This is a genomic window from uncultured Gulosibacter sp., assembly GCF_963509965.1.
In the GTDB taxonomy this organism is placed as follows: Bacteria; Actinomycetota; Actinomycetes; order Actinomycetales; family Microbacteriaceae; genus Gulosibacter.
Genome location: NZ_CAUPDE010000001.1, coordinates 1 through 57,671 on the forward strand (window position 1 = coordinate 1; position 57,671 = coordinate 57,671).

General features: G+C 61.9%; 57 protein-coding genes (1 of these 57 running past the window's edge). 47 read left to right on the forward strand and 10 right to left on the reverse strand.

The genetic code is table 11. From position 1 onward, the window contains the following. The first annotated feature begins 154 nt into the window (after positions 1 to 154). From RQ865_RS00005 to RQ865_RS00080, 16 genes are all read left to right on the forward strand, one after another. Positions 155 to 562 (forward strand): hypothetical protein, encoded by a 408-nt coding sequence (locus tag RQ865_RS00005; RefSeq protein WP_311476372.1) that lies wholly within the window; start codon positions 155 to 157, stop codon positions 560 to 562. A gap of 239 nt (positions 563 to 801) precedes the next feature. Continuing rightward, the gene (thrS, locus tag RQ865_RS00010; protein WP_311477020.1) at positions 802 to 2,721 is read left to right on the forward strand and encodes a threonine--tRNA ligase; all 1,920 of its coding nucleotides are present in this window, start codon (positions 802 to 804) and stop codon (positions 2,719 to 2,721) included. Positions 2,722 to 2,810: 89 nt separating this feature from the next. Then, on the forward strand, positions 2,811 to 3,305 hold the full coding sequence (locus RQ865_RS00015) for an HIT domain-containing protein (RefSeq protein WP_311477022.1): 495 nt from the start codon (positions 2,811 to 2,813) through the stop codon (positions 3,303 to 3,305). Positions 3,306 to 3,427: 122 nt separating this feature from the next. Next, a complete protein-coding gene (gene pdxS / locus RQ865_RS00020) occupies positions 3,428 to 4,327 on the forward strand; it encodes a pyridoxal 5'-phosphate synthase lyase subunit PdxS (RefSeq protein WP_311476374.1) in 900 nt (299 codons plus the stop codon). A 56-nt stretch (positions 4,328 to 4,383) separates the two neighbouring features. Continuing rightward, on the forward strand, positions 4,384 to 5,016 hold the full coding sequence (gene pdxT, locus RQ865_RS00025; RefSeq protein WP_311476376.1) for a pyridoxal 5'-phosphate synthase glutaminase subunit PdxT: 633 nt from the start codon (positions 4,384 to 4,386) through the stop codon (positions 5,014 to 5,016). Between the two features lie 235 nt (positions 5,017 to 5,251). Beyond that, positions 5,252 to 6,718 (forward strand): M14 family zinc carboxypeptidase, encoded by a 1,467-nt coding sequence (locus tag RQ865_RS00030; protein WP_311476378.1) that lies wholly within the window; start codon positions 5,252 to 5,254, stop codon positions 6,716 to 6,718. Next, positions 6,679 to 8,166 (forward strand): hypothetical protein, encoded by a 1,488-nt coding sequence (locus RQ865_RS00035; protein ID WP_311476380.1) that lies wholly within the window; start codon positions 6,679 to 6,681, stop codon positions 8,164 to 8,166. The genes RQ865_RS00030 and RQ865_RS00035 overlap by 40 nt, the downstream gene beginning before the upstream one ends. Positions 8,167 to 8,615: 449 nt before the next feature. Then, positions 8,616 to 9,887, forward strand: a complete 1,272-nt coding sequence (locus RQ865_RS00040) for a M18 family aminopeptidase (RefSeq protein ID WP_311476382.1) — start codon at positions 8,616 to 8,618, stop codon at positions 9,885 to 9,887. Between the two features lie 44 nt (positions 9,888 to 9,931). Further along, entirely contained in the window at positions 9,932 to 10,699 is a 768-nt protein-coding gene (locus tag RQ865_RS00045; RefSeq protein WP_311476384.1) for a YebC/PmpR family DNA-binding transcriptional regulator, read from the forward strand. 10 nt (positions 10,700 to 10,709) lie between these two features. Beyond that, positions 10,710 to 11,324 carry a crossover junction endodeoxyribonuclease RuvC gene (gene ruvC / locus RQ865_RS00050; RefSeq protein ID WP_311476386.1) on the forward strand — a complete coding sequence of 205 codons (615 nt, stop codon included), beginning with the start codon at positions 10,710 to 10,712 and terminating at the stop codon, positions 11,322 to 11,324. Between the two features lie 4 nt (positions 11,325 to 11,328). Beyond that, positions 11,329 to 11,934 (forward strand): Holliday junction branch migration protein RuvA, encoded by a 606-nt coding sequence (gene ruvA / locus RQ865_RS00055; RefSeq protein WP_311476388.1) that lies wholly within the window; start codon positions 11,329 to 11,331, stop codon positions 11,932 to 11,934. Then, entirely contained in the window at positions 11,931 to 12,950 is a 1,020-nt protein-coding gene (gene ruvB / locus RQ865_RS00060; protein ID WP_311476390.1) for a Holliday junction branch migration DNA helicase RuvB, read from the forward strand. Before ruvA ends, ruvB begins: the two co-directional genes overlap by 4 nt. A gap of 9 nt (positions 12,951 to 12,959) precedes the next feature. Beyond that, entirely contained in the window at positions 12,960 to 13,469 is a 510-nt protein-coding gene (yajC, locus tag RQ865_RS00065; RefSeq protein WP_311476391.1) for a preprotein translocase subunit YajC, read from the forward strand. A gap of 6 nt (positions 13,470 to 13,475) precedes the next feature. Then, entirely contained in the window at positions 13,476 to 15,245 is a 1,770-nt protein-coding gene (gene secD / locus RQ865_RS00070; protein WP_311476394.1) for a protein translocase subunit SecD, read from the forward strand. Continuing rightward, positions 15,242 to 16,219, forward strand: coding sequence for a protein translocase subunit SecF (gene secF, locus RQ865_RS00075; protein WP_311476396.1), 978 nt, complete (start codon positions 15,242 to 15,244; stop codon positions 16,217 to 16,219). Before secD ends, secF begins: the two co-directional genes overlap by 4 nt. A 65-nt stretch (positions 16,220 to 16,284) precedes the next feature. Further along, entirely contained in the window at positions 16,285 to 18,516 is a 2,232-nt protein-coding gene (locus RQ865_RS00080) for a bifunctional (p)ppGpp synthetase/guanosine-3',5'-bis(diphosphate) 3'-pyrophosphohydrolase (protein ID WP_311476397.1), read from the forward strand. Here RQ865_RS00080 and RQ865_RS00085 read toward each other — a convergent pair. From RQ865_RS00085 to RQ865_RS00095, 3 genes are all read right to left on the reverse strand, one after another. Continuing rightward, on the reverse strand, positions 18,513 to 18,920 hold the full coding sequence (locus tag RQ865_RS00085) for a hypothetical protein (RefSeq protein WP_311476399.1): 408 nt from the start codon (positions 18,918 to 18,920) through the stop codon (positions 18,513 to 18,515). The two genes, RQ865_RS00080 and RQ865_RS00085, sit on opposite strands and share 4 nt — an antisense overlap. A 79-nt stretch (positions 18,921 to 18,999) precedes the next feature. Continuing rightward, a complete protein-coding gene (locus RQ865_RS00090; protein WP_311476401.1) occupies positions 19,000 to 20,229 on the reverse strand; it encodes a DUF349 domain-containing protein in 1,230 nt (409 codons plus the stop codon). A gap of 156 nt (positions 20,230 to 20,385) precedes the next feature. Beyond that, the gene (locus RQ865_RS00095) at positions 20,386 to 21,114 is read right to left on the reverse strand and encodes a peptidylprolyl isomerase (protein ID WP_311476403.1); all 729 of its coding nucleotides are present in this window, start codon (positions 21,112 to 21,114) and stop codon (positions 20,386 to 20,388) included. A gap of 121 nt (positions 21,115 to 21,235) precedes the next feature. On the opposite strand from RQ865_RS00095, the gene RQ865_RS00100 reads away from it, so the two are divergent. The 16 genes from RQ865_RS00100 (at position 21,236) to moaA (ending at position 36,109) form a co-directional block, all read left to right on the forward strand. After that, positions 21,236 to 22,576, forward strand: coding sequence for a replication-associated recombination protein A (locus tag RQ865_RS00100; RefSeq protein ID WP_311476405.1), 1,341 nt, complete (start codon positions 21,236 to 21,238; stop codon positions 22,574 to 22,576). A gap of 200 nt (positions 22,577 to 22,776) precedes the next feature. Beyond that, on the forward strand, positions 22,777 to 23,403 hold the full coding sequence (gene rpsD, locus RQ865_RS00105) for a 30S ribosomal protein S4 (protein ID WP_311476407.1): 627 nt from the start codon (positions 22,777 to 22,779) through the stop codon (positions 23,401 to 23,403). Between the two features lie 123 nt (positions 23,404 to 23,526). Beyond that, positions 23,527 to 23,898, forward strand: a complete 372-nt coding sequence (locus tag RQ865_RS00110) for a DUF948 domain-containing protein (protein WP_311476409.1) — start codon at positions 23,527 to 23,529, stop codon at positions 23,896 to 23,898. A gap of 54 nt (positions 23,899 to 23,952) precedes the next feature. Next, the gene (locus RQ865_RS00115) at positions 23,953 to 24,162 is read left to right on the forward strand and encodes a hypothetical protein (protein ID WP_311476411.1); all 210 of its coding nucleotides are present in this window, start codon (positions 23,953 to 23,955) and stop codon (positions 24,160 to 24,162) included. Positions 24,163 to 24,225: 63 nt separating this feature from the next. Further along, positions 24,226 to 26,895: an alanine--tRNA ligase gene (alaS, locus tag RQ865_RS00120; RefSeq protein ID WP_311476414.1), complete on the forward strand. Its 2,670-nt coding sequence runs from the start codon at positions 24,226 to 24,228 to the stop codon at positions 26,893 to 26,895. Beyond that, positions 26,896 to 27,375, forward strand: a complete 480-nt coding sequence (ruvX, locus tag RQ865_RS00125) for a Holliday junction resolvase RuvX (protein ID WP_311476417.1) — start codon at positions 26,896 to 26,898, stop codon at positions 27,373 to 27,375. Then, positions 27,368 to 28,864, forward strand: coding sequence for an endolytic transglycosylase MltG (gene mltG, locus RQ865_RS00130; protein WP_311476418.1), 1,497 nt, complete (start codon positions 27,368 to 27,370; stop codon positions 28,862 to 28,864). The genes ruvX and mltG overlap by 8 nt, the downstream gene beginning before the upstream one ends. 28 nt (positions 28,865 to 28,892) lie before the next feature. Continuing rightward, complete coding sequence (locus tag RQ865_RS00135; protein ID WP_311476421.1) at positions 28,893 to 29,789, forward strand: shikimate dehydrogenase; 897 nt, start codon at positions 28,893 to 28,895, stop codon at positions 29,787 to 29,789. A gap of 23 nt (positions 29,790 to 29,812) precedes the next feature. Next, positions 29,813 to 31,084, forward strand: coding sequence for a chorismate synthase (aroC, locus tag RQ865_RS00140; protein ID WP_311476423.1), 1,272 nt, complete (start codon positions 29,813 to 29,815; stop codon positions 31,082 to 31,084). Continuing rightward, the gene (locus RQ865_RS00145) at positions 31,081 to 31,659 is read left to right on the forward strand and encodes a shikimate kinase (RefSeq protein ID WP_311477024.1); all 579 of its coding nucleotides are present in this window, start codon (positions 31,081 to 31,083) and stop codon (positions 31,657 to 31,659) included. The genes aroC and RQ865_RS00145 overlap by 4 nt, the downstream gene beginning before the upstream one ends. Beyond that, positions 31,656 to 32,741, forward strand: a complete 1,086-nt coding sequence (gene aroB, locus RQ865_RS00150; RefSeq protein ID WP_311476425.1) for a 3-dehydroquinate synthase — start codon at positions 31,656 to 31,658, stop codon at positions 32,739 to 32,741. Before RQ865_RS00145 ends, aroB begins: the two co-directional genes overlap by 4 nt. 83 nt (positions 32,742 to 32,824) lie before the next feature. Further along, positions 32,825 to 33,388 carry an elongation factor P gene (gene efp, locus RQ865_RS00155; RefSeq protein ID WP_311476429.1) on the forward strand — a complete coding sequence of 188 codons (564 nt, stop codon included), beginning with the start codon at positions 32,825 to 32,827 and terminating at the stop codon, positions 33,386 to 33,388. A gap of 3 nt (positions 33,389 to 33,391) precedes the next feature. After that, positions 33,392 to 33,808: a transcription antitermination factor NusB gene (gene nusB, locus RQ865_RS00160; RefSeq protein ID WP_311476431.1), complete on the forward strand. Its 417-nt coding sequence runs from the start codon at positions 33,392 to 33,394 to the stop codon at positions 33,806 to 33,808. A 212-nt stretch (positions 33,809 to 34,020) separates the two neighbouring features. Continuing rightward, positions 34,021 to 34,590: a molybdenum cofactor biosynthesis protein B gene (locus RQ865_RS00165; protein WP_311476433.1), complete on the forward strand. Its 570-nt coding sequence runs from the start codon at positions 34,021 to 34,023 to the stop codon at positions 34,588 to 34,590. After that, a complete protein-coding gene (locus tag RQ865_RS00170; protein WP_311476435.1) occupies positions 34,587 to 35,030 on the forward strand; it encodes a molybdenum cofactor biosynthesis protein MoaE in 444 nt (147 codons plus the stop codon). Before RQ865_RS00165 ends, RQ865_RS00170 begins: the two co-directional genes overlap by 4 nt. Further along, entirely contained in the window at positions 35,027 to 36,109 is a 1,083-nt protein-coding gene (gene moaA / locus RQ865_RS00175; protein WP_311476437.1) for a GTP 3',8-cyclase MoaA, read from the forward strand. The genes RQ865_RS00170 and moaA overlap by 4 nt, the downstream gene beginning before the upstream one ends. An 11-nt stretch (positions 36,110 to 36,120) precedes the next feature. Here moaA and RQ865_RS00180 read toward each other — a convergent pair whose 3' ends face one another. Genes RQ865_RS00180 through RQ865_RS00200 form a run of 5 tightly spaced genes read right to left on the reverse strand, consistent with a single transcriptional unit; the run spans position 36,121 to position 39,731 of the window. Beyond that, positions 36,121 to 36,360, reverse strand: coding sequence for a MoaD/ThiS family protein (locus RQ865_RS00180; protein WP_311476443.1), 240 nt, complete (start codon positions 36,358 to 36,360; stop codon positions 36,121 to 36,123). Continuing rightward, a complete protein-coding gene (locus RQ865_RS00185) occupies positions 36,360 to 37,304 on the reverse strand; it encodes an NTP transferase domain-containing protein (protein WP_311476445.1) in 945 nt (314 codons plus the stop codon). The genes RQ865_RS00180 and RQ865_RS00185 overlap by 1 nt, the downstream gene beginning before the upstream one ends. Continuing rightward, positions 37,289 to 37,759, reverse strand: coding sequence for a cyclic pyranopterin monophosphate synthase MoaC (gene moaC / locus RQ865_RS00190; protein ID WP_311476447.1), 471 nt, complete (start codon positions 37,757 to 37,759; stop codon positions 37,289 to 37,291). Before moaC ends, RQ865_RS00185 begins: the two co-directional genes overlap by 16 nt. Continuing rightward, positions 37,756 to 38,982, reverse strand: coding sequence for a gephyrin-like molybdotransferase Glp (gene glp, locus RQ865_RS00195; RefSeq protein WP_311476448.1), 1,227 nt, complete (start codon positions 38,980 to 38,982; stop codon positions 37,756 to 37,758). Before glp ends, moaC begins: the two co-directional genes overlap by 4 nt. Next, positions 38,979 to 39,731: a HesA/MoeB/ThiF family protein gene (locus RQ865_RS00200; protein WP_311476450.1), complete on the reverse strand. Its 753-nt coding sequence runs from the start codon at positions 39,729 to 39,731 to the stop codon at positions 38,979 to 38,981. Before RQ865_RS00200 ends, glp begins: the two co-directional genes overlap by 4 nt. Positions 39,732 to 39,869: 138 nt before the next feature. Here RQ865_RS00200 and modA point away from each other — a divergent pair, with 138 nt between their 5' ends. From modA to RQ865_RS00215, 3 genes are read left to right on the forward strand one after another with little or no spacing between them, the layout of a single operon-like run. Beyond that, positions 39,870 to 40,622: a molybdate ABC transporter substrate-binding protein gene (gene modA, locus RQ865_RS00205; protein ID WP_311476452.1), complete on the forward strand. Its 753-nt coding sequence runs from the start codon at positions 39,870 to 39,872 to the stop codon at positions 40,620 to 40,622. 11 nt (positions 40,623 to 40,633) lie between these two features. Then, positions 40,634 to 41,518 (forward strand): ABC transporter permease subunit, encoded by an 885-nt coding sequence (locus tag RQ865_RS00210; RefSeq protein WP_311476454.1) that lies wholly within the window; start codon positions 40,634 to 40,636, stop codon positions 41,516 to 41,518. Then, positions 41,515 to 42,552, forward strand: coding sequence for an ATP-binding cassette domain-containing protein (locus RQ865_RS00215; protein ID WP_311476456.1), 1,038 nt, complete (start codon positions 41,515 to 41,517; stop codon positions 42,550 to 42,552). The genes RQ865_RS00210 and RQ865_RS00215 overlap by 4 nt, the downstream gene beginning before the upstream one ends. A gap of 31 nt (positions 42,553 to 42,583) precedes the next feature. Here the strand turns inward: RQ865_RS00215 and fdhD are convergent, their stop codons facing one another. Then, complete coding sequence (fdhD, locus tag RQ865_RS00220; RefSeq protein ID WP_311476457.1) at positions 42,584 to 43,441, reverse strand: formate dehydrogenase accessory sulfurtransferase FdhD; 858 nt, start codon at positions 43,439 to 43,441, stop codon at positions 42,584 to 42,586. Between the two features lie 6 nt (positions 43,442 to 43,447). Continuing rightward, entirely contained in the window at positions 43,448 to 44,458 is a 1,011-nt protein-coding gene (locus RQ865_RS00225) for a DUF808 domain-containing protein (RefSeq protein ID WP_311476459.1), read from the reverse strand. A gap of 102 nt (positions 44,459 to 44,560) precedes the next feature. Here RQ865_RS00225 and pyrR point away from each other — a divergent pair, with 102 nt between their 5' ends. The 12 genes from pyrR to RQ865_RS00285 form a co-directional block, all read left to right on the forward strand. Then, on the forward strand, positions 44,561 to 45,127 hold the full coding sequence (gene pyrR / locus RQ865_RS00230; protein WP_311476461.1) for a bifunctional pyr operon transcriptional regulator/uracil phosphoribosyltransferase PyrR: 567 nt from the start codon (positions 44,561 to 44,563) through the stop codon (positions 45,125 to 45,127). After that, positions 45,127 to 46,080: an aspartate carbamoyltransferase catalytic subunit gene (locus RQ865_RS00235; RefSeq protein WP_311476463.1), complete on the forward strand. Its 954-nt coding sequence runs from the start codon at positions 45,127 to 45,129 to the stop codon at positions 46,078 to 46,080. The genes pyrR and RQ865_RS00235 overlap by 1 nt, the downstream gene beginning before the upstream one ends. 2 nt (positions 46,081 to 46,082) lie before the next feature. Continuing rightward, complete coding sequence (locus RQ865_RS00240; RefSeq protein WP_311476464.1) at positions 46,083 to 47,426, forward strand: dihydroorotase; 1,344 nt, start codon at positions 46,083 to 46,085, stop codon at positions 47,424 to 47,426. Next, complete coding sequence (locus RQ865_RS00245; protein WP_311476465.1) at positions 47,426 to 47,947, forward strand: hypothetical protein; 522 nt, start codon at positions 47,426 to 47,428, stop codon at positions 47,945 to 47,947. Before RQ865_RS00240 ends, RQ865_RS00245 begins: the two co-directional genes overlap by 1 nt. Further along, positions 47,944 to 49,095, forward strand: coding sequence for a glutamine-hydrolyzing carbamoyl-phosphate synthase small subunit (gene carA / locus RQ865_RS00250; RefSeq protein ID WP_311476469.1), 1,152 nt, complete (start codon positions 47,944 to 47,946; stop codon positions 49,093 to 49,095). The genes RQ865_RS00245 and carA overlap by 4 nt, the downstream gene beginning before the upstream one ends. 18 nt (positions 49,096 to 49,113) lie before the next feature. Then, positions 49,114 to 52,419, forward strand: a complete 3,306-nt coding sequence (gene carB, locus RQ865_RS00255) for a carbamoyl-phosphate synthase large subunit (RefSeq protein ID WP_311476470.1) — start codon at positions 49,114 to 49,116, stop codon at positions 52,417 to 52,419. Further along, a complete protein-coding gene (gene pyrF / locus RQ865_RS00260) occupies positions 52,416 to 53,288 on the forward strand; it encodes an orotidine-5'-phosphate decarboxylase (protein ID WP_311476471.1) in 873 nt (290 codons plus the stop codon). The genes carB and pyrF overlap by 4 nt, the downstream gene beginning before the upstream one ends. Next, complete coding sequence (gmk, locus tag RQ865_RS00265) at positions 53,285 to 54,196, forward strand: guanylate kinase (protein WP_311476472.1); 912 nt, start codon at positions 53,285 to 53,287, stop codon at positions 54,194 to 54,196. The genes pyrF and gmk overlap by 4 nt, the downstream gene beginning before the upstream one ends. Next, positions 54,193 to 54,516, forward strand: coding sequence for a DNA-directed RNA polymerase subunit omega (rpoZ, locus tag RQ865_RS00270; RefSeq protein WP_311476473.1), 324 nt, complete (start codon positions 54,193 to 54,195; stop codon positions 54,514 to 54,516). Before gmk ends, rpoZ begins: the two co-directional genes overlap by 4 nt. Before the next feature lie 24 nt (positions 54,517 to 54,540). Beyond that, entirely contained in the window at positions 54,541 to 55,809 is a 1,269-nt protein-coding gene (coaBC, locus tag RQ865_RS00275) for a bifunctional phosphopantothenoylcysteine decarboxylase/phosphopantothenate--cysteine ligase CoaBC (RefSeq protein WP_311476474.1), read from the forward strand. A 65-nt stretch (positions 55,810 to 55,874) separates the two neighbouring features. Continuing rightward, positions 55,875 to 57,062, forward strand: coding sequence for a methionine adenosyltransferase (metK, locus tag RQ865_RS00280; RefSeq protein WP_311476476.1), 1,188 nt, complete (start codon positions 55,875 to 55,877; stop codon positions 57,060 to 57,062). 2 nt (positions 57,063 to 57,064) lie between these two features. Continuing rightward, positions 57,065 to 57,671 carry the 5' portion of a primosomal protein N' gene (locus RQ865_RS00285; protein WP_311476478.1) on the forward strand. The gene runs 1,400 nt beyond the window's last position, so 607 of the gene's 2,007 nt are visible here — the first part of the coding sequence; it begins with the start codon at positions 57,065 to 57,067; its stop codon lies beyond the right edge, outside the window.

Consider the following 57,671-nt stretch of genomic DNA (forward strand, 5'->3'; position numbering starts at 1 on the left):
CGCATCACCTTGCCAAGGTGAGGGTCGCGAGTTCGAGTCTCGTCATCCGCTCCATTCGACCCCGGAGATCTAATCACCGGGGTGTTTTTAGTTGGTTTCGCATCCACAGCAGCTGCGCGAGAGCGGTCGCGCCACCCGACGTAGGATCGACAGCATGAAGTTTTCACTGTGGCGGCTAGCTGCGCCGCTTGCGATTTCGGCTGTGACACTCACCGGATGCTCGCTCATCGACGGTGGTGATGACGAGGCCAAACCCACGATCTTCGGCGAGGCAACCGAGTATCAAACGCTGGATGAACTCAAAGCTGCGTTCGTTACAGCCGGTGGTGAGTGCGACAGCTGGGAACCGGTCGATCCGGGTGACTACGACGCCGAAGCCGGCCGCTGCGGTGATTCGACCGTGCTGGCCGTTTATCACAACCCCGATCAGATTCCCGAGGTGGTGGCTCGCGCACAGCAGCTCGCCACCACAACTCACCTGCTGGTGGGTGAGAACTGGGTGGTCAACACCCCGAACCCCGAGAACTTCGTCGAGCAGCTCGGCGGAACCACCATCTATTGACATCGAGTCGGTGAGTTTCACCGGTTCATGCCGAAGCGCCGCGGCGTACGACGTAGACTGATGGTTTAGTCGCCGTATCGCGGCGTCGTGCTTTGCCCACCGGCCAAATCGTTGAGGAGAACCTCGTGTCAAATGACGCAATTGATCCTGCTGTCGCACCCTTCCGCGTCGAGGTGACCGAGACCACTGACGGATTTGCCCTATTTGCTGACGCACCCAAGCAGCCCCCGGTGGTGGCGATGCGCGTAAACGGTGAGCTGCGCGACCTGTTCCGGGAGGTCGTGCCCGGCGACGAGGTGGAGGCGGTGACGATCGACTCGCCGGACGGGCTGGACATTCTGCGGCACTCGACCGCGCACGTGATCGCGCAGGCGGTGCAGAGGCTCCATCCGGGCGCGAAGCTTGGCATTGGCCCGTTCATCGAGGACGGCTTCTACTACGACTTCGATGTGGCCGAACCTTTCACCCCTGAAGACCTCAAAGCGATCACCAAAGAAGCCCAGCGCATTATCAAGCAGGGCCAGCGCTTCGCGCGTCGCGTGGTGAGTGACGAGCAGGCCAAGCAGGAACTCGCAAACGAGCCCTACAAGCTTGAACTGGTTGGTCTCAAAGGCAACGCCGGTTCGGCCGACAACGAAAACGTAGAGGTGGGGTCGGGCGAACTCACCATCTACGACAATGTCGACCCGAAGACCGGCGAAATCTGCTGGTACGACCTGTGCCGCGGGCCGCATCTGCCCTCGACGCGATACATCGGTAACGGTTTTGCGCTGTTGCGTAACGCGGGCGCCTACTGGCGCGGCAGCGAAAAAAATCCGATGCTGCAGCGCATCTACGGCACCGCTTGGCCATCGAAGGAAGAGCTTCGTGCCTACCAGGCCCGTCTTGAGGATGCCGCCAAACGCGACCATCGACGGGTTGGTAAAGAGCTCGACCTATTCTCGTTCCCTGACGAGATCGGCTCATCGCTCGCGGTATTTCACCCGGCCGGCGGCATCATTCGGCTCGAGATGGAAGATCACTCGCGCCGCCGCCACATTGCCGAGGGCTACTCGTTCGTGAACACCCCGCACATCACCAAGGGGCATCTGTATGAGGTTTCGGGGCACCTCGACTGGTATCGCGACGGTATGTTCCCACCGCTGCAGATCGACGAAGAGCGCGATGGCGAGGGCAATATTGTCAAAAAGGGCCAGGAATACTTCCTGAAGCCGATGAACTGCCCGATGCACAATCTCATCTATTCGGCACGTTCGCGCAGCTACCGTGAACTCCCGCTGCGGCTGTTCGAGTTCGGAACGGTGTACCGCAATGAAAAGTCGGGTGTGCTGCATGGCCTGACCCGCACGCGCGGATTCACGCAGGATGACGCGCACATTTACTGCACCCGTGAACAGATGCGTGATGAGCTCGCGAAGACGCTCAGCTTTGTGCTGTCACTGCTGCAAGACTACGGCCTTGACGACTTCTATCTCGAACTGTCGACGAAGGATCCCGAGAAGTTCGTTGGTGACGACGAAGTCTGGGAGGAAGCAACCCGGACGCTCGCTGAGGTGGCAGCAGAGTCTGGTCTGGAACTCGTGCCAGATGAGGGGGGTGCCGCGTTCTATGGCCCCAAGATTTCGGTGCAGGCTCGTGACGCGATGGGTCGCACCTGGCAGATGTCGACCATCCAGCTCGACTTCAATCTGCCCGAGCGTTTCGATCTCGAGTACGCCGCCGCTGACGGCACCCGCCAGCGCCCGGTGATGATTCACCGAGCCCTGTTTGGCGCGATTGAGCGCTTTTTTGGTGTGCTTGTGGAGCATTACGCCGGCGCGTTCCCGATGTGGCTTGCCCCCGACCAGGTGGTGGGCATCCCGGTGGCTGAGGAATACGCTGACTATCTCAATGAGATTGTCGACCAGCTGCGGGCTGCGGGCGTGCGGGCCTATGTTGACGATTCGGATGACCGGATGCCGAAAAAGATTCGCAACCACACCAAGGCGAAGGTGCCGGTCATGCTGATCGCGGGTGAAGATGACCGATCGGCCGGCGCGGTTTCGTTCCGGTTCCGTGACGGTTCGCAGCGCAACGGTGTGTCGGTTGCTGAGGCGGTTGAACTGATCGGCCGGGCGATTCGCGAGCACCGCAACATCAATACCGAACAGGATTTGTAGTGGCTGGTGGATTCCTGGGCTTTCCCGAGGGTGAACTCGACGGTGTCGAGCTTCGTTCGGCGGGTGAGTTTGCCGGGGTGCCGGATACAATGCAGCGCACCTGGGTGCCGCACCGGATGACTTACGTTACTTCGGGGGATGAGCGGCGTGAACCGGATGCCGAGTGTCCGTTCTGTGCGGTGCCGAAAAAGAGTGACGCGGAGGGGCTCATCGTGGCTCGTGGTGAGTTTGCCTATGTGGTGATGAACCTGTATCCCTATAACTCGGGTCATTTGCTGGTGTGTCCCTACCGTCACATTCCCACCTACGATCTGGCCACCGACAATGAGGTGCTTGAGATTGCGCATCTCACGCAGCGGGCGATGCGGGTGCTTGAGCGAGTGTCAAATACGGCCGGCTGCAATATCGGTATGAATCAGGGCGAGGTCGCGGGTGCCGGGGTGGCGGGGCATCTGCACCAGCACATCGTGCCGCGCTGGTTTGGTGACTCAAATTTTTTGCCAATCATTGGTAAGACGAAGCCGGTACCACAATTGTTGGGGGATCTGCGGCAGCTGCTCGCAGACGCCTGGTTTGCAGACTGAGCGAGGGCACGGTGTACTGAGACTGGGCGCGGACACCAAAGTGATATACGTGCTTCACTCAGCAATCCCAGATAATATGAACGGCATTCTCCATCGCTGTAGACAATCCAAGGAAGGAACTCATGTCTGAATCGACTTCCGCTGCCCGCGGTACCGACCGCGTCAAGCGCGGTCTGGCTGAAATGCTGAAGGGCGGCGTCATCATGGACGTCGTCACCCCCGAACAGGCTCGCATTGCCGAGGACGCCGGTGCCGTTGCGGTTATGGCGCTCGAACGCGTGCCGGCCGACATTCGCGCACAGGGCGGCGTGGCGCGCATGAGCGACCCCGACCTGATCGACTCGATCATCGCTGAGGTTTCGATCCCGGTGATGGCAAAGGCTCGTATCGGCCACTTCGTTGAAGCCCAGGTGCTGCAGCACCTCGGTGTCGACTACATCGACGAGTCGGAGGTGCTCAGCCCCGCCGACTACGTTAACCACATCGACAAGTGGCAGTTCGACGTGCCGTTCGTGTGTGGTGCAACGAACCTCGGTGAGGCACTGCGCCGCATCAACGAGGGTGCCGCGATGATCCGCTCGAAGGGTGAAGCCGGTACCGGTGACGTTTCGGAGGCGATGAAACACATCCGCCAGATCCGTGGTGAAATCCGCGCGCTGCAGGGCAAGAGCGAAGACGAGCTCTACGTTGCCGCTAAGGAACTGCAAGCACCCTACGACCTCGTGCGCGAGGTTGCCGAAACCGGCGAGCTGCCGGTGGTGCTGTTCGTTGCCGGCGGTATCGCCACCCCGGCCGACGCCGCCATGATGATGCAGCTCGGCGCCGATGGTGTGTTCGTTGGCTCGGGTATTTTCAAGTCGGGTAACCCCGAGGCCCGCGCCGCCGCTATCGTACAGGCGACCACCTCGTTCGACGACCCCGGTAAGATCGCCGATGTTTCGCGCGGTCTCGGTGAAGCCATGGTCGGTATTAATGTGGCCGACCTGCCGGCTCCGCACAAGCTCGCTGAGCGCGGCTGGTGAGCCAAGCACCCGTAGGTATTCTCGCGCTCCAGGGGGCTGTGCGCGAGCATCAGCAGATGCTCGAAACGCTCGGTCGCCCGGTGCGGCGAGTCCGCGAGCCCGGCGACCTCGTCGGGCTCGCAGGCCTGGTTTTGCCCGGCGGCGAATCGACCGTGATGGATAAGCTCACCCGCCGCTATGGCGTTCGCGAACCCATCCGCACCGCGATTTCGGGCGGGCTACCGGTGTTCGGCACCTGTGCCGGACTCATTATGTTGGCCGACCGGATCGCAGACGGGATCGAGGGGCAGCTGACCCTCGGCGGTCTGGATGTGCTCGTGCGTCGTAACGCGTTCGGCTCGCAGGTTGATTCGTTCGAGGCCGATTTGCAGGTTCCTGAGCTCGGTGTGGAGCCGTGCCGGGCCGTGTTCATCCGCGCACCCATTGTTGAATCGGTGGGGGACAAGGTGCGCGTGCTCGCGAGCGTTGACGATCGAATCGTGGCCGTCGAACAGGGGAATCTACTGGGGCTGTCGTTCCACCCCGAACTCGCCTATGGCGATGTCCGCGCCGCTGGTGGCCGCCGCCAGGCTGCTGCCGCCGGTGAGCGGCGCTGGCACGAATATTTTCTGCGGCAGGTGGATGCGGCAGGGCTCATCATTACCGACGAAACCGGCCGGGTGACCGCACAGCAGCAGGCCGCAAACTAGCGCAACCTCGCAGCCAGTGACCGGGCATCCAACATCGGCGCAGCCAGTAGCGGGCAGCTGACCTCGCTGCCGCGATTGCCCCGCGAACCGAAAACTTTTGGTTCGCGGGGCAAACTGTTTTCCATCCCGTAACCGTCGGTTAACTCGTCTTGAACCGGTCGGCTACCATGTCGCCAGACCCATCTGGATGCGGCAAAGGGGCCGTATCGCGATCGGTCTGGAAGGAAAAGCAACGATGCAAATTCAAACCCAGCGGGGTTTGTCACGTGGTCGCATCCTTGCCGCAGCAACCGCTTTGGCAATGACGACAACGTTGCTGGCAGGCTATCCGCTGACAACCCAGCACGCCGCCGCGGACGAACTGTCACCCCGCCCAATAACGCATGCACCCGCTGACGACTATGTGGCACCGAGCTCATATCCGCAGCAGCAACCGCTGCCGGTGCCCGAAGCCAGTGACGATGACGCCTCGATTGCCCGAGGCGTTATGCCCTACCACGAGATCGCGCCGGCCATCAACGAAGTGATGGCGGCCAGCGACCGGGTTTCGGCACAGGTCGTGGGGCATAGCGTTGAGGGGCGAGACATCTATCTCGTAACCGTGACCGCCCCCGAGAGCGAAACCGAAACCGCTCGGCAGGCCGAGTTGCGTGACCGCATCCGTGACGATGCGGCATCGGTCACCGACGCCGAACTGGCCGAATACAAGGTGCCGGTGTGGGTTAACGCAAATATCCACGGTAACGAGTGGGAGGGCACCGATATTGCCCTCGATTCGATCCGAAAACTGAGCACCGACACGAGCGAGCAGACCAACGAGCTGCTGGCAAAGCACCGGTTTTATTTCACGGTGTCGATGAACCCAGACGGTCGCCACAATGGCACCCGTCGCAATGCCGAAAACTACGACGCAAACCGCGACATGATCACTTCGGCAACGCCAGAATCGCGAGTGCTGCGCGATCTCGCTCCTGTGATTCAGCCGACTTTCTACATCGACCTGCACGGCTACACCCGAGTGCTACAGGTGGAACCAACCGGCCCACCCCACGGTGAAAACTACGAATACGATCTGTTCCTGCCGCACGCCTACGACATGGCGCTGGCTGCCGAACAGGCCGTTGTCGAAGCTAATATTCCGGGCAACACCTACCTGGGTGAAGACGGCACGCCCACCGAGACAAACACCGGCAAGATCAAGATTCCCTACCGTGATATTCGCCAGGGTTGGGACGACTGGCCACCGATCTTTACGCCGCAATACCTGACCTTCTACGGGGCGATCACCAACACGGTCGAACTGCCGCACGGCCGCACCGACGACACCGAAACGAACCAGCGCAACTCCCGTATCAATATCGAGGTGGGTAATGTCGCCATGGATTCGTTCATCGCCTACATCGGCGAAAAATCGGATGAAGTCCAGGCGAACCAGCTGGAGGTATTCCGTCGCGGTAAGGCCGGTGAAGCCAAAGTAAATATTCCCGCCGATATCGACCCTGCCTCGGTTCCCGAACCGAACCAGTGGGCGGAAATCTGGGACGAAACCGACGTCTACACCACCGAGTTCCCGCGGGCCTATGTGACCCGCTTGGTGACACCCAGCGCTCCGAGACGAATGCCGGGCTGCTGGTCGAACAACTGCTGCACCACAACATCGAGGTGCAGCAGGCTCCCGGCGAGTTCACGCTCGGTGGCGTGACCTATCCTGCCGGAAGCTATGTCGTCGACATGCATCAGCCGCTGCGAGGTCTCGCGAACGCGCTGCTGGCTGATGGCCAGGACATCAGCGAGCGGGTGCCCGAAATGTACGACATCTCGGCGTGGAGTCTACCGCTGCTGTGGGGTGTCACGGTCGACCGTCACGGCACCAGTGGTGAAGCACTCGAGTTGCCGGTTAGCGACACTGTGACAGCTGCTGCTGTGACGAACAGCTCGGTGGCTGAAGCATCCGCGGCTGGCGACTATCTCGAGCTCATTCCCACCGGGCCCATCGAATACCAGGCCGTTAACGCACTGTTGGCTGCGGGCATCCCGGTTTCGGTGCTCGATGACGGACGTTTCATTATCGGCACCGATGCCGCGACCGCCGATACCGTGCAGCAGATTGTCGACCGCTACGGGGTGCGTTTCTCGGGCACCGACGGTCAAGCACTGTGCGAGGCAAACCGGGGCTACGCCCAGCCGCGGATCGGATACGTGGGTGCACCCGAAGAGCGGTTTGCCTTCGAACAGCTCGGATTCACCGATCTCACCGAGGTGTCAGTAGCTGCGCTCGAAGACGGCAGTGTCACCCTCGACAGCATCGATGTGCTCTGGATCGGAGACACCGCCAGGTTCAAGATCGAGGCCGGCAGCAACGCCGAACAGCAGCTGCAGGCCTATTTGGATGCGGGTAAGGGCGTCGCCGGTGAGGGCGAAACGGCTGCCACGATTGCCACACAGTTTGGTGTTGCCGAGATTACCGCGACGTCTGGGCCGGATACCTCTAACGGTATTGTGCGGGTGAGTGACGCGGTGGATGCGCCGCTGTTGGATGATTCACTGCAGACCGCTTTTGTTTATCCGGCCATCTGGTACGAGAACCTTGGTAGCAATGTGCGGGTAGAGCAGCGCTATGCCGACGCGGACACCTTCGTTTCGGGTCACTGGGGTGCGGGTGATGGCGCAACCGTGGAGGATGCGGCCGGTAAACCCTCGGTGGTGACCGTTAACGCCGAATCGGACGGACCTCGCATGGTGCTGATCGGGCACACGGTCAATTTCCGTAACCACCCGATTGGCAGCTACCTGTGGATCGGTCGCACCATCGAGTGGTTGGCGCCGGCGGGTGTTCCCGCGACGGCGCCCGACTGCGGCGAACCGCAGCCGACCGGCACCGCGGGCCCCACCGAGGCGCCGGGCGTGCCCACCGCAGCTCTGACCGGTGCGGGTGAGACAGCTCTGCCGACGGGCACCGCCGAAGAAACCGCCATCCCGGCCGACACTCCCAAGGCAGGTGGTCGACAGGATTCGGAGGCAGGGGCGCTGGCCACGACCGGTGCCGACGTGTCGATGCTGCCCCTTGGCACGATGATTGTCATCTTCACCGTGCTCGGGTCGGCGCTGCTGGCGCGTGAACGCAACCGTCGTCGAATCGACGCCGAGTAGCAGCGACACCAGCTAATTCAAGGGGCGGATGCAGCAAAACTGCATCCGCCCCTCGTGCCGCACCCCCGGCTGGTGAATTTTGTTTCCTGGCCTCAGAATTTTGTTTCCTGATTTTTGTTTTTCGGCTGCATCGTGGCGAGTTTTGGTCGGAAATGGCACGAAGTCGGCTGATTTGCAGTCAGGAAACAAATTTCTTCAACAGGGATGCAGCCAGGAAACAAATCTCTTCAACCGGATGCAGTCAGGAAACAAATTTCATCAACTGGGATGCAGTCAGGAAACAAAAATCTGCAGGGCTGGTGCGCGATAGGTGCGGGGCTGGTGCAGGAGTGATGCGGGGCAGGTGCGGCGATCGTGGCGTAGGGTCAAACTCGCGGCGGCCGGGGGAGTGGACGTGTGACTACCGACTCCGGAAGTTTCTCTCGGTGGGCAGCGCTAGAGTGACGGGCATGTCTGTGCTGTCACACCAGGAAGTATTTTCGGACTTTTCTGATCTCGTTGTCGCTTCACCCAGCTCGTATCACGCGGCCGAAAGCGTTGCGGCGCGGCTCGAAGCGGCTGGCTTTACCCGGCTCGGTGACGCTGATGACTGGGGCGGTGCCGCACCGAAGGGTCGCGTTGTTGTGCGGGACGGCGCGGTGATCGCCTGGCGTACCCCCGAGACAGTGACAAACACCACTCCTTACCGCGTGGTAGTCGCCCACACCGACTCACCCGGCTTCCGACTCAAGCCGGTGCCAAGCACCGAGCGGGCCGGATGGTGCTCACTCAATGCGGAAGTCTATGGGGGACCGTTGATCAACTCGTGGCTCGACCGCGATCTGCGACTGGCCGGTCGCCTAGTGCTTGCTGATGGCAGCACCACGCTGGTGGCAACCGAACCGGTGGCACGCATCCCGCAGCTCGCCATTCATCTCGACCGGCGCGTTAACGCCGATGGGCTCAAACTCGACCAGCAGCAGCACACACACGCGGTGCTCGGGCTGGCTGAAGGAACCGAGCCGCTGCAGCTTTTGGCCACGACTGCCGGTGTGGCGGTTGAAGATATTCGCGGCTTCGACGTCTTCTTTGTCGACTCGCAGGCCCCCGCACGTATCGGCAGCCGAGGTGAACTCATCGCATCCGGCCGAGTGGATAATCTGGCGAGCGTGTGGGCTGGAACCCGCGCGCTTATCGAAAACCAGCCCGCAGCTGGGGTCTCGGTGCTCGCCGCATTCGATCATGAAGAGGTCGGGTCAGCAACCCGCACCGGGGCAGCAGGGCCGCTGCTTGGCGAGCTACTTGAACGCCTTCAGCCCGAAGCTAACGTGCAAGAGCGCGGTGCATCACGTGCCGCCAGCTGGGTGGTGTCTAGTGACGTCGGGCACGCCGTCCATCCGAACTACCCCGAACGTCATGACGATGCGGTGCGCCCCATAGCGGGTAAGGGGCCGATCATCAAAATCAATGCCGATCAGCGTTATGTCACCGATGGTGCCGGTGAGGCACTGTGGCGGTCGTGCTCGGAAGCCGCTGGCGTTGCGGTGCAGTGGTTTGTTTCGAATAACATCATGCCCTGTGGTTCAACAGTAGGGCCGTTTATTGCCACCCGTTTCGGTATTCGTACGGTGGATGTGGGAATCCCAATCTTGTCGATGCACTCGGCACGAGAGCTCGCGGTGCTTGACGATCTTGACGGGCTCAGTCGAGTTCTGGGCCGCTTCATGGTGAGCGCACAGTAAAATAAACTGCTGTCTCTACGAATCTCAACCGGATCGGAAGGAATATGGCCGGACACTCCAAATGGGCGACTACCAAGCACAAGAAGGCGGCTATTGACGCCAAGCGTGCCAAGTCGTTCGCGAAGCTGATTAAGGGTATCGAAGTCGCTTCAAAGATGGGTGGTCCCGACCCAGCCGGTAACCCGACGCTCGCTGACGCCATCCAGAAGGCGAAGAAGCTGTCGGTTCCCAACGACAATATTGACCGTGCGGTTAAGCGCGGTGCCGGGCTCACCGGGGAGGCGGTGAGTTACGACAGCATCATGTACGAGGCCTACGCGGCAGGTGGTGTCGCCATGCTCATCGAGTGCCTCACCGACAACAAGAACCGTGCCGCAGCCGAGACCCGACTCGCGGTGACCCGGGCGGGTGGCACTATGGCCGACCCCGGTTCGGTGTCGTTTAACTTTGAGCGTAAGGGCGTTATCGCCGTCGCCAAACAAGATGGCCAGCCCGATGAAGACTCGCTGCTCGAAGCCGGTCTTGAAGCCGGCCTCGAAGAGGTTATTGACCACGGCGAGACCTTCGAGCTGCGCACCGAAGCCAGTGACATGGTGGCCGTGCGCACCGCTTTGCAGGAAGCTGGTATTGACTACGAGTCGGCAGAAGCCGAGTTCGTGGCAAATGTGACCGTGCCAGTCGATCTTGAAACTGCCAAGAAAGTGCTCGGCGTTATCGACTCGGTCGAAGACCTTGACGACGTACAGAACGTGTTCACCAATATGGAGATTCCTGACGACGTTCAGACACAGCTTGACGCTGAAGACGAGTAGCTGCGCGCAGATGTCACGCAGGATTCTCGGCATCGACCCCGGCCTCACCAGGTGCGGGGTCGGTGTGATAGATGTCGCAAACGCGCGCCGCTGTGAGCTGGTGCACGTGGATGTGGTGCGCACCGATGTCGATAGCGACCTAGCCAAGCGGTTGCAGGTGATCGGTGATGCGGTCGAGATACTGCTCGATAAATATCGGCCCGACGCTGTCTCAATCGAGCGGGTCTTCGCTGAGGCCCGCAACCTCAACACCGTGATGGGTGTGGCCCAAATCACCGGCATCGTGCTGCGCGAAGCCGCCAGTCGCGACGTCGCCACCGAACTCCATACTCCGAGCGAGGTTAAAGCTGCTGTGAGCAGTTACGGCCGTGCTGACAAAGCCCAGGTGCAGGAGATGGTGCGGCGCATCTTACGGCTCAAGTCTGCACCCAAACCGGCGGATGCTGCCGATGCGCTGGCACTTGCCATCTGCGCCGCCTATCAATCGCCGATTGCGAAAATCGCGCCGCATTCACGCAATCACGGTTCGGTCGACTCGGCCGTGCAGCGGGCCAGCACCCCGGCTCAGGAAGCGTGGCTCGCCGCCGAAGCAGCCGCGAAACGGCCCCGTCGCCGCCTAGGCTAGCGACGTGATTGCCCAGCTTTCCGGTTCTATTGTTCAAATCGGCGCCGCTTCGGCCGTGCTCGATGTGCAGGGCGTTGGTTATCGAGTGCTCATCACGGCCGCGCACGCTCTGCAGTTGCGCAACGGGGAGCACACGACCATCGTCACCGAACTGGTGGTGCGCGATGACGCCCTGCAGCTGTACGGCTTTCGAAACATAGCCGAGCGCGAAGTGTTTGGCCTGCTCATCTCGGTATCGGGAGTGGGCCCGAAGTCGGCGATGGCGGTGCTGGGTCAGCTAAGCCCTGCCGAACTCGCCGAGGCCGTAGCCAACGATAACGAGCGCGCTTTTAAGACGGTGCCCGGGGTGGGCCCAAAAACCGCCAAACTCATCTTGCTGCAATTGAAGGGCAAACTCGCGGTAGCGCAACCTGCAGCTACTGAACCGGCCGTGAACCCGACCACGAGCGTGGTGGCCGACGATGTGATCGAAGCGCTGGTGGGGCTTGGAACCCAGCAGAAACAGGCGGCGGCCGCGGTAGAAGCAGTGCTTGAACGCGGCGCCGATGATGCCCGCGATGTGCAGTCACTGCTACGAGCCGCGCTGCAAGAACTGGGGAACCGGCGATGATGGATGCGACTAACGAGTACGACCGGCTACTGCCGGAAGAATTGCAATCTACCGCCGAACTCGAGTTTGAATCATCGCTGCGGCCGCGCACGCTTGATGAATTTGTTGGGCAGCAAAAAGTACGCACACAACTTGATCTATTGTTGCGCGCCGCGAAACTCGACGGTCGTGCCCCCGACCACATCCTGCTGGCTGGCCCGCCCGGGCTTGGTAAGACCACCCTCGCGATGATCGTCGCCGAAGAAACCGGCAACGCGTTGCGCCTCACCTCGGGCCCGGCCTTGCAGAACGCGGGTGATCTCGCGGCCGTGCTTTCGAGCATGGTCGAGGGCGAAGTGCTGTTTATCGACGAGATTCACCGCATGGCACGCACCGCCGAAGAGATGCTCTATCTCGCGATGGAAGATTTTCGCATCGACATCATGGTTGGCAAGGGTGCCGGTGCCCAGTCGGTGCCGCTTGAACTGCCGCGATTCACGGTTGTGGGAGCCACCACGCGCGCCGGACTTTTACCGGCACCGCTGCGGGATCGATTCGGTTTTACCGCGCATCTTGAATTTTATGATGATGACGAGCTTGAGCGGGTGCTGCACCGCACCGCGAACCTGCTCGCCGTGGAAGCTGCAACTGATGCGCTCGCTGAAATCGGCCGTCGTTCGCGCGGCACGCCGCGCATCGCGAACCGCCTGTTTCGCCGCGTGCGCGACTGGGCACTCGTGCACGATACCGCGCTGGATGTGGCGGCAGCCCGCGCAGCGCTAGAACTGTACGACGTGGATGCGCGGGGTCTTGACCGTCTTGACCGAGAAGTGTTACGGGCGCTCATTCAGCGCTTTGGGGGTGGCCCGGTTGGTGTTCGCACTCTGGCGGTAACGGTGGGGGAAGAACCCGATACGGTCGAATCGGTAGTAGAGCCGTTCTTGGTGCGCACCGGGCTGATTGCTCGAACGCAGCGTGGACGGATCGCCACACCTGCGGCCTATGAGCATCTTGATATGCAGACGCCTGGCTTATAATCGGTTCGTTTGCCGTGCTGGGCAATACCAGCCGACCGCATCAACCAACTCTGGGAGTTCATCTTGCAAGAAAACCTCGCGCTTTTGCTGCCCCTATTTCTCCTCGTACTCATGATGGTGTTCATGTGGCGTTCCAACAAGAAGAACCGGGAGCGCCAGCAGCAGATGCGTGCTGAACTGGCTCCCGGGGTTGAGGTGATGACCCAGGGCGGTATTTTCGGCACCCTGACTGAGGTTGACAGCGATGAGAATATTGCCATCATCGAGAGCACACCGGGTACCAGCCTCAAAGTGCACCTGGCAACTATTGTGAATGTGATCAGCCCCGAAGTGGTGGTACCTGACGATGCCAGCTCACTGACCGACAACACCTCGGTGGTCGATGACTCGGCGAACAGCACCCCAGCCGAGTCGGTCGCGACTGAATCTGACGCAGTGACCACTTCGCTTGCCGACGCCGCAGATCTGCCCGAAGAAGACGGTAACGACGAAGCCGACAACGAACAACCAAAGGCTTAGTGGCACGTGGCTGGGAAGAATCGAACATCGGCTGCCACACGGGCAGCGCGCAATTCACTTATCTGGCTGACCCTGATCGTGCTGGCGCTGACCACCCTCAACTGGGTGGCTGTGAACTGGCAGCAGGGCAGCTGGGTGCCGAAACTTGCTCTCGACCTTGAGGGCGGCACCCAGGTCGTGCTGGAAGCCAAACTGGCCGAGGGGCAGGCGGCTCCATCACCAGACCAGATGGCGCAGGCGGTGTCGATTATTCGCCAGCGGATTGATGCTGCGGGTGTTTCGGAAGCCGAAATCACCACCCAGGGCGGTCGCAATGTGGTCGTTTCGGTGCCGGGTGAGATGGATGACGAGACCCGTCGCCGGGTGGAATCGAGCGCGAAGCTTGAGTTCCGTCCGGTGCTGCTGGCTACCGAAGCGACCAATGTGCAGGAACTCAGCCCCGAAGACCTCGGCGTCGACCCGAATAACCCCGAGCCTGAACCTGAACCCACCGATGCCAGCGATAAATCGCAGGTGACAAGCGAACGGCTGATCGAATTTGCCGGTTACGACTGCGCCGCCGAGCAGGCCCAGACGACACAGATTGCCGACCCGAAAAAGCCGCTTGTCACCTGCAACACCGACGGCACCGAAAAGTATCTGCTTGGTCCCGTAGAAATTGAAGGCTCGTCGATACGCGACGCAACCGCCGGTATGGGAACGAACTCGCAGGGTGTCGCCACGGGGCAGTGGGTGGTCAACCTCGAGTTCGACGACACCGGCACTAAACAGTTCCGCGAAGTAACCACCCGACTGAACGGCTATCTCACCCAGCCCGATCCAGAAACCGGACAGCTCGATCAGAGCCGGGGCCGCTTCGCGGTGACGATGGATAACCGAGTCATCACCGCCCCAACGGCGGAAGCGGTGATCACTGATGGCAAATCACAGATCAGTGGTTCGTTTACCGAGGCGTCGGCCAAAGAACTGGCCGACCAACTCAAGTTCGGTGCGCTGCCGTTCAACTTCGAAACCAAGTCGAGCCAGACCATCTCGGCAACGCTCGGCAGTTGGCAACTGCAGGCGGGCCTAATTGCCGGTGCGATCGGTTTGACGCTGGTGGTGATCTATTCGCTCGTGCAGTACCGTGCACTCGGGCTTGTGACCGTTGCCTCGCTGGTGCTGTTGGCAGGGCTGACCTATCTCGTGGTGACACTCCTGTCGAGCCAGGAAGGCTATCGGCTCTCGCTAGCGGGTGTGGCCGGTTTGATTGTGGCGATCGGTATTACGGCCGACTCGTTCATTGTCTATTTTGAGCGCATTAAGGACGAACTTCGCGAGGGCCGCACCCTCGCCGCCGCTGTCGAACACGGCTGGAGCCGCGCTATCCGCACAATTCTCGCTTCGGATGCGGTGAACTTCCTGGTTGCGGGCGTGCTGTTCATTGTGGCCGTGGGCAATGTGCGCGGCTTCGCCATCACGCTCGGGATCACCACACTGATCGACCTGTTGGTGGTGACGCTGTTCACGCACCCGCTGATGCAATTGCTGGCGCAGACACGCTTTTTCGGCGGCGGCCACCCAATGTCGGGTCTTGACCCGCGGGCATTGGGGGCTGTCTACCGCGGCCGCGGCGAGTTCGCACCGCGCCAGCGCAAAGACACCAGAGCGCTGTCGAAGCGCAATAGGGGAGCTGCCGGTGAAGCGCAGCGCAGGCAGACCCTGGCCGAGCGTCGGGCTGCTGAGGCGCGCGCCGCATCCGAAACCACAGCAGCGACGACGGGGGACAAGCAGTGAGCTTCCAGCAATTTGGTAACGACCTCTACACCGGCGCACGGTCGATCAACTTCGTTGGGAAACGGAGAATCGCATTTGCGATTGCGACGCTCATGATCGTGCTCTCGGTGCTGGCACCACTGGTGCGCGGTGGATTCAACCTCGGTATCGAGTTCACCGGCGGCTCTGAATTTCAGGTTTCGAACCCCGCCACCACCGATCAGACACTGGCTACCGAAGCGGTCGCCAAAGTGACCGAGACACCCGCTCGCGTGCAGGAACTTGGCGATGGTTCGATTCGACTGCAGACCGATCAGCTCACGGACGAGGCGAACTTGCAGGTACGTGCCGACCTCGCGGCTGCCTACCAGGTCGAAACCAGTGATGTTGCGGTGTCAACGATCGGACCCTCATGGGGTGCGGATATTACCCGCCAGATGCTCATCGGTGTGGCCGTTTTTTTGGTGATCGCCTCAGTGTTTATGGCGTTCTACTTCCGCACCTGGAAGATGTCGTTGGCGGCGATACTTGCGCTTATGCACGATCTGGTCGTGACCGCGGGCATCTATACCATTACCGGTATTGAGATCACCCCGGCTGCAGTGATCGGTTTCCTGACGATTCTCGGCTACTCGCTGTATGACACAGTGGTGGTGTTTGACAAGATTCGTGAGAACACGTCGCCGCTCGACGGCACCAGCGGCCGCACTTTTGTTGATTCAGTAAACCTCGCTATCAACCAGACGCTCGTGCGCTCGATCAACACTTCGGTGGTGGCGCTGCTGCCGGTGGCGGGCATCCTGTTTATCGGTTCGTTCCTTATGGGAGCCGGTACACTGCGAGATATCTCGCTGGCACTGTTCATCGGCATGATTGTGGGCACGCTCTCAACGATCTTCCTCGCCGGGCCGCTGTATGCTCGGCTGCGGATGCAAGAGGCCAAGGTTCGTGAGCACGACAAAGCGGTTGAGGCGACTGCGGCACGCGTAGAATAGTCGGCTACGCGAGGGTCTCGGCGTCCTAACTTGCGGTGACAGCTCGCGCAGTTGAAGGAGGGCACGTGTCGGATACGGGATCAAACTCGCGGCGCGGCCTGGTAGCGCGCATTTTCACCAAACCAGTTGCCCACCAGGAGCTTGAACCGCTGGTGCGCACGCTTCGGCGACAAGACCCGAAAGCGGATATTCCGCTGGTGCAACGCGCTTATGAGGTGGCCCGCCGGCAACACGAGGGGCAGTTCCGGCAGTCGGGTGAACCATATATCACCCATCCGGTCGCTGTGGCGAAGATTCTCGCCGAGCTCGGGGTGGGCCCGGTGACGGTGGCTGCCGCTTTGCTGCATGACACGGTAGAAGACACCGATTACTCACTCGAACAGCTCACTCAAGATTTCGGCGATGAGATTGCCATGCTCGTCGATGGTGTCACCAAACTCGACAAAGTGACCTATGGAGATTCGGCTCAGGCCGAGACCGTGCGCAAAATGGTTATCGCGATGTCGAAAGACATTCGGGTGTTGGTGATTAAGCTCGCCGACCGTCTCCACAATGCGCGCACGTGGCGGTATATGCCCCCCGAAAAGGCGAAAAAGAAGGCCACTGAGACACTCGAGATCTACGCGCCACTGGCACACCGCATGGGTATTCAGACCATGAAGAATGAGCTGGAAGATCTCTCGTTTGCGGTGCTGCATCCGAAGATCTATCAAGAAATTAACCGCCTGGTAGAAGACCGGCAGCCGCAGCGCGAAAAGTATTTGTCGAAGGTGATGGCACAGGTGCGTGCCGATCTGCGGGAAACTCGCATCCGCGGTGATGTGGTGGGGCGGCCGAAAGAGCTCTATTCGATCTACCAAAAAATGGTGCGGCGTGGGCGTGACTTTGATGAGATTTACGACCTGGTCGCGCTGCGCATCATCGTTGATACGGTGCGTGATTGCTATGCCGCACTCGGTGCTATTCACGCACGCTGGATGCCGATGCCGGGCAGGTTTAAGGATTACATCGCAACACCGAAATTTAACCTCTACCAGTCGCTGCACACCACAGTGATCGGCCCGGAGGGTAAACCGGTCGAAATTCAAATTCGCACCGAAGAGATGCATCTGCGAGCGGAATACGGTGTGGCTGCGCACTGGATGTATAAGCAGCAGGCCACCGGTGGCAAGAACGTTGCCCGCGAAACCAATGATCTTGCCTGGCTGAAACGCATTAACGACTGGCAGCAAGAAACCAGTGACTCGCAGGAGTTTCTCGACTCGCTGCGATTTGAAATTGGCAGCAACGATGTCTACGTGTTCACGCCGCAGGGGAAGGTGATTGGGCTGCCGCAAGAAGCCACCCCGGTTGACTTTGCCTATGCGATTCATACCGATGTTGGCCATCGCACGATGGGCGCTAAGGTGAACTCGCGGCTGGTGCCCCTTGACACAAAACTCGTGAATGGCGACACGGTCGAGATTTTCACCTCGAAGAACCCGGATGCTGGCCCCAAACAAGATTGGCTGCAATTTGTAGCCTCCCCCCGAGCGCGCAATAAAATCCGCCAGTGGTTCTCGAAAGAACGCCGCGACGAGGCCATCGAGCAGGGACGTGAGCAGCTGGCCAAAGCCATGCGGCGTGCCGGAATCCCGATGTCACAGGATGTGGTGCAGGAGGCAATTGCCACCGTTGCCTCACGGCTGACTTACCAAGACGTGTCGGGACTCTACGCGGCAGTTGGCGATAACCACGTCTCTAGTCACAACGTGATCGAGAAACTTCGCGCCGAACTTAACACCGAGTCGGATTCGGCAACCTCGATCTCGGAGATTGCCCCCGAAGCGGGGGTGCGGCCGCGAGTTACCAGCGAATCGGGCGTGCTGGTGCGTGGTGCGCCAGATATTCTCGTGAAGGTTGCAAAATGCTGTACGCCGGTGCCGGGAGACGAGATTGTCGGGTTTGTGACCCGTGGGCAGGGCGTTTCGGTGCACCGTTCAGATTGCAATAATGTGTCGGCACTCGACGAATCACGCAAAATCGAGGTTGAGTGGGCCCCCAACTCTGACGCGCTTTTCCTCGTGAATATTCAGGTGGAAGCGCTCGACCGCGCGGGGCTGCTTAACGACATCACCCAGGTGCTTTCTGAGCATCACGTGAATATTCTTTCGGCTTCGGTACACACCACAAAGTCGCGGGTGGCGGTATCGAAGTTCACTTTTCAGATGGGCGATACCACGCATCTTGACCGGCTGCTGGCAGCGGTGCGCCGCATCGAGGGGATCTACGATGTTTACCGAGTGCGGAACAACTAACCGCCGCTGCTCAGCGGCGAGTCGCTGGGGACAAACAGTTCAACATCGGCGATTTGCAGCCGGTTTTTGACGGGGATGCGCCGGTTTAGCCAACGCACTCGTTCGGTGGGTGGCAGTCGTCGAGTGGAGTTGCGGGCGATCACTATCTCGTTTGGCGGGCGACCGCCGCGGATGATCCACCGTGCGGTCGCTTCGACGAACACTCGTCCCGGCAGCCACAGCGGCCGTAAACTCGCCGCACGGTCGAAAGCGGTGGGGACCACGCCGATTGGCAAATAAAACTCGTAGCCGTCGATACCGTGTCGCTGGATATCACCGTCACGTCGCATGGCTTCAAGCTCAACCGTGGTCAGCCCGCGCAGCGAGTCGTGCACGTGTGGAGCGAAAGAAGAGTGATTGGTCACGAGACGATCTTGACCGAAAAACAAGTCACCCGCCCGGGCTATCCACAGGCAGGTGACTCGTTACCGTTGGTGCAGCCGGTTAACCGATTGCGCGCAGCCACTGGCGGCGAGCTTCGAGTGCTTCCTCGGCCTCTTTGATCTTGCGGTTATTGCCGCTGGCCTTGGCCTGTTCGAGCTCTTGCTCGAGCTTGGCGATTGCATCCTGCAGCTGCGAGGCCATACCGGTCTGGCGAGCCTCTTTCTCGGGGTCGGTGCGATTCCAATGATCGTCATCGAGTTTGCGCACATGCTGCTCGATCTTGCGCAAACGCTCCTCGATCTCTTTGAAACGCTCCCTCGGTACCCGACCGATCTCGTCCCACTTGGTTTGGACACCGGTGAGCCGCTTGCGAGCCTCGTGACGGTCAGTGAGTTCGAGGATGGGTTCAGCCTCGCTCAATAGTGCAAGCTTGGCGTCGAGGTTCGCCGCAAACTCGGCGTTATCGCGTGCCTCAATCTCATGTTTGGCGGCAAAGAGCACGTCACCGGCAGCCTTGAACTCAGCCCACAGCGCGTCATCGTATTTGCGTCCGGCACGGCCAACCGACTTCCACTCGTCGAGCAACCGGCGGTATTCAGGGATGCCGTCGGCACCCTTGGGGGCGAGGGCCTCGGCTGCGGTGATAATGCGGCGCTTGGCGTCTCGAGCTTGCTTGTGCTGCGCGTCGAGGCCGGCAAAGAACTTGCGTCGCTCCGAGTCGAGGTGAGTGCGGGCGGAGCGGAAACGCTTCCAAAGTGCGTTGGCTTCACCCTTGGGGATGCGTGGGCCCTCTTTCTGGTGCTGCTGCCAACGGGCGAACAGCTCATCAACCTTCGCCGAGGTGCGCTTCCATTGGATACTTGCCGGGGGCTGGGCCGCGAGCTGTTCGATTTCTACGACGATCGCTTCGCGGTGGGCGATCGCCTCGGCGAGCTGCTGCTGTTGCTGTTCGTGCTGCTGCTCACTGAGTTTTTCGAGATCGGCACTGATTGCGTTCAGGCGAGTGCGCAGGCTTTCGAGGTCGCCGACAGCGTTGGGGGTGACGAGCTGTTCCTGAAGTGACTTTGCACCCTTGGCGATATCACCCGGGTTAGCGCCCGAACGTACCCGCTGTTCGAGCAATTGCAGCTGGCCGGCCAAGTCATCGTATTTCCGAGTGAAGTAGGCGAGCGCCTCTTCGGGGGTGCCATCGGGGTACTGGCCTACCTGGCGCTCCACGCCGCCGTCGGTGACATAGACAGTGCCGTCGGTTTCAACTCGGCCGAAGGGGTGCTGGGGGAGTTCAGACATGACTGGTGATTCCTCAGTTGCTCGTCGAGCTCGTGCTCGTCGGTGGCGTGCGAGTTGCTTCGCACGGGCGTATCCAACGCATGCTAGATGATTTCGGCAAACGGTTGCTGCGCGCCATCTCGAAATATCGCTCTCATGCGGGTAGGCGAGGCTGGCTCACTCCAGGTCGATACGAGTGATGTTCACCGGCTGGGCGGGCGGCCCATCGGTGGGTGAAGCGATTGCTTCGGCGACACCGTTGTTGATGATCTTTGACTGCAACTGATCCATGCCACCGGTGACCCGCCCAAATACCGTGTACCCGGGTGCCGGAAGCGGGGAATCTTCGTACACGATGAAGAACTGGCTGCCCATTGAATCGGGAGCCTGTGAGCGGGCCATCGCAATGGTGCCCGCGGGATAGATGCCGTCTTCGGGCACATTCTCGAGGGGACCGAAACTGTAACCCGGGCCACCGGTACCGGTGCCGGTTGGGTCACCGCACTGCAGCACGTAGATCCCCTCGGTGGTGAGTCGGTGGCAGGGCGTGTTGTCGTAGAAATGTGCCTGGCTAAGGGCAATGAAATTCGCGGCCGCCTGGGGTGCTCTATCCCCGGCGATTTCGATCTCGATAGTGACGTCGTCGTTCAGAGTCAGCGTGCCGGTCCAGGCGCGGCTTTCGGCAAACGACGGGTCGGGAAGCCCAACGATGGTGGGGTCGGTTGGGCGAGTGGCGGTAAACAGCAATTGTGAAGCAAGGGCCATCGCAACTGCCGCAATCAGTAGTGCCAGACCGAAACGTCCGTCACGGCGCTTGCGGTCGAGCTGGATGTCTTCGACCACCTGGCGTGCTTCCTGCTCGCGCTGGCGTCGGCCGGTAGCGCGCTGCTTGGCTGATTTGCTCACTTTTCCTCCGCATCAGTTGTGCCCAGAACGTGCACAACAATCCGCCGGTGAGTCTACTGCGCTCGCGCGCAATTGGGAGCGTAACAGTCTGGCTGTGTCAGGGGGCATACCATGACAGGTGATGACTACGCAGCAGACTCCGGGCTTTTCGCTCGCCGGTGGTGGCGCAAACACGGCGCCGCTGGCGGCCCGGATGCGGCCGCGCTCACTTGATGAGGTGGTGGGGCAGCGGCATCTGCTGCGCTCGGGATCGCCACTGCGTCGGCTGGCCGATGCAAGTGCTGCCGAGGCGGCGGGAACCTCGGTGATTTTGTGGGGGCCGCCAGGCACCGGTAAAACTACGATCGCCCAGGCATTGGCGAGCACCGGAAGCCGCCGATTCGTGCAGCTATCAGCAATCTCGGCGGGTGTGAAAGACGTGCGCACCGTGATGGAAGAGGCGATGCGGCATCGCGATTTCTACGGTGAAGGCACAGTGCTCTTCCTTGACGAGATCCATCGCTTCACCAAGGCTCAGCAAGATGCCCTGCTACCGGGAGTGGAGCAAGGTTGGGTGACGCTGGTGGCAGCAACCACTGAGAACCCTTCGTTTTCGGTGATTGCACCGCTGTTGAGTCGATCGCTGTTACTGACTCTGCGCAGCCTCGATGATGACGATCTCGGTGAGCTCATTGACCGCGCCGTTGCCGCGCCGCAGGGGCTCGGTGGCGAGCTCACTATGAGCGAATCGGCACGGTCGGCAATTATCCGACTGGCTTCTGGCGATGCTCGCCGCGCCTTGACAACGCTCGAAGCTGCAGCCGAGGCGGCGCGGGCGCAGGAACACCCAGAGATAAGCGATGCCGATGTTGAGTCGGCCTCAGATCAGGCGCTATTGCGCTATGACCAAAATGGCGATGAACACTATGACGTTGTCAGTGCGTTTATTAAATCGGTGCGGGGTTCTGATCCGGATGCGGCGCTGCATTATTTGGCGCGGATGATCGTTGCGGGAGAAGACCCGCGCTTCATCGCGCGCCGGTTAGTGATTCTCGCGGCCGAAGACATCGGGCTTGCTGACCCACAGGGGCTGGTGGTCGCCGAAGCGGCCGCGGCGACAGTGCAGCTGATTGGTATGCCCGAGGGGCGCATCCCGCTGGCCGAGGCGACGGTCTACCTCGCCACTGCACCAAAGTCGAACGCCGCCTATCTGGCAATTGATGAGGCGATTGCCGAGGTAAAACGCGGGGGTATTGGGTCGGTGCCGTCGCATCTGCGTGACGCGCACTATCCGGGTGCGCAGGCTTTGGGGCACGGCAAAGGCTACCGATATCCCCATGACACCGAGTTTGGGGTGTTGGCGCAACAATATCTTCCCGATCCATTGGTGGGGCGCGAATACTATTCGCCCACCGAGCACGGCTATGAGCGTGAATTGCGCGAGCGGCTGGCAAAACTGCGCCGCATCACGCGGGGACACTAGTCACATCACCCCCGGGTGAAGCGGGATGCGGCTGGATGCAGAAAGTGCTAAAGTTGCTGAGTTCGCGCTATATGTGAAACGGCTGCCGTATGGCTGCGGACATCTTGCGTTTGACGCCCCGAGTTCCAAAGGGAGGGGCGGAGAAGCAACGGTTCTGCGCGCTCACGCGCGCCAACGCAACAACGAAAGGAAGACACTTCGTGTCGAAGAAGTCGCGTACCCGCGCAAAGGTAAAGATGTCGCGCGCCCTCGGCGTACCCCTTACTCCCAAGGCTGCTCGCCTCATGGAGCGCCGCCCCTACGCTCCCGGTCAGCACGGTCGCACCCGTCGCCGCACTGAGGGTGACTACGCCGTCCGGCTGCGCGAAAAGCAGCGTCTGCGTGCCCAGTACGGGCTGCGCGAGAAGCAGCTGCGTAACACCTTCGAGCAGGCCCGCCGTATGGGTGGCGTATCGGGCGAGAACCTGATTGAACTGCTCGAGATGCGCCTCGACGCACTCGTGCTGCGCGCCGGTTTTGCTCGCACCACCGCGCAGGCGCGTCAGATGGTGGTGCACCGTCACATCCTTGTCGACGGCAAGATTGTCGACCGCCCCTCGTACCGCGTGACCCCCGGTCAGCTCATCCACGTGAAGCCGCGCTCGGAAGAACTGGAAATGTTCCAGGTCGCCGCCGCAGGCGGACACGCCGAGGTGCTGCCCGCCGTTCCCGGTTACCTGTCGGTCGAGCTCGACAAGCTGCAGGCGCGTCTTGAGCGCCGTCCCAAGCGTGACGAGGTGCCAATCATCTGCGATGTGCAGATGGTTGTTGAGCACTACTCGCGCTAACCATCACCAGCCGAGCCGAGTCGCTCGCTAAGATCGAGGGCGGGCTGTCAGCAGACAGCCCGCCCCATTCTATTTCCGGCACCTGCAAAGCAGTGCCACCCACAAACCGAGGAGAAAATTCTCATGACCGTAGGCGATATTGCCGGCCTCATCGCTGCTGGCGCTTTTGCAGTGCTGGTCTTGCTGCTCGCGGTACCCATCCTCAAACTTGCGGGCGTATTTACCGAACTGCGCCGTTCGGTGCGCACCTCCACCGATGAGCTGCTGCCGACTATTTCCGAACTGCACGTCAGCGCCACCGAAGCTAACCGCCAGCTTGCCAAGGTTGACGCCATCACCAGCAATGTGCACGAGACGACGAGCAATGTGAACTCACTGGTGGCACTCACCGCGGCCACAGTTGGTAGCCCGCTCATCAAGCTTGCCGGTTTTTCGGCTGCCGCTCGCGCCGGTTTCCAAGCGCTGCGTCCTCGCCGTCGCCGCAAGAACCACTAGCCCAATTCCTAACCACCAAGCTGCCTTCGTAACGCTGAATTGAGGAGAATTTCCATGCGTCCGTTCCTGCGCAACACCGCACTGGTAGCCGGCGGAATCGCCATCGGTTTCGTTGCCGCTCACCTGGTCAACTCAACCGAACGCGGCCGCGCGTTCTTTGCATCCGTCAACGAATTTGTCGACGGCTTCACCGGCGCGGTCAAAGACGGCTACCGGGCACGCACCGAGGCCATCTACTCCGCTATTGACCAGCGGGGCGATTAGCCCCAACGCCTCCCGCATTCCACACACGCTCGAGCAAGCCGCTCACGAACCGAATCGCAGAACATGAAGACCGCTGAAATCAAAGACCGCTATCTCAAGTTTTTCGCTGACCGCGGTCACACCGTCGTGCCGTCGGCATCCCTCGTGTCGGATGACCCGACCGTGATGTTCACCATCGCGGGTATGGTGCCGTTCATTCCCTACCTCACAGGTGTGGTGCCGGCCCCGTTTCCGCGCGCCACCAGCGTGCAGAAATGCATCCGCACCAACGATATTGAAGAGGTCGGGAAAACCCCGCGTCACGGCACCTTCTTTCAGATGGGCGGCAACTTCTCGTTCGGTGACTACTTCAAACGCGAAGCAATCGATTTTGCTTACACGCTGCTAACCACTGCCGAGGCTGAGGGTGGGCTCGGTTTCGACCCCAACGACCTGTGGGTCACGGTTTACGAGGGTGATGATGAGGCCTACGAGTACTGGCTCGAACTGAGCGATATTCCGGCCGAACGCATCCAGCGACTCGGAGCCGACACCAACTACTGGTCGGCCGGTAAGCCCGGCGGTCCGGCCGGCCCCGACAGCGAAATTTTCTTCGACCGCGGCCCCGAATACGGTGTTGACGGGGGGCCGGCAACCGACGACGACCGCTATGTCGAGATCTGGAACCTCGTGTTTATGCAGTACGAGCGTGGCGCCGATCTCGGCGACGGCACGTTTGAGATTCTCGGCGACCTCCCCAACAAGAACATCGACACCGGTATCGGTCTTGAACGCATCGCCTTCCTCAAGCAGGGCGTCGACAATATGTACGAGACTGACCAGGTGCGGCCGGTGCTCGACAAAGCCGCAGGGCTTGCGGGTAAGGCCTATGGCGATGACCCCGACGACGATGTGCGGATGCGTGTGGTTGCCGACCACGTGCGCTCGGCGCTGATGCTCATCGGTGATGGCGTACAACCCTCAAACGAGGGCCGCGGCTATATTCTGCGCCGCCTGCTGCGTCGCGTGGTGCGCAATATGCGACTGCTCGGGGTTGAAAAAGCGACGTTCCCCGAACTGTTCACCACCTCGATGCTCGCGATGCGTGACGCCTACCCCGAGGTTGAGCGCGATTTCGACCGCATCTCGCGCATCGCGATTGCCGAAGAAGAAACCTTCCTGCGCACGCTTGCACAGGGTACGACTATTTTTGAGCAGGCGGTCGATACCGCGCGTGCCGCGGGCACAACGATTATTTCGGGTGACACCGCGTTTAAACTGCACGACACATTCGGATTCCCGATTGACCTCACCCTCGAGATGGCTGCCGAGGCGGGCCTAAACGTCAACCGCGACAAGTTCGATGAGCTGATGAGCCAGCAGCGCGCCCGCGCCAAAGCGGATGCGAAATCACGCCGCTCGCAGCTGGCCGATCTCAGTGTGTACAGCGATTTGCGCGCGGCCGGTGAAACTACCTTCCTCGGACACGACGAGCTGCGGGGTGAGTCGGAAGTGCTCGGCCTGATCGTTAACGGCGAAAGCGTGCCGGTGGCGCGTGCCGGTGACCACGCCGAGATTATTCTGGCCGAGACCACGCTCTATGCCGAATCGGGTGGTCAAGACTCCGATCAGGGCTGGATCGTGCAACCAAGCGGCGGGTTCGAATCGACCGTCGTCGATGTGCAGAAGCCGGTGCCGGGCCTGATCTCACACACCGTGGATATCACCGCGGGAGAGATCGCGGTGGGAGACCGCGTTGAGACTGTGGTTGATGCCCAGTACCGGCGTGCGGCCTCGGAGGCGCACTCGGCAACGCACCTGATTCACGCAGCGCTGCGCGACACGCTCGGCCCGGATGCGCACCAGTCGGGTTCGTATAACAAGTCGGGCTACATGCGGCTCGACTTCAGCTGGTCACAGCCGCTTTCGGCTGAAACGCGCAGCGAACTGGAAGACATTGCCAATAACGCGATCCGCCAGAATCTTGAGGTGGTCACGCGCGAACTACCGCTGGATGAAGCGAAGGCGCTCGGTGCCCGTGCCCTATTCGGCGAAAAATACGGCTCGGTAGTGCGCATGGTTGATATCGGCGGCCCGTGGTCACGCGAGCTGTGCGGTGGCACTCACGTAACCTCCTCGGCTGAGATCGGCATCATTAACCTGATTGGTGAATCGAGCGTCGGTGCCCAAAACCGCCGTGTTGAGGCGCTGGTGGGGCGGGACGCGTTCAGCGAGTTCGCGGCCGAACGCGCCATCGTGCGTGAGCTCACCGGTGGTTTAAAAGTGCGTCGCGAGCAGCTCGCTGATCGGGTTCACGAGCTGGTTGACCAGCTCAAACGTGCTGAGAAACGCATTGCTGAGCTTGAATCGGCGCAGCTGAGTCAGCGTGTACCCGAACTGGTCGCCTCAGCGCAGAGCGTCGGAAAGGTTGAACTCGTTGCGGCTACGCTTGGCACGGTGCGTTCGGCAGATGATATTCGCCGACTGGTGCTCGATTTGCGTCAGCGAATGGCGTCGCGCCCGGCGGTGATTGTGCTCATTGGTGAGGCATCGGGGAAGCCCTCGGTAGTGGTTGCCACCACCGAATCGGCTCGCGATGCTGGCGCCAAGGCCGGGGCACTCGTGAAGGTTGCTGCCGGTGTGCTCGGTGGTGGCGGAGGCGGTAAACCCGATGTCGCCCAGGGCGGTGGGCAAGATGTGGGCCAGATTCCGGCAGCGCTTGATCGTATCCGCGACGAGGTTGCGGCACTCTAAATGCGTCGCGTTGTACGTTTCGGCATTGATGTCGGTAAAGCAAGAATCGGGGTTGCCCGCAGCGATCCTGACGGTCTGCTGGCGACGCCACTAGAAACAGTTGCTCGTGACCGTGAGGGGAGCGGGCATATTGACCGGATTGCGCAGCTGGCCGCGGAATACAATGCGGGCGAGTTTTACGTTGGTTATCCGCTTAACCTGCGCGGCGAATCAACCCCGTCAACCGACGACGCGGTTCGGGTTGCCCGAGAGCTCGCGGCAAGTGTCGAGCTGCCGGTTCGGCTCATTGATGAACGGCTGACGACGGTCTCGGCAACCCGCCAGTTTCAGGCCGCGGGTCGCAGCGCATCCCGGTCACGGTCGGTGATTGACCAGGCAGCCGCGGTAATACTGTTGCAACAAGCGCTCGACCAAGAGCGCGCCAGCGGAAATCTCGCGGGTCGCGAAATCGAAGTCGACGACGAGGACCAACTTGACTGAAGAACAGCAACCAAAATCCAGACGTGAGCTGCGCGCAGCTGAACGCACGCGCCAGCTGGCTGAATTGGCACGGCGTCAGCGCGAGCTTGAAGCGCAGCATGACGCGGTGAAACGCGCGCAGCAGGCCGAGTACGAGGCCGAACAAGCCGCGCAGCAGACCCCGCCGCCTCGCAAAGCCGAGGCGCAGCCGGTTGCACCGTCGGCAGAAAAGCGCGAGAAGATAGCTTCCGCATCGCCTACCACAGCGGCAGCGCCTCAGCAAGCCACTGACAAACCGCGCCCCGACAGTGCTGATACCGCCGAGGGCACCGCGGATACTGCCGAGGCGCCGGTTGAGGGAGTATCGGCCGATGATGCGTTCGCGCAGATCTTCGGTGATGGAGCCGTCGGGGCACACGATAACGACCGCAGCGCACCGGCCCCGGGCCGTCGTCGCCGTGTGGTGGTTAACCTGGTGGTTATCGGGCTGATTCTCGGGATGGTGGTCGGCGCCGGTGTGCTGGTGTGGAATGTCGCCGGAGACCGAATTATGAGCATCCTCAACAATGAACCTCGCGACTATGAGGGTGCCGGTAACGGCACCGAGGTAGAGTTCACAATCCTTCCCGGCGATACCGGCACTGACATCGCCAATCGACTCGAACAGCAGGGCGTTGTGCGCACCTCGGGCGCATTTATCGACGCCGTACTGGCCCGACCCGAAGAGCCACAGTTCCAGCCCGGCACCTACCGGCTGCAGCAAGAGATGAGTTCGGACGAGGCACTGGTGGCGCTGCTTGATGAGAGTAACCGCATCGAAAACACCGTCACCATCCCCGAGGGCACCCGTGAGACGGTCGTGTACGAACTGGTACAAGAAACCTATGGCATCTCTGTTGACGAGCTGAAAAAGCTCGCCTCGCAGCCGCAAACATTTGGTCTTCCCGAAGAAGCAAAATCACTCGAAGGCTTCCTCTTCCCAGCTACCTACACCTTCGCGCCGGATGTGAGTGCCAAGGAAGTGCTCCAGACCATGGTCGATCGCAGTTTCCAGGCGCTCGACCAGCAGGGGGTAGCGAAAGAAGATCGCTGGCAGATCGTGCTGATGGCTTCGCTCGTTGAGCGCGAGGCGCGACTTGACGAAGACTTCCCGAAAGTTGCGCGGGTGTTCTACAACCGCCTCGAAATCGATATGCCGCTGCAATCGGATGCGACGGTCACCTACTGGACCGAACAGACCCACCGCGCATCAACCACCGATGACGAGCGCGCCGATGAGAGTAACCCTTACAACACCTATGTGCACAGCGGAATGATTCCGGCACCGATTTCGAACCCGGGCGACCGGGCTATCGAAGCTGCCGTGCATCCTGCCGAAGGCGAGTGGCTTTACTTCGTAACGGTGGATCTAGAAACCGGCGAGACGGTATTTTCGACAACGTTTGAAGAACATGAACAGGCGGTGGCGAAGTGGCTGAAGTGGCTCGAAGACCACCCCGACTACGAGTAACAGCTGCGGGCTGACCCAGGAGAGCACGATGTGTCCGATGGTATTTCCCGAGGTGCCCACGGGCGCGGTGACGAGCGAACCCGCGCGTGGTCGCGGGGCGGCACGGTTGGCGGTGCTGGGTGATCCGATCGCGCACTCGAAATCACCGCAGCTGCAGCTGGCAGCGTATCGTCAGCTCGGCGTCGACTGGGAATACTGGCGATGGCAGGTTCCGGCAGGAAGCCTGCATGACCGGCTCGCCAATCGTGGCCAGGGGTGGCGCGGAGTTTCGGTAACAGCTCCGTTGAAGGCTGAGGCGCTCGCGTACGCAAGTTCGGCGGATCCGCTCGCTGAACTCACCGGCGCCGCCAATACACTCGTGTTCGCGACACTTGATCCGTCGGCACCGGCACACGCTGCCAATACCGATGTGGCCGGTATCGTCGCGGCCTTTGGCGGGCTGCAGCCGGTGCAAGGACGGGTGGATGTGCTCGGTGCTGGCGGTACCGCAGTTTCGGCCGTGGCGGCAGCAGCGCAGATGGGTGCGAACGAGGTGCGGGTGTTCGCGCGCCGGCCTGAAGCTGCCACCGCGCTCGTTGCCGGACTCGAACCGAAACTTGGCGGTGTGCAATTGCACGCACATGACCTTTCGACCTGGCAACCGGTCGGGGCTGCGGCGGTGATTGACACAGTTCCAGGTGGCTGCCCGGTGCGCCCAGACCTGCAAGTTTCGGACATGCCGCTGCTGTCGGCTGCCTACGACCCCTGGCCCACCGAACTTGCCCGGTGCTGGAACGGAACGGTGATTGCGGGCACTGAAATGTTATTGCAGCAGGCGGTGGTGCAGGTGCGACTGTTTACCGGACGCGGAGCCGATCATCCGTTGCCGAACGAATCGACAATCGTGCAGCAGATGCGCGTGGCGCTCAACAACCACGCCGACTGAGAAATTCATGAGACACTAGGCCAATGCTTCGTTGGCTCACTGCCGGGGAATCACACGGCCCCGAACTGCTCGCAATTTTGGAGGGACTGCCCGCCGGCATCCCCGTCTCGCTCGATGATATTCGTGCCGATCTGGCGCGTCGCAAACTCGGCTATGGCCGCGGCGGGCGCATGAAGTTTGAGCAGGATGAACTCACTCTGTCGTCGGGAGTGCGGCACGGCTATACCATTGCGTCGCCGCTGGGAATCCGCATCCAGAACACCGAGTGGCCCAAGTGGCAGCAGGTCATGTCACCCGAACCGGTGACCGACCCCGAGGTGTTCGCCACCGGTCGCGGCACTGGGCTGACCCGTCCCCGACCCGGGCATGCCGACCTTGTGGGGATGCAAAAATACGGTTTCGTCGAGTCGCGTCCGGCACTCGAACGTGCCAGCGCCCGCGAAACCGCGGCGCGCGTGGCGCTCGGCGCTGTAGCCAAGCGGTTTTTGGCAGAGCTCGGGGTTACCACAGTGAGCCACACCGTGGCAATTGGCACGGTCGAAGTGCCCGAAACCGCGAACTGGCCCACCGCTACAGACGTGGCCGCGATTGATGCCGACCCGGTGCGCTGCTTTGACGCTGAAACGAGCGTCCGGATGGTGGCCGCGATCGACGACACCCGTCACTCGGGTGACACTATCGGTGGGGTTACCGAGGTGCTCGTGTACGGTCTGCCGCCGGGGCTCGGCTCATATGTGCACTGGGACCGCCGCCTTGATTCACGACTAGCCGGGGCCCTCATGAGCATCCAGGCAATCAAGGGTGTGGAGATCGGTGACGGGTTTACCACTGCGCGTCGCCTTGGTAGCCAGGCACACGACGAACTGTACGGCGTTGACGGCAAGATCCACCGCGCATCCGACCGGGCCGGCGGTATCGAGGGTGGGATGACCACGGGCACCGTGCTACGGGTACGCACCGCCATGAAACCGATCGCCACCGTGCCACGGGCGCTGCATACGGTCGATATTGCCAACGGTGCGAATGCCACGGCACACCACCAACGTTCGGATGTGTGTGCGGTGCCGGCCTCTGGCGTTGTGGCTGAAGCCATGGTGGCGCTCGTGCTCGCCGATGCGGTGCTTGAGAAGTTCGGTGGCGACTCGCTCGCCGAGGTACAGCGCAATCTCGCGAACTATCTCGAGTCGATTCCGCAGGCGCTCACGACTGATCCGACAATTATCGACCCCGCAGCGGCAGCCACCGAGGTGGATGATTCGCCGATGGGTGATTCACTCAGCGAGTGGCGCGTATGAGCCTGGTGTTTATCGGGCCACCCGCCGCAGGAAAATCTCGAGCCGGCAAACGCGTAGCGCAGCGACTGCGCGCCAGCTACGCCGACACCGACAAGCTCTTTGCTCGCGAGCACGGGCCAATTCACGAGTTCATTCCGAGTGCCGGTGAGGCTGAGTTTCGCCGCATCGAGCGTGAGATCGTGCTGGCCGCGATTCGCGACTACGACGTCGTGTCACTCGGGGGAGGGGCCATCCTCGACCCCGATACTCAGGCCGAGCTGGAACGCGGCGACCATGTTGTGGTGCAGCTAGTGGCAAAGCCGGCGGCGATTGAAGAGCGCATCAGCGGTAAGAAAAATCGGCCGCTACTCAAGGGCATCGATAGCTGGATTGCCACCTATGAAGCGCGTAAACCAATCTATGACCGGCTCGCCGATATCACCATCGACACGAGTTTTCGACCGATGTGGCAGGTGGTGAACGAGGTGCGTCGCTATCTCAAACGAATTAACTCGCCGCTATTACCGAAACCGAATCTGCAACCGGTAGCCGGTGGCGGCGAAGCCAAGACGCCGAAGGAGAACGAACAGCAGTGACGAAGGTAACGCGTCTGAGCGTGGGCGACCACGGCCCGGTGCTGATTGGTCGGGGGCTGATTCATCGACTCGATGAACTGCTGCCCGAACTGCTCGGCGATCGAGTTGAACAGTTGCTGATCGTGCACCAGCCGACCCTGCGCAATATTGCCGAAGATCTGCACCGACTGCTCGGCGGAAGCTACCGGCGAGTGCTGATCGCCGAGGTTCCAGACGCTGAGGCCGGTAAACGGGTAGAAGTGGCACAGTTTTTGTGGGGCATTCTTGGCAAGAGCGATTTCACGCGCTCGGATGCCATCATCTCGCTCGGGGGCGGTGCGGCAACCGATCTCGGTGGCTGGGTGGCCGCATCGTGGCTGCGCGGAGTGAAAGTCGTGCATGTTCCGACCACTGTGCTCGCCATGGCGGATGCTGCCGTGGGTGGAAAGACCGGCATTAACACCGAGGAGGGGAAGAACCTCGTCGGGGCCTTCCACCTGCCCACCGGTGTGGTGTGTGATCTCGATGTGCTCGAGTCTCTTCCGCGCAATGAACTCGTAACCGGTTTTACCGAGGCAGTGAAGATCGGGTTCATTCACGAGCCCGAAATCCTCGACCTTATCGAGGCTGACCCCGAGCGCGCCACCGACCCGCGAAGCGATGAGTTCCGGCGCATTCTCGAACTGGCCGTTGCTTACAAACTGCAGGTAACCGCGGCCGATCTCACCGAGCAGGGTGGACGCGAGATGCTCAACTACGGGCACACCCTCGGCCACGCTATCGAACACACCGAGCGCTACCAGTGGCGTCACGGTGCGGCCGTGGCAGTGGGGATGCGGTTTGCCTCCGAACTTGCCCGACTCTCGGGGCGGCTCAGTGACGCCGACGCCGATCGGCACACCCGCATTCTGGAATTGCTCGGACTACCCACAAGCTATCCGCTGGGCCGCTGGCAGCAATTGCTGGCGGTGATGGCGCGCGATAAAAAAGCTCGCGGGGCGATGCTGCGGTTCGTGGTGCTTGAACGCATCGGTGCCCCGGCGATCATGACGGCACCGGACGAATCGCTGCTGTTTGCCGCCTACCAAGAGATCGCTTCCTAGCGGTCTCGCTTGCATCCAGTTTTACCGCTTACCGACGAGCTAAACTAGAACGTCGACTTTTAAACGCACAGAAGGGCCCGGTAATGGCAACCACCGCCGACATTAAGAACGGCATTGTCCTCATCCTCGATGGCCAGCTTTGGCAGGTCGTTGAGTTCCAGCACGTCAAGCCCGGTAAGGGCGGTGCGTTCGTGCGCACCAAGCTCAAGAACATCGTGCAGGGCAAAACCGTAGACAAGACCTTCAACGCCGGCGCCAAGATCGAAACCTCCACCGTTGACCGCCGTGACTACCAGTACCTCTACCAGGATGGCGACAGCTACGTCTTCATGGACGAGCAAGACTACGACCAGCTGAGCGTGCCTGACACCATCGTTGGCGACGCCGCCAAGTTCCTGCTCGAGCAGCAGGAAGTGCAGATCGCGATGTACCAGGGTGAACCGCTCTACATTGAGATGCCGCCGTCGGTTGTGCTCGAGATTACCTATACCGAGCCCGGCCTGCAGGGCGACCGATCGAACGCCGGCACGAAGCCCGCCACCGTTGAAACCGGTGCCGAGATTCAGGTGCCACTGTTCATTGACCAGGGCACGCGCGTGAAGGTAGACACCCGAACCGGTGAATACCTCGGCCGCGTTAACGACTAGTCAATGTCGGCACGCACCAAGGCGCGCAAGCGCGCGCTCGACATGCTCTACCAGGCCGAACTCACCGAACGCGCCGTTGAGGATGTGCTAGCCGCCGAGGCCGAACGCGCAGTGCACGAACCTGAACGGGCGGCGTCGTGGCGTTACGCTCGCGAAATTGTGCTCGGTGTCGACGAGCATGCGGCCGCAATTGAGGACCGCATCGCCGCTGCCGCTCGCGACTGGACGCTCGACCGGATGCCCCGTATTGATCGGGCACTGCTGCGCATCGGAGTGTGGGAACTCGTCTACAACGACGAAATCCCAGTGGGCGTGGCCATCAACGAGGCGATCGAACTCGCCAAACAGTACTCGACCGACGACTCAGCACGTTTCATTAACGGCGTGCTGGGCCGCATCGGTGACCAGCTCGAGAAGTAGTTGCCTTCCGGCGCCACTTCTACACGGGCCGCGGGCGATCTGAGGGCGGTGGAAGCCGCCTCATGATTCGATCGCGGCCCGTTCGCTATTCCCGTGGCGCGCGACGATATCAGCACCCCTCAATCGCACGGTGGCAGACTACTCAGTAGATCTAGCGAGCGGAGCCGCACCGCGCCGGTCTGGTAACCGTTCGATACTTTGGAAAGACTGCTATGAACATTGCAAAAGACACACAACACCCCTCGCCTGTCGACGCACAGCGCAGCTCGCTCGAGGTGGCGGTGATCACGGTGTCTGATCGCAGCGCTGCGGGTGAGCGTGATGATCTTTCGGGGCCTGCCGCTCGCGAAGTGCTGGAGACCGCGAATTTTCGGGTGAGTTTTGTGGCGACGGTGCCCGATTCTCGCAAGCAGATTCGCCAGACTGTCAAAGAAGCGATCGACTCGGGGGTCGCAGCTATTTTGCTCACCGGCGGCACCGGCATCGCGCCACGCGACAAGACCCCACAGGCAGTGGCGCCGCTGCTGACGATGCAGCTGCCCGGCATTGGCGAAGAACTGCGCCGCCGCGGTGTGGCAGCCGGTTCCCCGGGGGCGCTGCTCTCGCGCAGCTTCGGTGGCATTATTCGTGAAAAGGGCAAATACGAGGTGCTGGTGATCGCCGCTCCCGGCTCGGTTGGTGGCGCGAAAGACGGCGCCGAACTGCTGGTGCAGCTGGGCCGGCACGCCGCCCACCAGCTCGCCGGTGGTGACCACAGCTCCGGTGACGGTGCCAGCCTATGAGCGTGGTAATTGCCGAGATCAGCTCGGCACCACTTGATGTGGCGGCGCATCTGGCGGCGGTCTCACACGATCAGGCCGGTGCCGTCTCGTCGTTTGTGGGGTTCGTGCGTAACCACGATCCGGAAGCGCACGGCGAGGTGACCAGGCTCGACTATTCGGCGCATCCGGATGCTGCCCGGCTACTGCGCCAGCTCGCTGCGGAGGTCGCGGGAGCTCGAGGCGATACCGAGGGCGATATCGAGGTGCGGTTGGCGGTGTCACATCGCATTGGCGAGCTTGCCGTGGGTGATTGCGCCGTGGTGGTGTGTGCATCCTCGGCGCATCGTGCCCACGCAATTCGCTGCTGCAGTGAGCTGATTGAGCGCGTAAAACACGAACTGCCGATCTGGAAGCGGCAGCACACCGCTGACGGTGCCGCGCACTGGGTGGGGATTTCGTGACCGCGGTTTCGCTCGGTATTCCCGCGATTCGACAGCAACCGCCCGGTGACGACGGCGGTGACCCGTTTGCCGCGGGGCCACTGACCGACACTTTCGGGCGCGTGCATCGCGATCTGCGGGTGTCACTCACCGACAAGTGTTCGCTGCGCTGCACCTATTGCATGCCGGCCGAGGGGGTGCCGTGGCTGCCACAGCGGGAGGTGCTCACCACCGATGAAATTGTGCGCGTGGTGTCGGTGGCAGTGCGGCTGGGAATCACCGAGGTGCGGCTCACTGGGGGAGAGCCGCTGCTGCGCGCCGACATCACCGATGTGGTGGCTCGGCTGACGCAGCTTGAAACCGTGTCCGGGCAGCTTCGCGTGTCATTAACGACGAACGGTTTGCGGCTGCCGGAACTCATGGACGAACTCGTGGCCGCCGGCCTCGAACGGGTGAATGTTTCGCTCGACACCGTGAACGCGCAGCGCTATCAAGAACTCACGCGCCGCGACCGTTTCGCCCAGGCGGTGGCCGGTGTCGAGGCGGTGCAGCGCAGTGGGCTGCGACCATTCAAAATTAATGCGGTGGCGATGCGCGGCGTTAACGATGACGAACTGTGTGACCTGCTGCGGTTCGCGATTGCGCACGAGGCTGAGCTGCGGTTTATCGAGATGATGCCGCTGGATGCCGGACACAGCTGGCGGCGTGAAGAAATGGTGACCGCCGAAGAGATTTTGGCGTCGCTGGGGCGGGAATTTCGATTGACGCCGACGGGCGATCGTGCCTCGTCACCCGCCGAGCTGTTTCAAGTGAATGATGGCCCGCACACCGTCGGTGTGATCGGATCGGTAACACGACCGTTCTGCGGTGCCTGTGACCGCGTGCGGCTCACGGCCGATGGCCAGCTGCGTAACTGCCTCTTTGCGCGCGGAGAGTCGGATCTGCGGGAGATTTTGCGCGGTGATGCGGTAGCAGACGAACAAGACCGGCAAATCGCGCGGGTGATGCGGGCCGCCATCTTGGGTAAGCGCGCCGGTCACGGCATTAATGAGCCGGGATTTTTACAGCCCGATCGGCCCATGTCAGCAATCGGTGGGTAGTCGCGCGCAGCCTACCCACCGGCAAATGGCGGCAGCACATCCACCGTGCTGACGCTGTCGAGCGGGCAATCAGCTGTCGGTTCGTAGCGCACACCGTCAACAAAATAAGAGCACTGGGGGAGCACCTCGGCGAAAGCCTGGGGCAGCGTGCGAACGAGCTCGTCACGTAGCTTGGCAAGCGAGGATGCGGTGCTCGCGGTGGCCTCACATTCGGCTGCCGCGGCGGCGGCAGCAAAAAAACGAACCTGCATTAGTTGTCATCCTTCTCGGAGCGATCAGTGGGTGTTGCGTCAACCGATTGCCCGGCGCTGTGAGTGGCGGCCTCGATACTGTGACGTTCGATTTCTGCTCGCACGAGCGCATTCGCTGCGGCAACCGACTCGACGCGTCCCTGACCGAGCGCGAGCCCAATCATGAACGCTGTCACGGGGGCTCCGGGGCGCACCACCTCGTGCGCCACATCGCGCGCCATATCCAGGATGGATTCGAGCGGCACCTGGTCGGGGGTAACACCCAGCTGCGGGGCAAGCTGTGCCACCCAGGGTTCGAGGTCGGGATGCATTTCACGCGACATGGTCGTCCTGCTTTCGTTGTTGTTAACCCGGCGTATCGGCAGGCGGGCACCCACTCGCCGCAGTTGTTCCAGAGTATCGAGGTCGGCGGTGACACTGGCTGGCACCGAAATCTCCGCGAAGTTCAGCCCGCTGAGCACGCCACGCAGTGATGCGTTTGCGGGCACTTCGGCGGTCGCTTGCTGCAGAGCTTCGAGCCGGGCGCGAAACGAGGTCCACTGTCGACGGCCGTCGCTGACGAGTATCGCCCCGTCGGCCGAGTCGGCGGCATCCCAGCGCTCGAGTGCCCGAACCGCCTCGTGGGGACGCTGCAGATCGCAGGGGAGCACTGTCACGAGGGTGGTTTCAGGTAGGGATGCAAGCGCCGCGACTCCTGTGGCAAGGGCGCTTGCGGGTCCCGCAAAAACCGGGCTCTCGCGCACGAATCGATAGTCGCGCGGGGCCGCATCCGCCGCCGATTCTGGGCCCACAATCACCGGCGCCACCGAGAGTTCGCCGATCGCCGGGAGGGTGCGTTCGAGGAGGGTTTGGCCATCGAGTATCACGCGCGCTTTATCCGCGCCGCCAAGCCGCGTCGCCCGCCCTCCGGCGAGCACCACAGCCGCCGTTAGTCGCGCAGCCATTCGCCGCTTTTACCGCCGGTTTTACGAACCAGCTCAATCCGCTCAATCGCCACCTGCTTGTCGATACCCTTCACCATGTCGACGATGGCGAGCGCCGCCACCGAAACCGCGGTGAACGCCTCCATTTCGACGCCGGTGCGGTCGGCAGTGCCCACGGTGGCCGTGATTTCGACGCCTTCATCGGTGATTTCCAGATCAACCGAGGCGGCGTGCACACCGATGATGTGGGCAAGCGGCAAAAGCTGTGCACACTGTTTGGCGCCGGCGATTCCGGCGATACGCGCCAGGGCCAACACATCGCCCTTGGGAACGCTCTGGTCGCGCAGCGCCGCCACCACCGCGGGCGGGCAGCTCACTCGGCCGCGGGCGGTGGCTGAGCGCACCGTGGGCTGCTTATGGGTCACATCAACCATGTGCACGTGACCGGCAGCATCCAGGTGGGTGAAATGCGTCATTCGAGGATCCTCCAAATAGTGAGTTCATCGCCGGGCAGCACCTGCGCGACACTCGCTGGAATGAGGGCGAGCCCCTCGGCTGCGGCGAGCCTCGCCACCAGATGCGAACCCGAGCCGCGCTCGGTTGCCGGGGTGACGCGCTGTGCATCCACCCAGCGAACGGGCATGAGCTGGGCGCGTGCCGCCGAGGTGCGCCAGCCGGTTGCCGCGATTGCCGAAAGCGTTTGATGGGTCGGCCCTCGCGAGCCAGCCAGGCGAGCCAGTGCCGGGCGCACAAAGGCCTCAAACGAGGCAAATACGCTCACCGGATTGCCCGGCAGGGCAAACAACAGCGCTCCCGAGGGGGCACGGCCAAAACCCTGAGGCTTACCGGGCTGCATCGCGACCTTGGTGAACTCGACCTGCCAATTGCTGCGCGTGAGCTCGAGCCGCACCACATCAAAGGCGCCGACGCTGACGCCCCCGGTGGTGATGATCACATCGGCGCGCTGCGCCGCCTGCTCGAGCGCGGTAAGTAGCCCGGCGCCCGAATCATCGGCGCGGATTGCATCCACCACCTCGGCACCCGACTCGGCGATCAGGCCCTGCAGCAGCGTGCGGTTTGAGTCGTAGAGCTGGCCCCGCTGCAGCGGCATTCCGGGATCGACGAGCTCATCACCAGTAGAGACGATCACCACGCGCGGGCGGGGATGCGCGAGCACCTCGGCGACGCCGCAGGCAGCTAGCGCCGACAGGCGTCGGGCCCCGAGGAAGTCGCCGGCCGCTGCCACGCGGTCGCCGCAGTGCAGATCTTCGCCGCGCCGGCGAATATGTGCGCCGGGTCGCGGTGGTGTCGTGACGCGAATTTGTTTGGGAAGCTCGGCGGTGATATCGGTGCCGAGATCGGTCGCCTCCAGCGGCACGACCGCGGTGGCTGCGGTGGGCACCGGTGCGCCGGTCATGATGCGCGCACACTCACCGTGTTGCAGCGGCGGGTCGATGGGCGCTCCGGCGGGCACATCCGCGACCACCGGGAACTCTGCCGGTGCCGGCATCAGGGCATCGATGCGCACGGCATAGCCGTCCATTGCCGAATTATCGGCGGTCGGCAAATCGATTGTGGAGTGCACATCCTCGGCCAGATAGCAGCCGAGCGCCGAGTCGAGCAGCATTTTTACCGGCGTGAGCGGGTGGGCCTGCTGCAAGACCAGGTCGAGATGCTCGGTAAGTGGTCGTAGTGTCACAGCTCGGTTCCTTCGGTGTTCGGATGCGCGCGCAGCGGCATTTCGCGAATGGTGGCGCCCAGCGTGTCCCACAGCTGTACGCGGCCGATGAGCGGCCGCCCAATACCCGTCAGGAGTTTGATCGTTTCACCGGCCATTGCTGAACCGACCTGCCCGCACAGCGGCGAAAATGTGCCCTCAACCGAGCCCGATCGGCCCGGGCAGCTGAGCATCCGGTCGCGATCAATCAGCGCGTCGATACCGGCGCCACCGGGCGCAAACACGGTGCACATCCCGTCAAACGCGACGACCGAACCCCACACCAGCGGCACACCCAACCGTTCGCAGGTATCGGCCACAACAAAGCGCGTTGGCCAGTGGTCGGTGGTGTCGAGCACCACATCGTGATCGGCGAGTAGCCGCTCGGCATTTTCGGCGGTGAGGCGTTCCAAAACCGGGCGGATGCTGCCGTGCGGCATCGCGCTCGCGAGCCGATCACGGGCCCGTTCGGCCTTGTACCCGCCAATATCAGCTTCGCGGTAGAGCGTCTGACGCGACAGGTTGTGGCGCTCGATCGTGTCGAAGTCGAACAGCGTGATGGTGCCCACCTCGGCGCCCGCGAGCAGTGTCAGTGCCGGGGTCGCGAGCCCGCCGGCACCGACCACCGCGATCCGCGCGGCGGTGAGTTTTGCGGCACCGGCCTCGCCTACACCCGCCAGCGCAATGTGGCGTCGTTGCCGTTCACGAGTGTCGGAGTGTTCGAGCTGCATGAGATTCAGGCTAGCGCGTCGTTTCGGGTAGTCTGGTGGCACCCGGATATACGGGTAGTACACCCCGCGTCGTCGCAGTGGTGCGGTTTTTTGTAGCCAAACCTGGCACAAGCATCGACAATGAAGAGGTGTGGACCCATGCGTAAACCACTGCGATTGATTGCCCTACTTGGTGCGGCGGCGATGGCGCTCACCGGCTGCGCCGGTGAGGCTTCGACCGAGGCGGCACCGCTGGAAGTGCACGTCGCGGCCTCGCTCAAAGAGCCCATGACCGAGCTCATGAGCGACTACCAAAAAGAACACCCCGATATGGAATTTGCGCCGTTGACTACAGCCGGTTCGCAGCAGCTTGTGCAGCAGGTGAATGAGGGTGCCCCGGTTGATGTGCTCGCACTCGCCGACGAAACCAGCCTCACGCAGCTTGAGGGTGACCACGCCGACGGCTTCGAAATTTTTGTCGAAAACTCGCCGGTGGTGGTGACGACCGAGGACGCGGCTGCGCGAATTAAATCGGTGGCAGATCTTGCCGACGCGAACAACAAGGTCGTTATTTGCCACTCGAACGTGCCCTGCGGTCGCGCCACCGAACGCCTCTTTGAAGAGGCTGGCGTGTCGGTTTCGGTGGTGAGCGAAGAAGACAATGTTAAGGCCGTGCTCACCAAGGTGACGCTCGGTGAGGCTGATGCCGGTGTGGTGTATCGCAGCGATGTGGTGGGAGTAGACGGAGTGGAGTTTTTTGCCCCCGAAGAAGCCGCTGAAATCGTGAACCGCTACCCGATCGGGGCGCTCAGCGACCACCCCCACGCCCAATCGTTCATCGACTATGTGCGCGGTGAACACGGCCGCGAGGTGCTCGAGCGTTACGGGTTCATGGTGCCCGACGGTAAATAATCACATCGGCGATGGCGCAAAATCAGCGAGAGCGTGAGGCAGCCGGTGCTGGCGAGCGTGCGAACCAAGCGGCACCCACCCGCGTGACCGGCAACCAGCCCATCCGTGATGTGCCGGTGCTGGTGGTGATCGCGGCAATCATCACGCTGCTGTTCATTGTGGCGCCGCTATTGGCGCTGGCGGGACGGGTGGAGTGGTCTGCGCTCACAGAGCAGCTCACGAGTCCCAGCACGCTCGTGTCGCTGGGACTCTCACTCGGCACCGCCTTTGCCGCCACCATCGTGTGCGCGCTGCTGGGAGTGCCGCTGGCAATGTGGACAGCTCGCCTGAGCCCCACTGCCGCGGCTGCCGCGCGCGCCGTGGTACTGGTGCCGATGCTGATGCCGCCGCTTGTGGGCGGGCTCGCGCTACTGGCACTATTCGGGCGAAACGGTGCGGTGGGACACCTGTTCACGAGCCTCACCGGCGAGCAGATCCCGTTCTCGACCGCCGCCGTCGTGATTGCCCAAAGCTATGTGGCGCTGCCGTTTTTTGTGCTCGCCGTTGAGCAGGCGATCCGGGCGGTTGATCCACGGCTGGAACTCGTGGCGCGCGGTTTGGGAGCTTCCCGGGGCCGTGTTTGGTGGCGAATCACGCTTCCGCTAATCGCTCCGGCAATCGCCTCGGGCGCCATGCTGAGTTTTTCGCGGGCACTCGCCGAATTTGGTGCCACAGCCATGTTCGCTGGCAACCGCGAGGGCATCACTCGCACGATGCCGCTATCGATCTACACGGCATTTAATGGCGGCGGCGTATCGGCGCAGGAAGCCTATACGCTGTCGCTGATTCTGATAACGGCCGCGGTTATCGTCATGGTGGCGCTGCGCTCTTGGCGCGTGGGAGGTGAGCGGCGATGAACCGCAACACGAACAGCCTGCCGCTCGCCGGCCGCATCCTGGTGCCGCGCGATCGGATCACCGTCGACATTGATTTCACGGTCACCGAGGCAGAACGAATTGCGTTCATCGGCGCCAATGGCTCGGGAAAATCAACGCTGCTCGGTGCTCTCACCGGGTTCGCACCGATCGACCGCGAAAGCACCATCACACTCTTCGGTACACCGCTTCGCGATGTGCCGCTCGACCAGCGCCACATCGGCTACCTCGCACAGGACGGACTGCTGTTTCCGCATCTGAGCGCCGTCGACAATGTTGCCTTTGCCACCGGACTACCAAAAGCCTCGGCGCGCAGCCGCGCTCACGAAATCCTCGCCGAGCTCGCCGCAACAAAACTCGCCGATGCTCGCCCCGGCGAACTTTCGGGTGGTGAGCGTCAGCGGGTGGCGCTTGCCCGAGCACTTGCCGCAGCGCCGCGCATCCTGGTGCTTGACGAACCATTCGCGGCGCTGGATGTGAGCGCGAGCGCCGAGCTGCGCGAACTCGTAGCGTCGGCGGCAGCAAGGCACGGACTGACGCTGCTTTTTGCCAGCCACGACCTCGTGGATGTGGTGCGGCTCGCCGAACGAGTGATCGTGATTGAGGCTGGCCGAGTGATTGAAGACTTGCATGTTGGCGAGCTGCAGCGGCGGCCGCGCAGCGCGTTCGCCGCCGAATTTGCGGGGCTGGCGCGGATTAACGGTGAAATCATCGACGGCGCCTTCCGCTGCGCGGCGGGCAGCGTGCGGCTCGATGGCCGCTTCGGCGCCGAGCCGCACACTGTCGAGGCGGTGCCGGGCTCAGCAACGCTACTCGTGCCGGCCGCATCCGTACTGCCGGTGCCGGCCGAAGCTGCCGATTGGAATGACCGTGTGGTGGCGCTGCTGGGAGACGGCACCGAGGTGCTCGCGCAGCTTGCGAGCGGGCTGCGGATGCGGCTGCCGAACTCGACTCTGCGGGTGGGGGATGAACTGGCGGTTCGGATCTGTGCCGGTGAACTTGTCGAAGGTCTCTAGCCCGCGACCCAACCGACCGGTGACGCTCGCGCTACAGCTCCTGATCGCAACCGGCGATCCGCTGCGGATGGGTGTAGATCGTCGCGCGTTCACCCCGGCTAAACCCGACGAGCGTGATGCCCACCTCATCGGCGAGCTCTGCAGCGAGGCTCGACGGCGCCGAAACGGCTGCCATGACGGGGATTCCGGCCAAGTGACACTTTTGGACGAGCTCGAACGAGGCTCGACCCGACACCTGCATGACCGTCTCGGTGGCCGGCAGCCGATCGTCGCGTAGCGCGGCGCCGATCACCTTATCGACGGCATTATGCCGACCGACATCCTCGCGCACATAGAGCGCGGTGCCATTGAAGCGGAACAAACCGGCGGCGTGCAGCCCGCCGGTGCTGTCAAAAAGGCGCTGCTCGGAGCGCAATAGCTCGGGAAGCTCGAGGAGCGTTTCGCGAGCAACGGTAGCCGAGCCGGTATCGCATCCGAAGACACTGCTGCGACGCACCGCATCGATCGATGTGGTACCGCACACACCACAGGCCGAGGTGGTGATCACCCTCCTGGCAGTGATGGCATCCGCTGCCAGCTGCGGCAGCGTCGCATCGATCACATTCCACGAGCGGTCGCCATTTTCATCCACGTTTTCGCCGCAATAGCGCATTGAATGCAGCTGCTCGCGATGCCAGATGAGCCCCTCGCTGACGAGGTTACCGGCGACAAGATCAAAATCATCGCCGGGGGTGCGCATAGTGACAGCCAGCTGGCGGTCGTTGACGCGAATCTCCAGGGGCTCCTCACCGGCGAGCGTATCGCGGCGAAGTTTGTGGCCACCGTCGGCATAGATGACGAGCGTGCGGCGACGCTTGGTGACGCGGCGGGATGCGGGGGAGTGCGACATCGCCACCTACCGTTCTGTGCCCTGCTCGCGCGCTGAGTCTGCGGTGGCGCTGGCGGGCGGTGTGGCGGCCTCGGCTGAGTTGCGCTGGGCGAATGCGTGGATCAGCGCGATCACGCCCGCCACCACCGAACCAACCAAAAATCCGAGCACCATTGAGATCAGGGTTTCAACCAGCCAAGACAATACGGCGCCAACACCGGCAACCGAGAGCACCGACTCGGCGATGCCGTGCACGACACCGTAGGGTTCGGCAAGCCCAACCGCGTGCGATTGCACGAGCAGAATATGCCCGCCAACCCAGAGCATCGCGAGGGTGCCAACAATACCGATGAACGTCATCACCCGGGGCATGATCGCAACCAGGTGTTGCCCCACGCGCTGCGCGGTTTTTGACTTCCGCGTGGTGAGCGCCACACCGATATCATCAATCTTGACCAGCAGCCCCACCGTGCCGTACACGCCGAGGGTGATCGCCAGCGCTACCAGAATCAGCACGATCGCCATCAGCATCCAGTTGTCCATGCGCACCTCATTCATGGCGATCACCATGATTTCGGCGCTGAGAATGAAGTCGGTGCGGATGGCGCCCGAAACAACGCGTTTTTCGGTGTCGGCATCTGTTTCGGCGGCGGCCGCAGCTTCGGCAAGCGGCTGCTCGTCGCGGTGCAGCAGCTTGTGCCACACCTTTTCGGCGCCCTCAAATGCGAGATAGGTGCCGCCGAGAATGAGCAGCCACGGCAGTACCCACGGTGCCAGCCAGTTGAGTAGCAGCAGCGCCGGCAGGATGATCAGCAATTTGTTGACCAGCGAACCCCTGGTGATCTTCCAGATGATCGGGAGCTCGCGTTTTGGTTCCAGACCCCGCACATACTGTGGTGTGACGGCGGCGTCGTCAATGACCACACCGGCAGCTTTGGCGCTTGCTTTTGCGGTGAGTGCACCCACATCGTCGAGGCTTGCGGCCGTGAGTTTGGCGAGTGCGGCGATATCGTCGAGCAGTGCAATGAGTCCGGACACAACAGCAGCCTAGCGGCTGGCCGTGCCGGAGCGATGATAGGATGAATGCCGTTCTGATCATCCTTTAATGGCCGTCCAGTGAGGCGGGGAAGGGGGTCGACCTTGGCCGAACGCACCGTGCTGCAATCCGGCGATGTGTCGCGCGCGCTGATGCGAATCTCGCATCAGATTCTCGAAGCGAACCAGGGGCCCGAGGGGCTTGTACTGCTGGGAATTCCCACCCGCGGTGTTCCGCTCGCGCAGCGCATCGGAGCCAATCTTCAGCAAATCTGCGGCGATGACGCCGAGGAGCTGGGAGACGACTTTGTCGGCTCGCTCGACGTATCTATGTACCGGGACGACCTGCGACGCCGCAGCATCACGGTGGCCCACCCCACCAGCATCCCGGCCTCGGGAATTGACGGCCGCACAGTGGTGCTCGTCGACGATGTGCTCTACTCGGGCCGCACAATTCGCGCGGCGCTCGACGCCATCAGCGATATCGGCCGCCCGAGCGCGGTGCGGCTGGCGGTGCTCGTCGACCGTGGCCACCGCGAACTACCGATTCGCGCCGATTTTGTTGGCAAAAACCTGCCGAGCGCTCGAAGTGAACGCATCGATGTGCTGCTGCAAGAAATTGACGGTGGCGAGGATGCGGTTGTGATTCGAGACAGCGAGGATGAACGATAGTGCGACACCTCATCTCAACCGCCACGCTCACGCGCGAAGAAGCGATTTTGCTGCTTGATACGGCCGAGGATATGGCCGCCACCCAAGACCGCGAGGTGAAAAAACTCCCCGCGCTGCGCGGTGTCACCGTGGTGAATCTCTTTTATGAAGACTCCACCCGCACCCGCATCTCGTTCGAGGCGGCCGAAAAACGGCTCAGCGCGGATGTCATCAATTTTGCCGCCAAAGGATCGAGCGTTTCAAAGGGCGAATCGCTCAAAGACACGGCGCAGACGCTGCACGCTGTGGGGGCGGATGCGGTGGTCATTCGTCACCCGGCATCAGGCGCGGCACAGATGCTTGCCGAACGCGGCTGGATTAACGCGCCGATCATTAACGCCGGCGACGGCTGCCACGAACACCCCACCCAGGCGCTGCTGGATGCGTTCACGTTGCGCCGCCGGCTGCACGGCGACAATGCGCGCGGCCGCGGGCTTGACGGAGCGCGCGTGGTGATCGTGGGCGATGTGCTGCACTCGCGTGTGGCCCGCTCAAATGTGTGGCTGCTCGGGGCGCTCGGTGCCGAGGTTGAGCTCGTTGGACCGCCGACACTGCTGCCCGGCGAATTCGACCACTGGCCCGCCACCACTGGCTACGACCTCGATGCGGCGCTGGCGCGTAAACCCGACGCGGTCATGATGCTGCGCATTCAGGCCGAGCGGATGCGTGCTGCATTCTTCCCCCACACTCGCGAATACGCGCGGATGTGGGGGCTGACCGAACAGCGATTCCGCTCGCTGCCGGAAAGCGCTGTGGTGATGCATCCGGGCCCGATGAACCGCGGGCTTGAAATTTCATCGGCCGCTGCCGATTCGAAACAGGCCACTGTGCTCGAGCAGGTGGCCAACGGTGTGAGCGTGCGTATGGCCGCTCTCTACCTGCTGTGCTCGGGCGTGAAAGAAGGCACTAATTAACCATGAGCATCCTGATTCGTAATGTTCGCCCCTGTGGCGAGACCGCTCAAGACTTGCTGATTGAGGGCGACCGCATCGCACAAATCGCTCCTGCCGGCAGCATCGAAACCGCCGACGAAATTATCGATGGCGCCGGGCTGATTGCCCTGCCGGGGCTCGTCGACCTGCACGTGCACCTGCGCGAACCCGGGTTTGAATCGAGCGAAACTGTGCTCACCGGTAGTCGAGCTGCCGCCAGGGGTGGGTTCACCACGGTATTTGCCATGCCGAACACGCAGCCGGTGCAAGACACCGCCGGCGTGGTGGAGGCAGTGTGGGCGCTGGGCCGCGAGGCCGGATACGCCGATGTGCATCCGATCGGCGCAGTAACCGTCGGCCAGCAGGGGGAACAGCTCGCTGAACTCGCCTCGATGGCCAACTCGCGTGCCCGAGTGCGCGTATTCAGCGACGACGGTAAATGCGTGTTTGATCCGCTCATCATGCGCCGGGCACTCGAATATGTGAAGGCGTTTGACGGTGTTGTGGCCCAGCACGCACAAGACCCGAAACTCACCGAGGGTGCCCAGATGAACGAGGGCGCACTCAGTGCTGAACTGGGTCTTGGCGGTTGGCCGGGCGCCGCCGAAAGCTCGATCATCGCCCGTGACGCACTGCTTGCCGAGCAGGTTGGTTCGCGCGTGCACGTGTGCCACCTGTCTACGCGCGCATCGGTTGACGTGGTGCGGTTCGCGAAGGCCCGCGGTATTCAGATCACCGCCGAGGTCACGCCGCACCACCTGCTGCTCACCGAAGAAAAAGTGCGCGGCTTTGATGCCCGCTACAAGGTGAACCCGCCGCTGCGCACCGAGGACGATGTGGAGGCGCTGCGTGATGCCCTTGCTGACGGCACCATTGACATCGTCGGCACCGACCACGCGCCGCACCCTAACGATTCGAAGCAGACCGAATGGGACTTCGCCTCAATGGGCATGGTGGGGCTGGAATCTGCCCTGCGCATCGTGCACGCCACGATGGTGAACACCGGACGGCTCGACTGGCGCGGGGTTGCCCGCGTGATGAGCGAAACTCCCGCGCGAATTGGTCAGGCGACGGATGCTGGACAGCCTCTGGAGGCCGGCCAGCTCGCGAATGTGGTGCTGTACGATGCCGAAACTTCGAGTGTTTTCACCGAGGCTGATTTGGCCGGTAAATCGGTGAACTCGCCCTATCTTGGGCTGACATTGCCCGGCCGGGTACACACCACGATTTATCGCGGCGTGCCCACAGTTCGCGATGGCGAAGTGGTTGACGCCGACACACTGCGAGCCGCTCGCCGCTCGCAGCTGGCCAGCGAGGGGGAGCGCTAGTGCCAACGACCGTGCTGCTCACCACCGTCGTTATCCTTGGCTGCTGCGCAGCGGTACTGCTACTCATGCTGTTCGGTTGGCGGCATCGGATGCGCAAGCAGCGTGATATTGCCGAACCACCGCAATTGCCGGCCGGGCTTGGCGAACCGCTGTACGCACTCGACGATGTGCACTATGTCGCCACTTCCGAAACCGGGCGGGCACTCGAACGCATCGTTGTGCCACCGCTGGCGTATCGGGGTCGCGCAACCGTTGAGGTGCATCCCAGTGGTGTTGCCATCGGTATTTCTGCAGCCCGCCCCTTTTTTATCCCCGTTGACCGCATCGAGACGATTGCCCGCGCACAGGCGACCATCGACCGCGCTGTCGAACGCGACGGCCTGCTGGTCATTCGCTGGCACATCGACCCCGATCACTCAGTTGAAACCTACTTCCGCGTCGTCCACCCCGGTGAGCGCCAAGCTCTGCTCGACGCGCTGACCTCACTCATCTCGCACACGCACACCCAGGAGCACGCATGATTCGCACCGAACCAGCCGTCCTCGTCCTTGAAGACGGCACCCGCTATGAAGGTCTTGCCTATGGAGCTCGCGGTGAGCGCTACGGAGAACTGGTGTTCACCACCGGTATGACCGGCTACCAAGAAACCCTCTCTGACCCGAGCTATGCGGGCCAGATTGTGGTGCAGACCGCACCCCACATCGGCAACACCGGCGTGAATGATGAAGACATGGAATCGGCCGGGTTTTGGCCGGCAGGCTATGTGATTCGCGACCCCAGCCGGGTGGTGTCGAATTGGCGGGCACAGGGCGACCTCGAAAGCGCGCTCGTCGACAGCGGCATCGTTGGGATCAGCGATGTCGACACTCGCGCGCTCACCCGCAAAATTCGCGACCGGGGCGCAATGCGTGCCGGCGTGTTTAGCGGCGAGGCGCTGAACATTGCCGAAGCTGAGCAGCTTGAGCGCGTGCAGGCCCAGCCTGAGATGGCCGGGCGCTATCTTTCCGATCGGGTCACCACCGATGCCACCTATGTTGTCGAACACACCGGCAGCGAGCGCATCGGGGTAGTGGCACTGCTCGACCTGGGCGTAAAAACCGCCACAATCCGCAACCTCAACTACCGCGGTTTTGATGTGCACGTGCTGCCTGCCGACGCCACCGCCGATGATGTGCGCGCGACCGGCGCCGACGCGATTTTTTATTCAAACGGCCCCGGCGACCCCGAAGCCAACGATGCGCAGGCACAGCTGCTGCGCGAACTGCTGCGCGAGGGCTATCCATTCATGGGGATCTGCTTTGGTAATCAGCTGCTGGGTCGAGCACTCGGTTTCGACACCTATAAGCTGCCATTCGGTCACCGCGGCATTAACCAACCCGTGCGTGACACCGTCACCGGCAAGGTCGAGATCACCGCGCAAAACCACGGCTTCGCGGTCGACGTGCCCCTTGACGGGCCGGTCGACTCACCGGCGGGTCTTGGCCGGGTAGAGGTGAGCCACATCGGGCTCAACGACCAGGTGGTCGAGGGGCTGCGCTGCCTCGACATCCCGGCATTTTCGGTGCAGTTCCACCCCGAGGCCGCGTCGGGGCCGCACGATGCATCACCGCTTTTTGACCGCTTCCGTGACATGGTCGTGGCCGCCAAAGCCGAAAAACAGCACAACTAACGAGGAGCCGACGAACCTATGCCAAAGCGCAACGACATCAATTCAGTACTCGTCATCGGCTCGGGCCCGATTGTTATCGGTCAGGCAGCAGAGTTTGACTACTCCGGCACCCAGGCGTGCCGCGTGCTTCGAGAAGAGGGCGTGCGAGTAATTTTGCTCAACTCGAACCCGGCGACGATTATGACCGACCCCGACTTCGCCGACGCCACCTATGTTGAGCCGATCACTCCCGAAGTGATCGAAAAAATCATCCTGCGTGAGCGTCCCGACGCTATTTTGCCGACGCTCGGCGGCCAGACCGCACTCAATGCGGCCATGAAGCTGCACGAACTCGGCCTGCTCGAAAAGCACGGTGTCGAACTCATCGGCGCCAATATCGATGCGATTCGTCGCGGTGAAGACCGGCAGGAGTTCAAAGACCTGGTGCTCGAGTGCGGTGCCGACGTGGCCCGCTCTCATATCGCCCACACCGTCGAAGAGGCCAAAGCCTTCGCCGCCGACCTCGGCTACCCGCTGGTGGTGCGCCCCTCGTTCACGATGGGCGGCCTCGGTTCTGGCTTCGCGCACGATGAAGAAGAGCTCGTCCGCATCGTTGAAGACGGGCTGCTCTCGTCGCCCACCAGCGAGGTGCTGCTTGAAGAGTCGATTCTCGGGTGGAAAGAGTATGAGCTCGAACTTATGCGTGATGCTGCCGACAACACGGTGGTGATCTGCTCGATTGAAAACGTTGACCCGGTTGGTGTGCACACCGGTGACTCGATCACCGTAGCACCGGCACTGACCCTCACCGACGCCGAATATCAAAAGCTGCGCGATGTGGGTATTGCCATCATTCGTGCTGTTGGCGTCGACACCGGTGGCTGCAATATCCAGTTCGCGGTCGACCCCAGCAACGGTCGCGTCATCGTGATCGAAATGAATCCTCGAGTCTCACGTTCATCGGCGCTGGCCTCGAAAGCCACCGGCTTCCCGATCGCAAAAATTGCCGCGAAGGTGGCCATCGGTTACCGTCTCGATGAGATCGCCAACGACATCACTCGCGAAACTCCGGCAAGCTTTGAACCGGCCATCGATTACACGGTCGTCAAGGTTCCGCGGTTCAATTTTGAAAAATTCCCGGCGGCCGACCCCACCCTCACCACCACTATGAAATCGGTGGGTGAGGCCATGGCGATTGGCCGTAATTTCACCACGGCGCTGCAGAAGGCACTACGCTCGCTCGAAAAACGCGGCTCATCATTCACCTGGGTCGATGATGACCGCACCGTTGATGAGCTGCTGGAAATCATCAAGACTCCCACCGACGGTCGGATCGTCGATGTGCAGATTGCCATGTCAAAGGGTGCCACAGTCGAGCAAGTTTTTGATGCGACCAAGATTGACCCCTGGTTCCTCGACCAGATCGCGCTCATTAACGAAATTGCCGAACAGGTGCGCTCAGTTGAGGTACTGGATGCACCCACGCTGCGGTTGGCGAAGCGTCACGGTTTTTCGGATGCTCAGCTTGCCGAGCTGCGCGGACTCACCGAGGCCGAAGTGCGCGCCATCCGCCGCAATAGCGGCATCATTCCCGTGTACAAGACCGTTGACACCTGCGCGGGAGAGTTCCCGGCATTCACGCCCTATCACTATTCGAGCTACGACCTCGAAACCGAGGTGGCACCCAGTGACCGTGAGAAAATCATCATTCTGGGCTCGGGGCCGAATCGGATCGGTCAGGGGATTGAGTTCGACTATTCGTGCGTGCACGCCTCGTTCGCACTGGCTGACGCCGGGTACGAGACCATCATGGTCAACTGCAACCCCGAAACTGTCTCGACCGACTACGACACTTCCGACCGGCTCTACTTCGAGCCGCTGACACTCGAAGACGTACTCGAGGTGATCGATGCCGAGCGCGCCTCGGGCACGCTGAAAGGCGTGATCGTGCAGCTCGGTGGCCAAACCCCGCTGGGGCTCGCCAACGGCCTACAGGCAGCGGGTGTGCCGATTCTCGGTACCAGCCCGGATGCAATCGACAGCGCTGAAGAGCGCGGTCAATTCGCGCGCATCCTCGACGATGCTGGCTTGGCCGCACCGGCAAACGGCACCGCAACCAACCGGACCGGAGCCCATGAGGTGGCCAACCGCATCGGCTACCCGGTGCTAGTGCGTCCGAGCTTCGTGCTGGGTGGTCGAGGTATGGAAATCATCTACTCAAATGAACAGCTCGATGACTATTTCGACCGCATCGCCGACCAGGGTATTGTTACAGCCGATCACCCGCTGCTGGTAGACCGTTTTCTTGACGACGCCACCGAAATCGATGTCGACGCGCTATTTGATGGCGAAGAGCTCTACATCGGCGGCATCATGGAACACATTGAAGAGGCGGGTATTCACTCGGGCGACTCGGCCTGTACGCTTCCGGCAATCACGCTCAGCGACGCGCGATTGCGCCAGGTGCGCGAAGCGACGCTGCGGATCGCGGCGGGTGTTGGCGTGCGAGGCCTGCTCAACGTGCAGTTTGCTATCGGAGCGGGGCGACTTTATGTGCTCGAAGCCAATCCGCGTGCCTCACGTACCGTGCCGTTTGTTTCGAAGGCACTCGGCACGCAACTGGCCAAGGCAGCTGCGCGCGTGATGGCCGGTGCCACTATCGCCGAATTGCGCGCCGAGGGGCTGCTGCTCCGCGAGGGCGATGGCACGATTCTGCCGCTCGACACGCCGGTGGCAGTGAAAGAGGCGGTGCTGCCCTTCAAGCGGTTCCGCACGCTTGAAGGATCGATTGTCGACACACTGCTTTCGCCCGAAATGCGTTCGACCGGTGAGGTCATGGGAATCGACAAGAACTTCCCGCTTGCCTTCGCAAAGAGCCAGCTCGCAGCCTATGGCGGACTGCCCGAGCGGGGTACCGTGTTCGTTTCGGTTAATGACCGCGACAAGGGCGCCATTGTCAGTCCCATTATGGAACTCATCAACCTGGGCTTCGAGATCTACGCCACCGACGGCACCGCAAAGGTGCTGTACCGGCACGGCATTGCCGCCAAGCTGGTTGGTAAGTTCACCGGCGAGACAGATACTGAGGACGCGGACGATAGCCGCCCGAATATTGTCGAGATGATCCAGGCCGGCGAGGTCGATATGGTCATCAACACACCCTCGGGTGCCTCGTCGCGAGGTGACGGATACCAGATCCGCACCGCAGCAGTAACGGCCGATATTCCGATCTTCACCACAATGTCGGAACTGCACGCTGCGGTTGGCTCGTTCCGCGCACTGCACGACGGGCTGGAAGTGACTGCGCTGCAGGAATACAACGAGCGACGAAAGGTAAACCGGTGACAACCGCGAAGACATTTGGTGAACGGCTCGCTGAAACGACCGATAAGTACGGCCACCTCTGTGTCGGTATCGACCCGCACACCTATCTGCTCGAACGCTGGCAGCTGCCGGTATCGGCGGTGGGAGCGCACGAGTTTGGACTGCGCGTCATTGAAGCACTGCAGGGCCGAGTTGGCATCGTGAAACCGCAGGTTGCGTTCTACGAGCGATTCGGTGCCAACGGCTACCGCGTGCTTGAAGACGTTTTCGAAGCTGCCCGCGCAGCCGGGCTGCTCGTGATCGCCGATGTCAAGCGCGGTGATGTCGGTTCCACGCTCGACGCCTACGCGGAAGCCTGGCTCACTCCCGGCATGCCGCTTGAAGCAGACGCGATGACCATGAACTCGTATCAGGGTTTTGACACGCTTAGCAGCCCGCTCGCAAAGGCCGAAAAATACCACAAGGGGCTGTTTGTGCTGGCCGCAACCTCCAACCCCGAATCGGCCTCGGTGCAGACCGCGATGCGGGTTCGCGGCTCCCAGGAGGGTCGCACCGTCGCCGGTGGTATTGCCGCCCGGGCCGCACAGTGGAATCGTGAGCACTACGCCGGTCGTGAGAAGGGCTCGATCGGTGTGGTACTCGGGGCCACGGTCGACCAAGAACTGCTCGGTATCGATGTGGATGATCTGGCCGTCGAACCCGACACGCCGATTCTGGCACCGGGATTCGGCCACCAGGGCGCGCGTTTCGAAGACGTCAAGGAGATCTTCGGGAAATCAGCAGAGAATGTGATTGTTAACGCGTCGCGTTCAATCCTCGGTGACGGACTCGAGGGCCTGGATGCGGCGATTGATCACCACAACGAACTGTTGCGGCAGGCATTCAAATGAAATCGCAAACTCCACCACCAGTCGACCGGGTTGAAGCCTCGAAAAAGGCGGTCGAAGCTCGAAGGGCGCGCGCCGAGGTAAAGCGTCGGCTTGCCTCGGGTGCGGCCCGGCCGGTGGATGTGTTGGCCGCCGCCCTGCGCACCAACACGCCACAGCATCCGGCGGCCACGATGCGGGTGCCGCAGTTTTTGCGCGCAATCCCGCATATCGGCGAGACCAAGTCGACCCGCATCCTGGAGCGGCTCGAAATCTCACCGGTGAAAAAACTTGGCGGGCTGGGTAAACAGCAGCGTGAGCGGCTGCGGCAGTTCCTGCTTGAGTGGGAGGCTGCCTCGCCCCCCGAACCGCGCGTGATCGTGCTCGCCGGGCCCACTGCTGTTGGCAAGGGCACGGTTGCGAAATATATCCGCGATAACTACCCGGATGTGCATATCTCGGTTTCGGCAACCACGCGCAAACCTCGTCCGGGTGAACGCGAGGGGATTGACTATTACTTCGTGGACGAAGCCGAGTTTGACCGGCTCATCGCCGACAACGAGCTGCTCGAATACGCCACGGTGCACAACGCACACCGCTACGGCACCCCAGCAGAACCACTGCGCGAACGGCTGGCAAAAGCACAGCCTGTGCTGCTCGAAATTGATCTGCAGGGCGCGCGTCAGGTGAAAGAGCGCATGCCGGAGGCTAGACTGGTGTTTTTGGCGCCCCCGAGCTGGGATGAACTGGTGCGTCGACTCATTGGCCGTGGCACTGAATCGGCCGAAGAGCAAGAGCGCCGCCTTCAGACCGCGAAGGTTGAGCTGGCATCCGTGAACGAGTTCGACGCGTACGTTGTGAACTCATCCGTTGCGGAAGCTGCAAACGAGGTCTTGCACCTCATGGGACTTGACGAAGGAAATCACAAATGATTGAGAAACCCAAGGGCATCATCGACCCGCCAATCGACGAACTGCTGCAGCGCGTGTCGAACAAGTACGAACTGGTTATTTTCGCTTCGAAGCGGGCTCGCCAGATCAACGACTACTACAGCGATCTGCAAGATGGCACCGTGTTTGACACTGTTGGACCGCTGGTCGACTCGAACGTCGACGATAAACCGCTGTCGATTGCGCTGCACGAGATTAACCAGAACAAGCTCGTCATGCGTGAGCCTGCGCCCGAGGCCGCAGTCGCCGATCTCGATGACCTCATCGACTTCGGAGACGACCCGGTAACCCCCGCGCAATAGCAATAACTCGATAGGAGCGGCGTGGTGGTGGAGCAGCGTGACCCACGGCATGATGATGCGCGACCATTGCGCATCATCATCGGTGTCACGGGCGGAATTGCCGCCTATAAGGCGGTTTCGGTAATTCGCTCGCTCGTGCTGCTTGGCCACCACGTCGATGTGATCGCTACCGAACACGCATTGAAGTTCGTTGGCGCCCCCACCCTCGAGGCGATTAGCCGCAATCCGCTGCACACCGACCTCTATGACGGCGTGGCCCAGGTGCGTCATGTAGCACTCGGGCAGCAAGCGGATGTGATCGCGGTGGTGCCAGCTACGGCGAACAGCATTGCGAGGTTTGCTGCGGGTATGGCCGACGATCTACTCGGCAACACCGTGCTCGCCTCCCGGTCTCCACTGGTTGTCGCGCCCGCGATGCACACCGAAATGTGGCAGCACCCGGCCACCCAGGCAAATATTCTGCGCCTTGAAGAACGCGGCACGGTCATTGTCGGCCCCGAGGCGGGGGCGCTCACCGGGGGAGACGAGGGGCCGGGGCGACTTGCCGAGACCGAAACTATCGTGGCGAGTATCCTGACCGCCGCGCGTTCGGCAAAGCGGCGAGCGATTGAGGATGAACAGGCTCGCGATCTCAGCGGCCGTCGAGTGCTGATTACCGCCGGCGGCACCCGAGAACCGATCGACCCGGTGCGCTTCCTTGGCAACCGTTCATCCGGTAGACAGGGAGTCGCTCTCGCCACGCGCGCGCTCGCTCGCGGGGCCGAGGTAACGCTTATTGCCGCGAACCTTGAGATCCCGGTGCCTGATGGCATCAGCGTGGTACGGGTATCAACGGCCGAACAGATGGCGACCGCCGCCGCCGAGCTGGCCCCGCGCAACGAGATCATCATTATGGCCGCTGCCGTCGCTGATTTTCGTCCCGAGCGTGTCGAGGGCGGCAAGATCAAAAAAGAGGCTACCGGTGACGCGCTCACGCTCACATTCACTAAAAACCCTGACATTTTGCGCCAGCTCGTTACCGCCCGGGTGCCCGGGCAAACGCTCGTGGGGTTCGCTGCCGAAACCGAAGCGGATGACACCGAACGGCTTGAAATTGCGCGCCGCAAGCGTGAACGTAAGGGCTGCGATCTGCTCGTGCTCAACCGAGTTGGCTGGCACGAAGGGTTCCAGAGCGATCACAATCGAGTGCAAATCATTGACGAAACCGGCAGCGTCATTGCCGACCACGAAGCCGACAAAATGTCGGCGGCAGATGTCATCCTAGATGCGGTTGTTCAGCGCAGCGCTGGGTGACCCAACCCATTCACAAAGTTCTCCCACACGGCAGCTGCCGTGCACTCCCAGGGAAGGTGATCTACATGTCCGAACTTCGACTGTTTACCTCCGAGTCGGTAACCGAAGGCCACCCCGATAAGATCTGCGATCTCATCTCGGATGGCATTCTCGACTCGCTACTCGAACAAGACCCCGCTGCCCGTGTCGCAGTTGAGACCATGGTGACAACCGGCCAGGTGCACGTGGCAGGTGAGATGCGCACCACCGGTTACGCGGATGTGGCCGGTATCGTGCGTCAAACCATTTGCGATATCGGATACACCAGCTCGGATCTCGGTTTTGACGGCCGACTGTGCGGCGTTTCGGTGTCGATTGGCAGCCAGTCGGAAGAGATCGCTACCGGTGTCGATCACGCACTTGAGGTGCGTGATGGCGACTCGGATGATGAGATCGCCCGGCTGGGAGCCGGCGACCAGGGCATCATGTTCGGCTACGCCACCGATGAAACGCCCGAACTCATGCCGCTACCGATCTGGTTGGCACACCGGCTTAGCGAACGCCTCACCGAGGTGCGAAAAAACGGCACGCTGCCGTATCTGCGCCCCGATGGCAAGACCCAGGTGACCTGTGGTTATGACGGGGATGTGCCGAAAACTGTCGAGACAATCGTGATTTCGACGCAGCACGGCAAAGTTGAGCAGGCGCAGCTTGCCGAGGATCTCGAACGCGAGGTGATTCGTCCGGTGCTTGACCGGGTGGAGCTCGACTCGTCAAACACTCGCCTGCTCATTAATCCATCGGGTGGCTTTGAACTGGGTGGCCCCGCTGCCGACGCCGGCCTCACCGGTCGCAAGATAATCGTTGACACCTACGGTGGTATGGCGCGTCACGGTGGTGGCGCTTTCAGCGGGAAAGACCCTTCGAAGGTTGACCGCTCGGCTGCCTATGCGATGCGCTGGGTGGCAAAAAACGTGGTGGCCGCTGGCTTTGCCAAGCGTGTTGAGTTCCAGGTCGCCTATGCAATCGGTTCGGCGCAACCGGTGGGGTTGTACTGCGAAACCTTTGATACGCACACGGTCGAACCCGAAAAAATCATCGCCGCGGTGCGTGAAGTGTTCGACCTGCGCCCAGCCGCGATCATTCGCGACCTGCAGCTGCTTCGCCCCATCTATCGCCAAACCTCAAACTACGGCCACTTCGGACGCGAACTTCCCGACTTCACCTGGGAACGCACCGACCGGGTTGCGGCCCTGCAGCGAGCCATCGGATAGCCGTGGCAGCCGTCGCGCGGATTGCGATTGACTCTCCGCTGCCGCAGCTGGACCGGGTATTCGAGTATGCGATCCCGGCGACGCTCACGCACTCGGCCGTGCCCGGTGTGCGAGTGAAAGTGCCGCTGCGAGCCGAGCGACGAATCATCTCGGGCTGGGTGCTCGGTGTTGCCGACGAAGCCGAGTTCTCGGGCAAGCTCTCTGAAATCGACTCGGTAGTAAGCGAAGCCCGTGTGCTTACCGATGAACTCGTACAGCTTGCTCGCGCTGTAGCCGACCGGCAAGCAGGCACACTCGCTGATGTGCTGCGTTTGGCGATACCGAAGCATTCAGCCCAGCTTGAGCAGCGCTGGCTGGATGATGAATCGGGCGAGCGGGCCAGACGCCTGGCAGCATCACAAACGCCCGTCTGCGGCGATACCACCGAAAGCCCGGACACCGGCGTAATACCGAACCCCCGTGCCGAGGTGACAGCAGCGCCTTGGGCTGATGCCATCCTCAAACCCGAGATCAGATTTGCGTTGCACACACCGGTGGGTGTTTCTGGTCACGAGCCGCGGGCCATGGGGGCGCTCGCAGATCTCGCCGCAACGACCCTCGCTCGCGGAG

Excerpts from the sequence above, each read along its gene's own strand:
- RQ865_RS00005 (WP_311476372.1), top strand. The coding sequence starts at position 155 with ATGAAGTTTTCACTGTGGCGGCTAGCTGCGCCGCTTGCGATTTCGGCT.
- RQ865_RS00030 (WP_311476378.1), top strand. The coding sequence starts at position 5,252 with ATGCAAATTCAAACCCAGCGGGGTTTGTCACGTGGTCGCATCCTTGCC.
- RQ865_RS00110 (WP_311476409.1), top strand. The coding sequence starts at position 23,527 with ATGACCGTAGGCGATATTGCCGGCCTCATCGCTGCTGGCGCTTTTGCA.
- RQ865_RS00170 (WP_311476435.1), top strand. The coding sequence starts at position 34,587 with ATGAGCGTGGTAATTGCCGAGATCAGCTCGGCACCACTTGATGTGGCG.
- RQ865_RS00040 (WP_311476382.1), top strand. The coding sequence starts at position 8,616 with ATGTCTGTGCTGTCACACCAGGAAGTATTTTCGGACTTTTCTGATCTC.
- RQ865_RS00045 (WP_311476384.1), top strand. The coding sequence starts at position 9,932 with ATGGCCGGACACTCCAAATGGGCGACTACCAAGCACAAGAAGGCGGCT.
- carB (WP_311476470.1), top strand. The coding sequence starts at position 49,114 with ATGCCAAAGCGCAACGACATCAATTCAGTACTCGTCATCGGCTCGGGC.
- pdxS (WP_311476374.1), top strand. The coding sequence starts at position 3,428 with ATGTCTGAATCGACTTCCGCTGCCCGCGGTACCGACCGCGTCAAGCGC.
- carA (WP_311476469.1), top strand. The coding sequence starts at position 47,944 with ATGATTCGCACCGAACCAGCCGTCCTCGTCCTTGAAGACGGCACCCGC.
- efp (WP_311476429.1), top strand. The coding sequence starts at position 32,825 with ATGGCAACCACCGCCGACATTAAGAACGGCATTGTCCTCATCCTCGAT.
- gmk (WP_311476472.1), top strand. The coding sequence starts at position 53,285 with ATGAAATCGCAAACTCCACCACCAGTCGACCGGGTTGAAGCCTCGAAA.
- RQ865_RS00185 (WP_311476445.1), bottom strand. The coding sequence starts at position 37,304 with ATGGCTGCGCGACTAACGGCGGCTGTGGTGCTCGCCGGAGGGCGGGCG.
- RQ865_RS00240 (WP_311476464.1), top strand. The coding sequence starts at position 46,083 with ATGAGCATCCTGATTCGTAATGTTCGCCCCTGTGGCGAGACCGCTCAA.
- alaS (WP_311476414.1), top strand. The coding sequence starts at position 24,226 with ATGAAGACCGCTGAAATCAAAGACCGCTATCTCAAGTTTTTCGCTGAC.
- RQ865_RS00100 (WP_311476405.1), top strand. The coding sequence starts at position 21,236 with ATGACTACGCAGCAGACTCCGGGCTTTTCGCTCGCCGGTGGTGGCGCA.
- RQ865_RS00015 (WP_311477022.1), top strand. The coding sequence starts at position 2,811 with ATGCAGCGCACCTGGGTGCCGCACCGGATGACTTACGTTACTTCGGGG.
- aroC (WP_311476423.1), top strand. The coding sequence starts at position 29,813 with ATGCTTCGTTGGCTCACTGCCGGGGAATCACACGGCCCCGAACTGCTC.
- pdxT (WP_311476376.1), top strand. The coding sequence starts at position 4,384 with ATGCTCGAAACGCTCGGTCGCCCGGTGCGGCGAGTCCGCGAGCCCGGC.
- RQ865_RS00210 (WP_311476454.1), top strand. The coding sequence starts at position 40,634 with ATGGCGCAAAATCAGCGAGAGCGTGAGGCAGCCGGTGCTGGCGAGCGT.
- ruvB (WP_311476390.1), top strand. The coding sequence starts at position 11,931 with ATGATGGATGCGACTAACGAGTACGACCGGCTACTGCCGGAAGAATTG.
- fdhD (WP_311476457.1), bottom strand. The coding sequence starts at position 43,441 with ATGTCGCACTCCCCCGCATCCCGCCGCGTCACCAAGCGTCGCCGCACG.
- modA (WP_311476452.1), top strand. The coding sequence starts at position 39,870 with ATGCGTAAACCACTGCGATTGATTGCCCTACTTGGTGCGGCGGCGATG.
- RQ865_RS00165 (WP_311476433.1), top strand. The coding sequence starts at position 34,021 with ATGAACATTGCAAAAGACACACAACACCCCTCGCCTGTCGACGCACAG.
- RQ865_RS00200 (WP_311476450.1), bottom strand. The coding sequence starts at position 39,731 with ATGCAGCTCGAACACTCCGACACTCGTGAACGGCAACGACGCCACATT.
- RQ865_RS00145 (WP_311477024.1), top strand. The coding sequence starts at position 31,081 with ATGAGCCTGGTGTTTATCGGGCCACCCGCCGCAGGAAAATCTCGAGCC.
- rpoZ (WP_311476473.1), top strand. The coding sequence starts at position 54,193 with ATGATTGAGAAACCCAAGGGCATCATCGACCCGCCAATCGACGAACTG.
- RQ865_RS00180 (WP_311476443.1), bottom strand. The coding sequence starts at position 36,360 with ATGCAGGTTCGTTTTTTTGCTGCCGCCGCCGCGGCAGCCGAATGTGAG.
- RQ865_RS00115 (WP_311476411.1), top strand. The coding sequence starts at position 23,953 with ATGCGTCCGTTCCTGCGCAACACCGCACTGGTAGCCGGCGGAATCGCC.
- RQ865_RS00135 (WP_311476421.1), top strand. The coding sequence starts at position 28,893 with ATGTGTCCGATGGTATTTCCCGAGGTGCCCACGGGCGCGGTGACGAGC.
- thrS (WP_311477020.1), top strand. The coding sequence starts at position 802 with ATGCGCGTAAACGGTGAGCTGCGCGACCTGTTCCGGGAGGTCGTGCCC.
- RQ865_RS00215 (WP_311476456.1), top strand. The coding sequence starts at position 41,515 with ATGAACCGCAACACGAACAGCCTGCCGCTCGCCGGCCGCATCCTGGTG.
- moaC (WP_311476447.1), bottom strand. The coding sequence starts at position 37,759 with ATGACGCATTTCACCCACCTGGATGCTGCCGGTCACGTGCACATGGTT.
- ruvX (WP_311476417.1), top strand. The coding sequence starts at position 26,896 with ATGCGTCGCGTTGTACGTTTCGGCATTGATGTCGGTAAAGCAAGAATC.
- nusB (WP_311476431.1), top strand. The coding sequence starts at position 33,392 with ATGTCGGCACGCACCAAGGCGCGCAAGCGCGCGCTCGACATGCTCTAC.
- RQ865_RS00090 (WP_311476401.1), bottom strand. The coding sequence starts at position 20,229 with ATGTCTGAACTCCCCCAGCACCCCTTCGGCCGAGTTGAAACCGACGGC.
- metK (WP_311476476.1), top strand. The coding sequence starts at position 55,875 with ATGTCCGAACTTCGACTGTTTACCTCCGAGTCGGTAACCGAAGGCCAC.
- ruvC (WP_311476386.1), top strand. The coding sequence starts at position 10,710 with ATGTCACGCAGGATTCTCGGCATCGACCCCGGCCTCACCAGGTGCGGG.